Here is a 56,957-nt window from a genome sequence, read left to right as displayed (position 1 = left end):
AATCAATTTACGAATCCGGATTCCCGCCTTATCATTCGAATTCCACAACCGACGGAGACAATCAGATGTCCGGCCAGAGCTACGATGAATTGATGGCAAAAATCGCCGAACTCCAGCAGCAGGCGGAAGCGGTGCGCCGGTCTGAACTCGAAGCGGTGATCGCCGATGTCCGCGCAAAGATCAAGAAATACAATCTGAGCGCCGCGGACGTGGGTCTTTCCGGCGGTGGTTCCGCACGCAAGGCCAGCCGTCCGGCTTCGGCAAAGATCAAGATCGCTCCGGGCAAATACCGGAATCCGGCCACCGGCGAAATCAAGGAAGTCGGCGCCGCCGGCCGCAAGCCGGGCTGGCTGACCGCCCTCGGTGCGGACGAACTGGCGGCCGCCCGCGTCGGCTGATCCGGTTTTCCGGAAATGAAAAAGGCACCGCAAGGTGCCTTTTTCATTTATTCACCCCGGACGCAGCAGCCTCTTCCTTCAGCGCGCGGCGCAATATCTTTCCGACATTTGTTTTGGGCAATTCCGACCTGAATTCGACCTGCCGCGGAATTTTGTAGGCGGTCAGCTGGGTACGGCAGTGCGCGATCACTTTTTCTGCGGTCAGAGACGGGTCACGGCTCACCACGAATACTTTCACGACCTCCCCGGAATGGGCGTCCGGCAGGCCGATGGCACAGCATTCAAGCACGCCCGCGCAGGCCGCCACGACGTCTTCGACCTCATTCGGATAGACGTTGAATCCGGACACCAGAATCATGTCCTTCTTGCGATCGACGATGCGCACGAAACCGTCCGCATCCACCGTCGCCACGTCACCGGTACGCAGGAAACCGTCCGCGGTCATCACCTGCGCGGTCTCTCCCGGCCGGCGGTAGTAACCCTTCATGACCTGCGGACCGCGCACGCACAGTTCGCCCGCTTCGCCCAGCGGCACTTCCTCGCCGGAATCGTTGCGTATCGATATTTCGGTCGACGGCACCGGCAGTCCGATCGCGCCGTTGAATTCCTTCTGATCCGGCCGGTTGATGCAGACCGCCGGTGACGTTTCGGTCAGGCCGTAGGCTTCGATCAGCGGCTGGCCGGTCACCGCCTGCCAGCGTTCAGCGACTGCGCGCTGCACCGCCATGCCGCCGCCGAGCGACACCCGGAGACCGGAAAAATCCAGCGCCGCGAAACCCGGATTGTTCAGCAGCGCATTGAACAGCGTATTCACGCCGGTAATGACGGTGAAACGGTGCTTGCCCAGTTCCTTGACGAAACCGGGAATGTCGCGCGGATTGGTGATCAGCACATTGGTGGCGCCCAGTTTCAGGAACACCAGGCAATTCGCGGTCAGCGCGAAGATGTGATAGAGCGGCAAAGCGGTAATCACCAGCTGCCGGCCGCTCATGAAAGGCCGTATCCAGGCGTCCGCCTGCATCATGTTGGACACGATGTTGCGATGGGTGAGCATCGCCCCCTTGGCGACGCCGGTGGTGCCACCGGTGTATTGCAGGAAGGCGATGTCCTCGTGCACCACATGCACCGGATTCAGCGCATGGCCCCGGCCCAGCTTGATCGCGTCGTTGAAGCGCACCGCGTCCGGCAGACGGTAGGACGGCACCATCTTCTTCACGTGCCTGACCACGGCGTTCACGATCCAGCCCTTCGGCACCCCGAGCAGATCGCCGATGGCAGTCACGATGACGTGGCGCACCGCGGTGCGCTCGATCACCCGCTGCAGCGTGGAGGCGAAGTTCTCCAGCACCAGGATGACCTCGGCCCCGCTGTCGTTGAGCTGGTGTTCCAGTTCGCGCGGCGTATACAGCGGATTGCAGTTCACGATGGTGTAGCCGGCGCGCAACGCACCGAACATCGCGACCGGGTACTGCAGCACATTGGGCATCATGATGGCGACCCGGGAACCGGGTGCCAGACCGACGGTGGACTGGAGATAGGCGGCAAACGCCGCACTGAGCCGGTCCAGCTCGGCATAGGTCAGCGCGTGACCCATGCAGACATAGGCGTCGCGCTCCGCATACTCGCGGCAGCTGCGCTCGAACACCTCGCCGACCGACATGAATTCCGACGGGTCTATCTCGGTCGGAACGCCTTCGGGGTAGCTTTTCAGCCACACCTTCTCCATCACCGCCTCCTCGCTCTTTCATGGCGCCGGCGGGGCTGGGCCGGCGCGCGCTGCCTGGTGAATGGACCTGCAGCGGGCGCTCAGCCCGACATGTCTTCCATCGGCCAGTCGCGGATATAGCTCTTGAGCATGCGGTTCTCGAAACTCTGTTCCTCGAGCATCGCGCGTGCAACGTCGTGGAAGGACAGCACGCCCATCAGGGTGTCGCCTTCCATGATGGGCAGGTAGCGGCAGCGGTTTTCCAGCATGAGCCGGCGCAGTTCGTCGACTTCCATGTCCGGATGCGCGGTCGCCGGTTCGCGCTGCATCACCGCCGATACGGTCATCGCCTGCCAGTCGCCGCCGGCCGAACGCACCGAGCGCAGCACTTCGCGGAAGCTCAGCATGCCGACCATGCGGCCGTGCTCCATCACCACCAGAGAACCGACGTCGAGGTCGGTCATGGTCACCACCGCGTTGCCCAGGGTTTGCTGTGGCGCCACCGTGTACAGCACGGTGCCCTTGATGCGCAGGATTTCATGTACTTGCATGTTGGTCACTCACCTTCTTCGCTCACTGCGGCCACTCTCCTCACCACCACGCGGACAAAAGGCCCGCGCAGCGAATGACCCTGAGCCGATGGTAGTCAAAAGCGACCGGAGCGCAAAGCGCGACGGCATCAGATCAGGATATCGACCCGGCCGTCGGCGCGCAGCAGTGCGGCCCGCAGCGGCTTCCCCGGCCGGATCGCAGTCACCGCATCAGCATATCGGGTGAGCTGGTCGACATAGGCCTGGGCATGCACGCCGTCTCCGCCGCTCTTGTAATCCAGCACCCACAGCGCGTCGTCGAATTCGACCAGACGGTCGATGCGACCCAGGCTGCCATCCGGCAGCACGAACTCGATTTCGCACGCCGCCCACAGGTGTTCCGCCGGATCGAAGAAGCGACGCAGTGCCGGGCTGGCGACCAGCCCCCGCGCGGTGCGCTCCAGCTCGGCCCAGCGGGCGGCATCGAAGCCGGTCGCCCGCGCCGGCGGCGGCTCTCCGCTGGCCAGGGCCTCCAGCCAGGCGTGCAGACCGGTACCCCAGCGCTGCTCGTCGGTCAGCGCCAGGGCCGGCCGGCGTTCGCCGATCGGCGGCAGCGCCGGCATGTCCGGCACCGGTGCGGCCGGTAGCGACGAAGCGGGGGCCTCGCAGGCCTCGTCGACGTCGCCGAAGGCGAGGTGCGCCCCGCCCTGCTCGTCACGCATCCCGCCCTCGCCGGTAGCCGTCGCTTCCGCCAGCCGCGACAGCCAGTTGTCGGCATCACCGCCCCGGCTCGGGCTGACGCCGCTGGCGAACAGGAACTGGCGGGCGCGGGTGACCGCCACGTAGAGCAGGTTGGCGTCCTCACGTGCGGCAGCACGCGCCTCGGCTTCGATGAAGGGCTGACGCACGCTGCCCAGGCTGTCCTTGCGGTGCAGCAGAGACAGATGCGTCGGCGCCGGGTCGCCCGGCGGCCAGGCCAGCAGTACGCGCGGACCGCTGTCGGCGCGCGGCCGGGCGATCGCGTCGGCCAGCCACACGATGGGCGCTTCCAGGCCCTTGGCCGCATGCACGGTAAGCACGCGCACCCGGCCACGCGCCGGGTCCTCGCCCTGTATCAGCCCTTCGTCCGGCGCTTCGTCGTCCTCGTCGCGCAGCCGCGACAGCTCGTCGAGGAAGCGCGGCAGGCTGGGGTAGCGGCCACTGTCCACCCGCAGCGCCAGTTCGATGAAGGCTTCCAGATTGGCTCGCACGCCGGGCCAGGCCATCGCGTCCACGGTGGCGGCGTAGCGCGCCAGCAGCTCACCCTGATGGAACACCCGGTCGAGCAGGTCATGCACCGGCAGCCGTACCGACGCCGCCAGCCAGCCGGACAGCAGCGCTGCCGCTCGGGTACAGGCTGCATCGTCACTGGCGTGGCGCAGCGCGCCCCACAGCGAGCCGCCGTCGCCGGTCAGACGCAGCAGCTGCGTGTCGCTGAACGCGAACAGCGGGCTGCGCAGCACATGGGCCAGCGACAGCGCATCGGCCGGCGCCGACAGGAAACGCAGCAGCGCCTGCAGGTCGGACGCCTCCAGCGTATCGAGCAGGCGGCCGCGGCTGGCACCGAAATACGGGATGCCGTGCGCGCGCAGTGCCGCCTCATACACCGCCAGTCCGGTACGCCGGCGCAGCAGAATCATCATGTCGCCGTAATGGGCGGCGCGCGGCTGGCCGGTGTGCGGATCGCGCACCGTCTGCCGGCCCGCCATCGCCTTGAGCCGGGCGCACATCGCGTCCGCCTCGCGCCGGCGCCGGCTGTCCTCGGCCGCCGGACGCGGCGTGCCGAGCGGATCGCGCACTTCTGCTTCGGCAGGCGCGGCACTGTCCGACGCCGCCTCGCTGTCGTGGCCGAACGGCGGCAGCACGGTGACCGCGCCAGGCAAACCGTGCTGCGCGGTGGTGTGCGGGGCAAAACCTTCAAACACCGGATGAGCGCCGAACAGCGCGTTCACTACCGATACCACCGCCGGGCTGCTGCGGCGTGTTTCGTTGCGCCTGAGGTCGAGGGCGCCGAAGCGCTCGGCGAAGGCGGTCCGCGCATGGGCGAAGATGCGCGGGTCGGCGCGGCGGAAACGGTAGATGGACTGTTTCGGATCGCCCACCACGAACACCCGCGGCTGCACCTGGTCCGGCGCGTAGGCGTCGAGCCAGTGCATGAGCACCTGCCACTGCAGCGGATTGGTGTCCTGGAATTCGTCCAGCAGCAGATGGGTGTAGCGCGCGTCCAGTCGCGCCTGCACGAAGGGGCCGGTCTGCGGGTCGGCCAGCAGCCGGGCGGCGTGCCATTCGAGGTCGCCGAAATCCAGCGTGCCGGCAGCGCGCTTCACCTGATCGTAGGCGTCCAGCATGGCCACTGCGGCGCGCAGCGCATGGCTGTTGAGCACATAGGCGGCGCGGTCCTCGACCTCGCCAGCGCAGCACAGCAGGCGCTCGACGCAGGCGTCGAACAGCTGCTGCGTGCGTTCGGCGGCGCCGATCTTTTCCATCGCCCTGCCCGGCTTGAAGGCGGTCGGCAGGCCGGCTTTCGTGAGCAGTTCGGCACGCAGCGCAGCGTGGAAACCGGCGGCGTCGGCCAGCCCCAGCGCCTTTTCCAGCGTCACCGCGCGGCGCTGCTGCGCGTCGGTGCCCTGGCCGAGCAGGCGGGCGAATTCAGCCAACGCCGCGCGCAGCGCCGCGTCCTCGAACAGGGTCGCGAGCGGGTCTGCGCCGTCGGCACCGAAGCACTGCGCCAGATGCGCCAGCACCGCGTCCAGATCGCCGCCGCAGGCCGCCTGCCAGGCTTCCCACTCCGCCCGGCGGTCGATCAGCGCGGACGCCAGTGCGCGGGTGCCGCCGAGGCCGGTCTGGTTCAGCAGCCAGCGCAGCGACTGCGCCAGTTCGCCGTCCTCGTCCCGGCCGGCGCGGCGCATCAGCCCGCCCCAGGCCTGATCGCGCAGGCGGGCGGTGCGCTCGGCCAGCTGCATGCCCCCCAGACCGGCGGACAGCGGCGCCGCGCCCAGCAGCGACGAGAACCAGCCGTGGAAGGTGTTGATCGTGAGTCCGGGCCGGGCACGGATGACGGTTTCGAGCAGGCCGCGCGCACGCGCGATCTGTGCGTCGCTGCGGGCGGCGCCACGCAGGGCGAGGAATTCGCCCACCCAGGCATCGTCCGCCACCGCCAGTTCGCCCAGCCAGTGCAGCAGCCGCTCCTCGATCTCCCGCGCCGCCTTGCGGGTGTAGGTGATGGCGAGGATCTGGCCCGGCGGTACGCCGTCGAGCAGCAGCCGGATCAGGCGCGACACCAGAGTCCAGGTCTTGCCGCTGCCGGCGCAGGCCTCGACCACCACGCTGCAGGCGGGGTCGAGCGCGCGCAGCGGATCGTGCGCCGGGATATGGGTGCTCATGCCAGCCAGTCCTTGCGACACAGCCCGCGCATGCCGCAGTACTGGCAGGCCGCTTCGTCCCCGTTGGCCGGCAGCACGGCACCCGCGCGCAGCGCCGGAAACACGCGCTGTAGCAGCGACTGCAGCGCTTCGGCGGCGACCTGCGGCTCGGCCTGCGCCAGTTCGGCCGGCACCTCTTCGTCCAGCGCCAGATAGGCGGCGTCGCTGACCGCCTCGCCTTCCAGCAGCGTGTAGAAGGCGAGCTGCAGGTCGTCGCGCTGCTGCGCCTTCTTCACCCGGTCAGCCGCACGCAGCTTGTAGTCGATCAGCGCGCGGCCGCCACTGCCCTGGTCGATGCGGTCGATGCGGCCCTCCAGCGTCAGCGCCCCGCCATCGGGCAGCGTGAGCGACAGGCTGCGCGCCTGCTCGCCGGCTTCGAACAGCCAGCCGGCGGCCTCGCGCGCGCAGGCCCAGTCGACGTAGGCGGCGGCGCGCGCCTGCAGCCGGTCGGCCCAGGCGTGCTCCTGAAAATTGCGCGCGATGGCGCCGGCGAATGCCTCGGCGAAGCGGCGGCGCAGATCGTCCGCCAGGATTTCGGGCGACGACAGCGCGAGCCGCGGATGGGCGGTGTGGAAAGCCAGCAGCACCGCATGCACCTTTTCGCCCACGCTGCCCTTGCCCAGCGTTTCCTCGACTTCGTCCTCCTCGCCCAGATGCAGCACCCGGCGCGCGAAGTAGCGGTAAGGGCAGTCCATCAGGTCGGCCAGCGCGCTGGCGGTCAGCTTCTGTGGCACGCGCTCCGGCGGCAGCGAGGGCGCGCTGCTCACGCCGATGACAGCCAGCGCCGGCGGCTCGGCCAGCGGCGGCGCCGCTTCGATCGCCGAGCCGACGCCGGCGCGCTGGAACATCAGGTCCAGCACCTGCAGGTCGGCGCCCGGCAGATTGGCTTCGCCGTGGCGCTGTGCCTGCCAGCTGAACACGATGTCGCCGGCGTTGAGCACCAGGCCGGCGAGGTCCTCGCGCAGCCGGGTGGCCTGTGCGTCGGCGTCTGGCAGCCCCAGTTCGCGCCGCAGGCCTTCGTGTCCGAGCACCCCGCGCGGACGCGGCGGCGCCAGATGTTCGCGATCGGCGCCGATCACATAGACCGCCTCGAAAGCGCGCAGCCGCGTCGCCGCCAGCGGCGTGAGCACGACCGGGCTGTCGATTTCGGTATCGCGGAACAGCGCCTGTTCGAATTCGCCATTGAGCCACTGCCGCCAGTCGGCGAAGGACAGCGCGAGCGCTACGCCCTGGCTGTCGGCGCGCAGCTGTTCGAGCAGCGCGATCACCTGGGCGCCGGCCACGTCGCCCAGCATGGCGTCGCGCGCCTGCAGTGCGTCGATCGCGGCCAGCAGCCGGTCCAGCCAGAAGCTGGCCGGCGCGTTGCCGGTGGGCATCAGGGCGGCGGCGTCCGCCAGCAGCGCGATCAGCCCGGCAGCCGGGCCGCCCGCCAGGTCGTCCGCCGCATCAACCAGCAGCGCGTGCAAACCGTCGACATGGTTGCGCCGCACCACCCAGTCGTCGATGGCGGCCACCGCGCGGGCGCGGGTTTCGCGCTCCAGCCCGGCGGCCACATAGGGCGCGCGCACAAAATCCAGCAGGTCGCGGTGATAGCCGTCGGAGGCCAGACATTGCAGGAAGGCATCCACCGTGGCCGCCGCACGGGTGGTGGACAGCTTCCAGCCGGTTTCGTCGGCCAGCAGCACCTGACGCCGTTCGAGCAGCGCCCGGGCGCGGCGGGCGGCTTCGCGGTCTGCGGCCACCAGCGCAATGCGGCGGCGACCGGCGGCCAGCCAGGCGCTCACGGTGTCGGCGGCGCAGGCCGCCTCCTGTTCCAGCGACTGAGCCGCCACCAGCCTTACCCGCGCGCGCAGCGCAGCGGCATCGTCGGCCGACGGCGCGCGCGACCACAACGCACCGGCGTCCTGTCCGGGTGGCGGCCAGGCGGCCGCCAGCGCACGGGACAGCGTATCGTCGCCCTCGCCGCGCGCCACCTGCAGGCACAGCACCGGCGCACGCGCGGCCCAGGCATTCAGCCAGGACGGCGGCTCGTCGAGCGTATCGAGCAGCACCGTCAGCGGCCGGGTCGCGGCAGCCGCGGCCCGCTCGAGCGCCTGTGCGCAGGCGCGCGCACGGCCCGGCGTGCCGGTGCTGTCGGCCAGCCACACCGCATGCACCAGCCGCGCTTCCAGTGACAGCGCTTCGCTGTCGTGCAGCGCGTGGGTACGGGCGAAGGTGGCCGCCAGTTCGGCCTCCTGCTGCAGCGGCACCTCGGCCAGCGCATCGGCCAGATCGATCAGTTCGCGCGCCACCGACCACAGGTCGGCCTCGCCCAGCCAGCCCATGCGGCGCAGCTGGGCCACCAGACCGAGCAGGCGGCGCGAATGCGGATCTGTAGGGTGATCGCCCTGCCAGCGCTGGGCCAGCAGGTCGGGCGTGAGCAGCCGCGGCATGAACAGCGCGCGGCCGGCCGCTGCGCACAGCGCTGCGCGCAGCGGCTGGGCGAGTGCCATCGAGGGCAGCAGCAGGTCGGTATCGGCCAGCGCGTCGCCGTGGCGACCGATCAGGATGCGCGCCACCTGCCCGAACAGACCGGGCCCCGGCGGCAGCGAAAGAAGTTCGAGGCCCGCGGCGCTCATGCGTCGACGCAGGCCCCGGTCAGGGATGCATGAACCGGCAACAGCGGCTCAGCGCTCCAGCATGCCGAGCTTGTCCTTCACCTTGGCCCAGTCGTCGGCGTCCGGCAGGGCGTCCTTGCGCTCGATGATGGCCGGCCATTCCTTGGCCAGTTCGGCGTTCAGCGCGGTGAAATGCGCCTGATCGGCCGGCACGTCGTCCTCGGCGAAGATGGCCTCGGCCGGGCATTCCGCCACGCACAGCGTGCAGTCGATGCACTCGTCCGGATCGATCACCAGGAAGTTCGGGCCTTCGCGGAAGCAATCGACCGGGCACACATCGACGCAGTCGGTGTACTTGCACTTGATACAGGATTCGGTGACGACGTAAGTCATGATTTCTCCGTTGGGCCGGTGGGCCGGCCTGCCTTTCACTGGGGAAGGCGACGTGGGGTGGATGGTGATCGCTACGAAACGCTGCACGCGGTCACGGAGCGGGCACCCGGTTTGCCTGACGCGATGCGACCGGCCCCGGCGTGCGGCCCGGCCGCGTTCTGGACGCAGAAGTTTACCACCCGCGGACGCCCCCCGGCTTGCACCCGCTGTCGTGCCGGTGCGACATGGAGGCATGACTTTTTGTCCTTTCCGGTTGCGCACGGCTGCACATGCGGCGTTTTTTTGTATTAGCATCTTGCCAACAGTGCAGAAGCCCTGACACATGTGCAGGCGAGGTTGGCTCCGTGAGCATCCCGGCAACCGGCTTCAGCGCAATTCCGAATCCGGCCCGCTCAGCGGGCCAACCGTTCCAAGCGACCCGATCACGCGATTCCGGCAAGCCCACATTCTTCAGGCATGAAGCGCCCACAGGCGGCTTCACACCTGTGGCCAGCCGGCACGACCGGCACCGCGCCCACCATCGACGCCCGACCTTCACGAACCACCGTCCAGTCAAGCACCGCGAGGAAACAATGAGCGAACACATCCACCATGTCACCGATGCCAGTTTCGAAGCCGAAGTCATCAAGGCCGACCTGCCGGTCCTGGTCGACTACTGGGCCGAATGGTGCGGTCCGTGCAAGATGATCGCCCCCATCCTCGACGAAGTGGCCCGTGACTACGCCGGCAAGCTGCGCGTGGCCAAGGTGAACATCGACGAGAACCAGGAAACCCCGGCCCGCTTCGGCATCCGCGGCATTCCGACCCTGATGCTGTTCAAGGACGGCAACGTCGAAGCCACCAAGGTGGGCGCCCTGTCGAAATCGCAACTGACCGCATTCCTGGACAGCCACCTCTGATCACACCCCGCGGCGGGTGCGCGTCCGCGCCCCGCCCGCCGGAGCCAGAGCGCTCCACCTCCCCCACCCCGCACGCAGCACTTCTTCACCATGCATCTTTCCGAACTGAAAGCACTTCACGTCAGCCAGCTGCTCGAAATGGCCCAGTCCTTCGAGATCGAGGGCGCCAACCGGCTGCGCAAGCAGGAACTCGTGTTCGCCATCCTGCGCAACCGGGCGAAGAAGGGTGAAAGCATTTTCGGCGACGGTGCGCTGGAAGTGCTGCCCGACGGCTTCGGCTTCCTGCGTTCGCCGGAAGCGAGCTATCTGGCCGGCACCGACGACATCTATGTGTCGCCCAGCCAGATCCGCCGCTTCAACCTGCATACCGGCGACACCATCGAAGGCGAAATCCGCACGCCGAAGGACGGCGAACGGTATTTCGCGCTGGTGAAGGTCGATCGCATCAACAGCGAGCCGCCGGAAGCGACCAAGCACAAGATCCTGTTCGAAAACCTGACGCCGCTGCACCCGACCGAGCCGCTGAAGCTCGAGCGCGACATGCGCGGCGAAGAGAACACCACGTCGCGCGTGATCGACATGATCGCGCCGATCGGCAAGGGTCAGCGTGCGCTGCTGGTGGCGCCGCCGAAGACCGGCAAGACGGTGATGATGCAGCACATCGCGCACGCCATCACCGTGAATCACCCGGAAGCCATGCTCATCGTGCTGCTGATCGACGAGCGTCCGGAAGAAGTGACCGAAATGCAGCGCTCGGTGAAGGGCGAAGTGGTTGCATCGACCTTCGACGAACCGGCCACCCGCCACGTGCAGGTCGCAGAAATGGTGATCGAGAAGGCCAAGCGCCTGGTCGAGCACAAGAAGGACGTGATCATCCTGCTCGACTCGATCACCCGCCTCGCCCGCGCCTACAACACGGTGCAGCCGGCCTCCGGCAAGGTGCTGACCGGCGGTGTGGACGCCAACGCGCTGCAGAAGCCGAAGCGCTTCTTCGGTGCTGCGCGCAACGTCGAGGAAGGCGGCAGCCTGACCATCATCGCCACCGCGCTGATCGAAACCGGCAGCCGCATGGACGACGTGATCTACGAGGAATTCAAGGGCACCGGCAATATGGAAATCCATCTTGACCGGCGCATGGCGGAAAAGCGGGTGTATCCGGCGATCAACGTGAACCGCTCGGGCACCCGCCGCGAAGAGCTGCTGCTGAAGCCGGAAATCCTTCAGAAGATCTGGGTGCTGCGCAAGCTGCTGTACAACATGGACGATCTGGAAGCGATCGAATTCCTGCTCGACAAGATCAAGGCCACCAAGAGCAACGGCGAATTCTTCGACGCGATGCGTCGAGGCTGATGCCCCTGCTCCTGCAGCCCTGAAAGAAAAACGCCGCACATCGCGGCGTTTTTCTTTTGTACCGCCGGTTCAGGCGCGCAGCGCCTCCATCACCGACATCACCTCACCCGGCGTATTCAGCGCATAGCCGGGCAGCGCATCGACCGCGGTCGCGAACTGCGGCGATTTCAGCGCTTCCAGCATGCGCTGCATCGACGGCAGTTCCAGCGTTTCCAGCCGGCACGCGAGGAAGTAGTGCTCCTGCGCCACCGGCACGAAATCGAGCTTGAACTGGGTGGCGGCCGCCTCCACCCCGAAACCGGTATCGGCCATGCCGCTGGCCACGTGGGCCGCGACCGCCGCGTGGGTGAATTCCACCGTTTCGTAGCCGCTGATCTGGTCCGGATCCATGGTCTGTTCGGCCAGCAGCAGGTCGAGCAGCACCCGCGTGCCTGCACTGGCCTGGCGGTTGATGAAACGCACATCCGGCCGGGTCAGGTCCTGCAGCGACCGGATGCCCAGCGGATTGCCGGCCGCCACGAACAGGCCCTGGGTGCGCGTGACCAGCCGGATTACCCGGTGCGCGCGCGGCTTCAGGTAGCGGTTCAGTCGCGCCGCCAGTTCCGGCGTCACCCGCCCGCTCGGCAGGTGGAAGCCGCAGAGGTCGCAGCTGCCGCGTGACATCGAAGCCAGCGCGTCGATGGAGCCGAGGTACTGCAGCTCCAGCCGCACCGCGGCCACCTGCTCCACCAGTTCGGGCAGCAGCGCGATCGCATAGCCGTGACTGGCGTGCAGCCGCAGGATGGGGTGGGTGTCCATCAGCGCGGCGTTGATCTCCCGGTCGATCTCCACCGACAGGTTTTCCAGCTGCGGCGTCAGCCGCGCCTGTATGCGCTGCGCCGCCCAAGTCAGCTTCTCGCCCAGCGGCGTCAGTTCCGCCCCCTTGCCCTGCGACAGCTCGACCAGCGGCGTGCCGAAGAAGGCCGACCAGGTGCGGATCAGGTTCCAGCAGTGGCGGTAGGAAAAATCCACTTCGCGGGCAGCTTCGGTCAGTTTTCCGCTGCGCTGGACCGCGGCCAGCACCCGGAAAAGCAGCGGATCGATTTCCCGTCCCTCGGCGTTCCGGAAACGCCACGCGGGCTCGATCTGGATGCGCATGTTAGGCATTTGTTTTCATATCGTTAAAAGCAAAATCGGCTGCTAACCTGCATTGCGAAGCCATTATTGGACCTTGATGGTGGCTGATTAGCAATTATGAACAAGAGTTCCAATTAGGAATTCAGCAGGAGACAAAGAGCCATGTCATCGCACCACCCCGCCTCCGCCGCGGACGGGCTGCGCCTGCAGTCCGTGGTTGACGCGCACGCCAGTCTGCCCGGCGCACTGCTGCCCATGCTGCACGCCATCCAGGACGAATTCGGCCATGTGCCGGATCAGGCCGTTCCGGTCATCGCCCGCAGCCTGAATCTTTCACGCGCCGAAGTGCATGGCGTGATCACCTTCTACCACCACTTCCGCAGCCACGCGCCCGGACGTCATGTGGTGCAGGTCTGCCGGGCGGAAGCCTGTCAGGCGGTCGGTGCCGTTGCGCTCGAAGCGCACGCGAAGAAATGCCTCGGCATCGACTTCCATGAAACCACCGCGGACGGCGCGGTGACGCTGGAGGCGGTGTACTGCCTCGGCAACTGTGCGGTCGGTCCGTCGCTGCGGATCGATGACGACATCGTCGGCCGCGTCACGCCGGCACGTTTTGACGAAATCATCGCTGAACTGCGCGCGGAGGTGACCGCATGAGCACCCGCATCTACGTCCCCATCGATTCCACCGCGCTGTCGCTGGGCGCCGAAAAGGTTGCGAAGGCCATCGCTGCCGAAGCGGCGAAGCGCGGCATCGCGATCGAACTGGTGCGCAACGGCTCGCGCGGCGCCTTCTGGCTCGAACCGCTGGTCGAGGTGCAGACCCCGGCCGGCCGCATGGCCTACGGTCCGGTGCAGCCGAAGGACGTCGCCGCGCTGTTCGACGCCGGCTTCGTCAACGGCGGTCAGCATGCGCTGTCGCTCGGCCTGACCGACGACATCGCATATCTGAAGAACCAGGAACGGCTGACCAGCGCACGCATCGGCATCACCGATCCGCTGAGCCTGGACGACTACATCGCCCACGGCGGCTACGAAGGCCTGGTGGCCGCCTTTGCGATGAGCGGCGCAGACATCGTGAAGGAAGTGACCGACTCCGGCCTGCGCGGTCGTGGCGGTGCAGCCTTCCCGACCGGCATCAAGTGGAACACCGTGCTCGGCGCCAGCGCCGACCAGAAGTACATCGTGTGCAACGCCGACGAGGGCGATTCCGGCACCTTCTCCGATCGCATGATCATGGAAGGCGACCCGTATGTGCTGATCGAAGGCATGACCATCGCCGGCATCGCGGTCGGCGCCACCCGGGGCTACATCTATCTGCGCTCGGAATACCCGCACGCCTTTGCCACGCTGAAGGAAGCGATCCGTCGCGCGCGCGCGGCCGGCTGGCTGGGCCAGGACGTGCGCGGCTCGGCCAAGGCGTTCGAACTGGAGGTACGTCTGGGCGCCGGCGCCTACATCTGCGGCGAAGAAACCTCGCTGCTGGAAAGCCTGGAAGGCAAGCGCGGCATCGTGCGCTTCAAGCCGCCGCTGCCGGCGCTGCAGGGCCTGTTCGGCAAGCCCACCGTGATCAACAACGTGATCTCGCTGGCGTCGGTACCCATCATTCTGGCGCGCGGCGGCGCGTACTACCGCAACTACGGCATGGGCCGCTCCCGCGGCACCCTGCCCTTCCAGCTGGCCGGCAACATCAAGCGCGGCGGTCTGGTCGAGAAGGCCTTCGGCCTGACCATGAACGAACTGATCCATGACTTCGGCGGCGGCACGCTGTCCGGCCGGCCGGTGCGCGCGGTGCAGGTGGGCGGCCCGCTCGGTGCCTATGTGCCGGCGTCGCAGTTCGACATGCCGCTGGATTACGAGGAGTACGCGAAGAACGGCGCCATGATCGGCCACGGCGGCATCGTGGTGTTCGACGACACGGTCGACATGGCGCACATGGCGCGCTACGCGATGGAGTTCTGCGCGGTCGAGTCCTGCGGCAAATGCACGCCCTGTCGCATCGGCTCCACCCGCGGCGTCGAGGTGATCGACCGCATCGTCGCCAACGAACAGCGCGGCAAGAACATCGCGCTGCTGCAGTCGCTGTGCGACACCATGCTCAACGGCTCGCTGTGCGCGCTCGGTGGCATGGCCCCCTACCCGGTGCTGTCCGCACTGAACCACTTCCCGGAAGACTTCGGCGTCGACAAGACCGAAGCTGCCTGAGCACGCGAGAATCCAGGAGAACTGCCATGTCACTGCCCCGCAACACCGATTACGGCACGCCCGCGCGCGCGTCGGAAAAGGAAGTCACCCTCTCGATAGACGGCATCGAAGTGACGGTGCCGGCCGGCACCTCGGTCATGCGTGCCGCGCAGGAATGCGACACCAGCATTCCCAAGCTGTGCGCCACCGACAGCCTCGAACCGTTCGGCTCCTGCCGCCTGTGCCTGGTGGAGATCGAAGGCCGCCGCGGCTATCCGGCGTCCTGTACCACTCTGGTCGAACCCGGCATGCAGGTGCGCACCCAGACGCCCAAGCTGGCGGACATCCGCCGCGGCGTGATGGAGCTCTACATTTCCGATCACCCGCTGGACTGCCTGACCTGCTCGGCCAACGGCAACTGCGAACTGCAGGACATGACCGGCGTGGTCGGCCTGCGCGAAGTGCGCTACGGCATGAAGGGCAAGAACCACTTCGACCTGCTGTCGGCGCTGACCAAGGAAAAGGACGAGTCCAACCCCTACTTCAGCTACGACCCGTCGAAGTGCATCGTGTGCAACCGCTGCGTGCGCGCCTGCGAAGAAACCCAGGGCACTTTCGCGCTCACCATTTCCGGCCGCGGCTTCGATTCGCGCGTCAGCCCCGGTGAGAGCCAGCTCTTCATGGAATCGGAATGCGTGTCCTGCGGCGCCTGCGTGCAGGCCTGCCCGACCGCGACGCTGATGGAAAAGGGCGTGATCGAACACGGTCAGGCCGAAAAGAAGGTCACCACCACCTGCGCCTACTGCGGCGTCGGCTGTTCCTTTGACGCCGAGGTGAAGGGCACGACCGTGGTGCGCATGGTGCCGAGCAAGGACGGCGGCGCCAATCACGGCCACTCCTGCGTGAAGGGCCGCTTCGCCTTCGGCTATGCGACGCACCCTGACCGCATCACCACGCCGATGATCCGCAAGAGCATCGAGGACGCCTGGCAACCGGTGAGCTGGGACGAAGCGATCAATTACGCCGCGTCGGAATTCAAGCGCATCCAGGCGAAGCATGGCCGCGATTCGATTGGCGGCATCACCTCCAGCCGCTGCACCAATGAAGAAACCTATCTGGTGCAGAAACTGGTGCGCGCCGCCTTCGGCAACAACAACGTCGACACCTGCGCCCGCGTGTGCCACTCGCCCACCGGTTACGGCCTGAAGCAGACGCTGGGCGAATCGGCCGGCACCCAGACCTTCGATTCGGTGATGAAGGCCGACGTCATCATGGTGATGGGCGCCAATCCGACCGACGGCCACCCGGTGTTCGGTTCGCAGATGAAGCGCCGCCTGCGCGAGGGCGCCAGGCTCATCGTGGTCGACCCGCGCGCCATCGACCTGGTGCGCTCGCCGCACATCCAGGCCACGCATCATCTGAAGCTGAAGCCGGGCAGCAATGTGGCGATGATCACCTCGCTGGCCCACGTGATCGTGACCGAAGGTCTGGTGCAGGAAGATTTCGTGCGCGAGCGCTGCGAATGGGCCTCTTTTGAACAGTGGCGCGATTTCGTGGCCAAGCCGGAGAACTCGCCGGAAGCGATGGAAATCCACACCGGCGTGCCGGCGGCCGAGGTGCGTGCCGCGGCGCGGCTGTTCGCCACCGGCGGCAATGCAGCCATTTACTACGGCCTCGGCGTGACCGAGCACAGCCAGGGTTCGACCACCGTCATCGGCATCGCCAATCTGGCGATGGCCACCGGCAACATCGGCCGCGAAGGCGTGGGCGTGAATCCGCTGCGCGGCCAGAACAATGTGCAGGGCTCCTGCGACATGGGCAGCTTCCCGCATGAACTGCCGGGCTACCGCCACGTGTCCGACGCCGCCACCCGCGCGCTGTTCAAGGACGCCTGGGGCGTCGAGCCGCAGCCGGAGCCCGGCCTGCGCATCCCGAACATGTTCGAGGCGGCGATGGACGGCACCTTCCTCGGCCTGTACTGCGAAGGCGAGGACATCGTGCAGTCCGACCCGAACACCCAGCACGTCGAAGCCGCGCTGCGGGCGATGGAATGCGTGGTGGTGCAGGACCTGTTCCTGAACGAAACCGCGAAGTTCGCCCACGTGTTCCTGCCCGGTTCCAGCTTCCTGGAAAAGGACGGCACCTTCACCAATGCCGAGCGCCGCATCTCCCGCGTGCGCAAGGCGATGCCACCACTGGCCGGCAAGGCGGACTGGGAAGTCACCTGCATGCTGTCGAATGCGCTCGGCTATCCGATGGACTACAAGGATCCGTCGGACATCATGGACGAGATCGCCCGCCTGACCCCGACATTCCACGGCGTGAGCTACGAACGGCTGGACGAGCTGGGCAGCATCCAGTGGCCGTGTAACGAGGACGCGCCGGAAGGCACGCCCATCATGCACATCGAACAGTTCGTGCGCGGCAAGGGCCGCTTCATGCTGACCGAGTACATCCCGACCGACGAGCGCACCTCGTCGCGCTTCCCGCTCATCCTGACCACCGGCCGCATCCTGTCGCAGTACAACGTGGGCGCGCAGACCCGCCGCACGCCGAACTCGATGTGGCATGACGAGGACCGGCTGGAGATCCACCCGGCCGACGCCGAATCGCGCGGCATCAACGACGGCGACTGGGTGGGCATCACCTCGCGCGCCGGCGAAACCGTGCTGCGCGCGGTGGTGTCCGAGCGCATGCAGCCGGGCGTGGTCTACACCACCTTCCACTTCCCGGAATCGGGCGCCAACGTGATCACCACCGACAATTCGGACTGGGCCACCAACTGCCCGGAATACAAGGTGACCGCGGTGCAGGTGACCCGCGTGACCCAGCCGTCGGAATGGCAGCAGCGCTACCGCGACTTCTCGCGCCAGCAGCTCGACCTGCTGCCGAAGACGCGGCGCGAGAAGGTGTGAGCGGGTACGCCGTGGCCGATGCCGCAACCGTAAGCGCCAACACTGCCCCGACCTGCAGCGTGCCGGGGCCGGCGTTCGATCACCCGGCGCAGAGCCTGCGCCCGGTCACGCGCACGCGCGACGGCGAACGCCAGTCCTCGCTCGAATGCGTGGCCGAAGAGGTGCCGGTGGCCATGGTGTACAACGGCATTTCGCACGCGGTCATGCTGGCCACGCCGGCCGATCTCGAAGATTTCGGGCTGGGCTTCAGCCTGTCGGAAGGCATCGTGCGCCGGCGCGCCGAAGTGCTGGACATCGAGGTGGCCGGCCATGAGGCTGGCATCGAAGTGCGGCTGCAGGTGTCCAACCGCGCATTCGAGGCGCTGAAGCTGCGGCGGCGCACGCTGGCCGGCCGCACCGGCTGCGGCCTGTGCGGTGTCGACAGCCTGGCCCAGGTGGCGCGTGAGGTGACACCGGTGAGCGCCCGGCCGCAGGTGAGCGACGCAGCGATCCACCGCGCCTTCGCAAGCCTTTCCGACGCGCAGCCGCTGCACCGGCTGACCGGCTCGGTGCACGCCGCCGGCTGGGCCGCGGAGGACGGAAGCCTGCTGCTGGTGCGTGAAGACGTGGGTCGGCACAACGCGCTGGACAAGCTGATCGGCGCACTGGCCAGGGCCGGGCACGACCCGGCGCACGGCTTCGCGCTGGTCACCAGCCGCGCCAGCTACGAGATGGTGCAGAAGCTGGCCAGTTTCGGCGGCGGGCTGCTGGCCGCCATTTCGGCCCCGACCGGCCTCGCCATCGATCTCGCCGCACGCGCTGGCATCACGCTGTGCGGATTTGTACGCAACGGCCAGAAGGCCGTCTACACAGAACCCAAAGACTGAACGGAATCACGATGGACATCCACAACCTCGTCAAGATGGCCAACCAGATCGGCCAGTTCTTCCACAGCTACCCGGATCGCGAGGAGGCGGTGACCGAAGTGGCCGCCCACATCCGCCGCTTCTGGGAACCCCGCATGCGGCGTGCGATCATCGCTCACATGAACCAGGGCGGCGACACCGGTCTGCTGCCACTGGTGACCGAGGCGCTGCAGCGCCTGCAGGACGCCGAAGCCACCACCTGACGCATCCACGAACCGAAAGGACTGATACCGATGACCGCTCCGACCACTCTGCGCGACCTGATGGGCCTGGGCCACCAACCCTGCACCCTGCAGGACGCCGCACTGGTGATGATCGACTGCCAGAACACCTATCGCGAAGGCATCATGCAGCTGACCGGCGTCGAGCCGGCGCTGAAGGAAGCACGCCGGGTACTCGACCGCGCCCGCGCGCTCGGCCGTCCGGTCATCCACATCCAGCACGACGCCGGTCCGGGCACGCCGTATGACGTGCGTGCAGACATCGGCCGCATCGCCGACATCGTCGCGCCGCAGAACGGCGAAACCGTCATCACCAAGGGCTATCCGAACAGTTTCGTGCAGACGCCGCTGGACGACGAGCTGAAGCGCCTGGGCGTGAAAAATCTGGTGCTGGTCGGTTTCATGACGCACATGTGCGTGAACTCGACCGCGCGCGGCGCCTTCAACCTCGGCTACGCGCCCACCGTGGTCGCCTCGGCCACCGCCACCCGCGACCTGCCGCTGCCCGATGGCAGCCTGGTGCGCGCGGATGCACTGCAGCCGGCCAGCATCGCCACCATGCGCGACCTGTTCGCGGCGATCGCGCCCACCGCAGACGCGGTGCTCGGCTGAGCGCCCGCGCTCGGCGAAACGACGGCCGGCCCTGCCGGCCGTTTTCATTTGTGCGGTACGCGGGCACCAGCGCTCTCCGCCTCATCCGGCTCATCGCTTCATATTTGAATGCGGAGAATTTGGCCCTACCATCCTGTATCCAATTAAATACAGGAATAGCCATGAAGCGCGTCCGCCTGCTGTCCGCCCTGCTGCTGTGCTGTCTGCACGCCACGCTCGCCCGTGCCGATACGCTGGTGGTGTTCGCTGCCGCCAGTCTGACCAATGCGCTGCAGGACATCGGCAAGGATTTCGAAGCGAAGTCAGGCCACACGGTGAAATTCTCCTTCGCCGCCTCGTCCGCGCTGGCGCGGCAGATCGAGGCCGGTGCGCAGGCCCAGGTCTTCCTGTCGGCGGACGAACAGTGGATGGACTACCTCGCCGCGCGCAAGCTCATCGTGCCGGCCAGCCGCGTCGATCTGCTGGGCAACAGCCTGGTACTGGTCACGCCGGCCGACAGCCGGGCCACGGTCACGCTGAAGCCCGGCTTCGACCTCGCCGGCCTGCTCGGCGACGGCCGGCTGGCCACCGGCGACCCGGCCCACGTGCCGGTCGGCAAGTATGCGAAAGACGCACTGACCCACCTCGGCGTGTGGGCCGTGGCCGAACCGAAACTGGTGCGCGCGGATTCGGTGCGGGCGGCGCTGGTGCTGGTCGAGCGCGGCGAGGTGCCGGCCGGCATCGTGTACGCAACCGATGCGGCAGTGACGCCCAGGGTGCGCATCGCCGCCAGTTTCCCGGCTGACAGTCATGCGCCGATCACCTATCCTGCGGCACTCGTCGCCGGGCAGGACACGCCGGCCGCGCGCGCCTTCATCGAAGCGCTGCGCGGCAGCCAGGCCGCCGCGGTATTCAAGCGCTACGGCTTCAGCATCAAGTAGACAGGAACAGATGGGCGGAATCGAATGGGATGCGCTGCTGCTCAGCCTGAAGGTGGGTGCGGCCAGCACCGCGCTGTGCCTGCCCTTCGCCATCGGCGTCGCCTGGCTGCTGTCGCGCAGCCGGCTGCCCGGCCGCGCGCTGCTCGACGGCATCGTGCATGCGCCGCTGGTGCTGCCGCCGGTGGTGATCGGCTACCTGCTGCTCATTTCGCTCGGTACCCGGGCGCCGCTCGGCGCCTGGCTCAAATCCACCTTCGGCATCCAGCTCATCTTCACCACTGAAGGCGTGGTGGTGGCCGCCGCGGTGATGGCCTTTCCGCTGATGGTGCGCGCGATACGCCTGTCGCTGGACAGCGTGGACCGCGGCCTCGAAGTGGCCGCCCGCACGCTGGGCGCCAGCCGGCTGGACGTGCTGTTCAGCGTCACGCTGCCGCTCATGCTGCCGGGCATCCTGTCCGGCGCGATGATGGCGTTCGCCGCCAGTCTGGGCGAATTCGGCGCCACCATCACCTTCGCCTCCAATATCGAGGGCGAAACCCGCACGCTGCCGCTGGCCATCTACACCGCCACCCAGACGCCGGACGGCGACGCCATCGCGCTGCGTCTGGTCGCCCTGTCGATGGCGCTGGCGGTGGCCGCGATCACGCTGTCCGAATGGCTGCACCGGCGCACCCAGCGCTGGCTGGGCCGGCACTGAGCGCGCCCCGTGATCGAACTGAATTTCGGCAGGAAGCTGGGCGCGCTCGATCTGCAGGTCGACGTGACGCTGCCGTCGCGCGGCGTGAGTGCGCTGTTCGGCCGCAGCGGCGCCGGCAAGAGCAGCCTGATCAATGCGGTGGCCGGCATCGTGAGGCCGGACCACGGCCGCATACGGGTCGGCGAGCGGGTGTTCTATGACCACGACAGCGGCACCGATCTGCCGATCGAGGCGCGCGGCATCGGCTACGTGTTCCAGGACGCGCGGCTGTTCCCTCACCTGTCGGTCGCCGGCAATCTGCGCTATGGCCTGAAGCGGGCACGCGGCACGCACACGGTGGGCTGGGACAGCGTGGTCGAGGTGCTCGGTCTCGACCATCTGCTGGACCGCCGGCCGTGGAACCTGTCCGGCGGCGAGCGCCAGCGGGTGGCCATCGGTCGCGCCCTGCTGCGCCAGCCCTCGCTGCTGCTGATGGACGAACCGCTGGCTTCGCTGGATGCGCCGCGCAAGGCCGAGGTGCTGCCCTACATCGAGCGGCTGGCGCGCGAATTCGCGCTGCCGGTGCTGTACGTGAGCCATTCGATCGAAGAGGTGACGCGGCTGGCCGACCATCTGGTCATCGTCAGCGAAGGCCGCACGGTGGCCAGCGGCGAACTGTCGGACATCATGTCGCGGCCGGAACACGCGCCGCTGATCGGCCGCTACGAAGCCGGTTCGGTCCTCGACTGCACGGTGCTGCAGCACAACGACGACTACGCGCTCACCACGCTGCGCTTCGCCGACGGCCAGCTGCGGGTGCCGCGCATCGATCTCGATCCGGGCGCGCCGGTGCGGGTGCGCATCCGCGCGCGCGACGTGGCGCTGGCGCTGTCGCGACCGATGGACGTGTCCATCGTGAACAAGCTGCCGGGCCGGGTACAGCAGATCACCCCGCGCGACGGCCCTTACGCAGATGTGACCGTGGATCTGGGCAGCCGCACGCTGCGCGCGCTGATCACGCGCGAGTCCTGCGACCGGCTCGGCCTGCAGCCGGGCACGCCGGTATGGACCATGGTGAAGTCGGTGGCGCTGGACAGCCGCAGCGTGGGTTTCAGCCGGCGTCCGCGTTCCGCATCGCCGGCGCAGGCGCCGGACTTGCCGCAGAAGCCGGGCGCGCCAGCGGAAGCGGATTGAGCGCCTCGTCCAGTTCGCGCAGCTGCAGCGCCACCGCTTCGGCGGTACGCCGCTCGGCCGCGCGGAACAGCGCGATCAGCCGCACGCCGAACGGGGTCAGTTCCGCCCCGCCCGCGCCCTGCGAACGGCCGGGATAGGTTTTCACCACCGGCTCGGCAAACATGCGGTTCAGGTCGTCGATCAGCAGCCAGGCGCGGCGATAGGCCATGCCCATGGCCCGCGCGGCGCCGGAAATCGAGCGCTCGCGCGCCAGATGTTCCAGCAGTTCGATCTTGCCCGGCCCCAGCCGCTCGCCATTGTGGAAATGCAGGCGCAGCGAGGCCGAAGACGCCGGAGCGGCGTTCAGGCCATCGGAGATCGGGGTTTCCTGAGCAGTCATGAGTGAAGTTTAACGCGCCGGCACGGTCCTGCCGCCAGCCGGTCGCGGTATCATCCGCGCCCATGTCGTCCGCCTTCATCCCCCGCCGCAGCCTTGCCTGGATCGCCTTCGTGGCGCTCCTGTTCAATGCGCTCGCGCCGCTGGTGATGCAGGGCATGGCGCAGGACGCCGGCTATTCGGAACTGTGTACCGTGCGTGGCATCGAGCGCGTCGCCGACAACGGCGACGACAGTGACCCGGGCATGGCCATGTCGGGTGCGCACTGCCCCTTCTGTCTGGCGCAGCACACGCCCTTCATTCCGGTCCGGCCGGTGGTCGCCGGACTGACCTTGGCGACTGGCGCCGACGCGCTGCCGCCGCTCTTCCTGCATGCCCCGCACCCGCCGTTTGCGTGGGCCCCCGCGCAGCCGCGCGCACCGCCTTACATCGTCTGATTCCCGCCCTGAGCGCGCAGCCCGCTGCACGATGACGCACCGCGTCGCCGTGCCACTGCGCTTGCACTGACCGGAGCGTCGCGGCGAACGCCGCCGCTCCGCACCTGACGGATCACGCGATGAACACCCCCACCTTCCGCCGCGCGCCGCTGGCCTGCGCGCTGCTTGCCGCCCTCGCCCACCTGCCCGCGACGGCCGCCGATGAGACCCGCACCCTCGACGGCGCTGCCCTTGTGCTGGGCGCCGTCAACATCCTCGACAACGCCGGCCCGATCGCGGCGCGCAGCCTGCCCACCTCGGTCGACGTGCTGGGCGCCGAGCGCATCGAGAATCAGGTGGTGACCCACAACTGGCAGCTGTTCGGCCAGATGCCCGGCGTCATGCTGACCAATTTCAACCAGGGCAACGTGTCGGGCAAGTTCTCGATGCGCGGCTTCAATGGCGAGGGCGAAATCAATGCGGTGAAGCTGCTGGTCGATGGCGTGCCCGGCAACAGCAACGACGGCAACATGCCTTACCTCGAACTGGCGATTCCGCTCGAGATCGACGCCATCGAAGTGGTGCGCGGCACCAACGACCCGCGCTACGGCCTGCACAACATCGCCGGCAACGCCAACGTGATCACCCGTACCGGCGGCAACTACATGCAGGGCCGGGCCAGCTACGGCAGCTTCAACACGCGCGATGCGCAGGCAGCGCTGGGCATCGAACACAACGGTTTTTCGCAGAACTACGCGGTCAGCGTGTACAACAGCGACGGCTACCGCGACCACAGCGAAACAGAAAAGGTGAGCGCCAGCGGCAAGTGGTTCTTCTCGCCCGGCGGCGACACCCGCTTCGGCGTCATCGTGCGTCACCAGGACGCCAAGGCGCAGGAAGCCGGCTACCTGACCCGGCTGCAGGCGCGCACCGACCCGGACCAGTCGCCGGCCCACAACGCCAGCGACGGCGGCGACCGCACGCTGGACCAGTTCAGCGCGCACGCCGACGTCGAACTGGGCGAGCGCCTGTTCTGGTCCTCGGTGGCCTACATGAACAAGATCGACGACAGGCGCTTCGTGCGTTTCTCGGCCGGCGTGTCGCAGCAGGAGCGCTACACCAGTGAAGAACATCTGGGCGCGATGAGCACGCTCACCTGGCGACCGGACGTGAGCTGGGCGAAGGAGTTCGCGCTGGTCGGCGGTGTCAGCGCCGAGTGGCAGGACAACGTGAGCGAGCGCTACACCACCGCGAACCGGGTGCGTACTGCGCAGACCCGCAACCAGCAGTTCGAACTGGACATCTACGGCGCCTTCGTCCAGGCGGTGATCAAGCCGACCGACCAGCTCAAGATCGTGCCGGCCTGGCGCACCGACGTGCTGACCGGGCATTACGACAACCTGCTGAACGGCCGCCGCTTCGACATCAACGACTACGGCAATGTGCACCAGCCCAAGATCAGCGCGGTGTATTCGTTCGACGAGCGCTACGCGGTGTATGCCAACTACGGCCGCACCTTCCAGATCGGTGTCGGCACCGCCAGCTACAAGGTGACCCAGACCCGGGATCTGGATCCGTCGATCAACGAAGGCTGGGAAGCCGGCCTGCGCTTCCGCCCGCTGTCCTGGCTGGACGGCCGGCTCGCCGTCTGGGAACAGACCGCCAGCAACGAGGCGCGCCGCAAGCTGAACGACCCGGCCAACAGCAGCGAGAGCATCGGCAAGACCGAACGCCGCGGCATCGACCTGCAACTCAACGCCCAGGCCACCCCTCAGCTCGGCCTGTGGATGGCGGCCGCGCTGCAGCGCTCGAAAATCCTGAAGGCGGAATCGTCGGCGCCGGCCACCGAGGGCAAGGAAATCGACCATGTGCCGCACTTCCTGCTGAATGCAGGCGCGGACTACGCGGCCAGCGACGCGCTGAAGCTGTCACTGTGGGCCAGTGCCCAGGGCGACTATTACCTGGAGCGCACCAACAGTGCCGGCCGCTTCGGCAGCTATCTGCTGTTCAACGCGCAGGCCAGCTACCAGTTCACCCCGACGCTGCGCGCCGACCTGCAGGTGCGCAACCTGACCGACCGCTACTACGAATACGTGTGGCACGACGGCGCCCAGTCGCTCCATTCGCCGGGCGAGCCGCGCGCGGTGTTCGCGTCGCTGCAAGCGCGGTTCTGAGTCGGCGAAAGGGCCGGACATGACCCGCGCACGCCGCTTCTGGCTGGCCTGTCACCTGTGGCTGGGGATCTCGCTCGGCGGCCTGTTGGTCATGTTCGGCCTGACCGGCAGCGTGCTGGTGTTCTACACCGAGGTGGACCGGCTGCTGAACCCGCATACCGTGGCCAGCACGCCTGCGCCGGACGTGGATCTGGACGCCGCCTTCGCGGCGCTGAGGGCGGCTCACCCGGAGCGCAGCGGCGCCTGGCGCATCGAACTGCCGCTGCACGAAGGCGTGCCGCTGATGGCACGCTACTACCGGCCGGCCGAACGCGCCGAGCGCAGCTTCGCGCCGCTGCTGGTGACGCTGGACCCGGCTACGCTGGCCATCACCCGTGCCGCCTTCTGGGGCGATACCGCGGTCACCTGGATCTACGACCTGCACTACACGCTGCTGCTGGACCGGCCGGGCAAGACCGCGGTCGGCATCGCCGGCCTGCTCATGCTGCTGTCACTGGGGTCCGGGCTGTGGCTGTGGTGGCCGCGCAAGGGGCGCCTGCTGCACGCGCTGAAGCCGGTGCTGCGACACGGGCGTGCGCGCCTCACCTATGACCTGCACGTGCTGTCCGGCAGCTGGGGTGCGGTGCTGCTGGTCACGCTGGCACTGACCGGCGCCGCACTGGCGCTGCCGGACCAGACCCGCGCGCTGATTGCACCGGTGTCGCCGCTGTTCAGCATGCCCGATCTGCGGGCCGTCACGCCGCCCATGCACCACGCCATCACCGCCGCCGACGCGGTTGCGGTCGCCCGCGGCCGCTTTCCTGGCCGGGAACTGCGCTGGGTGGAATCGCCGTCGCTGGAAGGCGGCGCCTGGCGCGTGGTGCTGCACCAGCCGGACGAACCGAGCCGGCGCTTCCCGCGCACCCAGGTGTGGGTGCATCCGGAAACCGGCGCCATCGTCGCCGAACGCGACGCCGCCCGCGACACCGGCGGCGACACCGTGCTGAACTGGCTGCACCCGCTGCACAACGGCGAGGCCTTCGGCATGACCGGCCGCGTGCTCATGTGCATCGCCGGCCTGCTGCCGGCCCTCCTGTTCGTGACCGGCTGGATGCGCTGGCGTCAGAAGGCCCGCGCCAAGGCGCTGACCGGCCAGCGCCGCGCCGGCATCAGGCGGTCGTGATGAAGAAGTGGTCCGCGTCCAGCGACAGACCGCTGCCGATCTGCGCGAACTGCACTGCCGCGCCCGCGCCCGAACCGTCGGCGTCGTAATACAGCGCGCCACTGCTGCTGTCGTACAGGATGCGGACTGCAGCGGTATCGGCGACCGCGTCATCGGACGACTGGAAAGCGGTCGCTGCGAGCGGCGTTTCGCCTGTCCCGAAACGACCGGCAATACCGGCAAACGCCGAAGACTTCAGCACGAAACGGTCGTCCGCCAGATCGAAATCGGTGATGGTCGACAGCGTGCCGGCCTGCGGCGCCACGCCGAAGTAGAACGCATCCGCACCGTCGCCGCCGGTCAGCGTATTCAGACCGCGCCCGCCATCCAGCCAGTCATTGCCGTCCATGCCGAGCAGCGTGTCTGCGCCGTCACCGCCGGCCAGACGGTTGTTCAGTTCGTTGCCGGTGATCCGGTTGGCCAGCGCGTTGCCCGTGCCGTTGAGCGCCGTGCCGGTCAGTTCGAGGTTCTCGACGTTGGCGCCCAGCGCGTAGTTGATCGACGACCGCACGGTGTCGATGCCCGCGTTCAGTCCTTCGCTCACCACGTCGCGCACGTTGTCGACAACGTAGGTGTCGTCCCCTTCGCCGCCCGACATGCTGTCGATGCCCACGCCCCCGTCCAGCAGGTCGTTGCCCGCACCTCCCGACAGCACGTCGTTGCCGTCACGTCCGTACAGCGCGTTGTCCAGTCCGTTGCCGGTCAGCACGTTGCCCAGTTCGTTGCCTTCTCCACGCAGTGCCGCACCTTCCAGCGTCAGGTTCTCAACGTTGGCGCCCAGCACGTAGTCCAGCCGCGCTCGCACCAGATCCACGCCCGAGCCCCGCACCGCGCTCTCCACCACCACGTCGCCCGCGTCATCGACCACGTAGGTGTCGTTGCCCAGACCACCTTCCATCCGGTCCGCACCCGCTCCGCCGTCGATCACGTTCGCCGAGCCGTTGCCGATCAGTACGTTGGCGCTGCCGTTGCCCTCAAGGTCGTACAGCCCCGCACCCAGCACTTCCAGTTTCTCAACGTGCGCGTAGCGGCTCTCCAGCGACAGCGTCACCGCCGCCCGGCCCGCGTTGGCGAACATCACCTGCACCGTGTCCGTGCCTTCTCCGTCCGCTTCCACCACCACGTCGCCGATCTGGTCCAGCACGTAGCGGTCGTCGCCTTCGCCTCCGATCAGCGTGTCCGCGCCCGCCCCACCGTCCAGTACGTCGTCTCCACCCCGGCCGCTCAGTACGTTCGCGCTTGCGTTGCCGGTCAGTACGTTGTTCAGGCCATTACCGGTGCCGGTCACGGCCCTGCCGGTCAGCGTCAGGCGTTCGACGTTATCTGCCAGCGTGTGGTCGACCGATGCGGACACCGTATCGTTACCCTGGCCGCTGGCCTCGACCACCCGGTCACCGATGTTATCGACCACGTAGCTGTCATCTCCGGCACCACCAACCATTTCATCGGCACCGAGGCCGCCGTTGATGACATCGTTGCCGTCATAGCCGTACAGCGTGTCATCGCCGGCTCCGCCCACGACGGAGTCGGCCCCGCTCATCATTGAGGTGAAGAAATCGGTCGTCGACGCTGTCGAAAAGCCGAAGGGGCGGCCGGAATCTGCATCCAGGACGACGTCTCGGGAAATGCCGCTGATGGACATCAGCGACTGTGCCGCACCTGATCCGGCCCCATCCAGATCGCGCAGGAAGGCGACCGAAGTGACAGTCCCCCTGATCAGTCCGTCATTACCTTCTGTGAAACTGCCTGCATAACTGATCGTGTTGGTGGCAATGCCCGATTGATCTCGCAACGTATAGACGACGGAAGAATACCGGCCCACCCCCGTGGACATGGAAATGCTTCCGATATAGGAAACGGACTGTTCGGAGTCACCGATCGTGGCGCGGGTTACCGTGCCGGTAACGTCTCCATAGACGTTACCGCGAACACTGCCACTCATCGTGATGAACAGGCCGTCCGTCTGCGAGTAGCTGATGCGGCTGATGGAAAACGAATTGCCGGTCATGCCGCTGCCGGAAATCGTCATCTGCGGATACGGGTAGTAATAGCCATTGATGACGATGCGCGAATCGGACGCGCTGGTCACATACCCGTAGTCAATCAACGAGTAGATCGGGTCGAAAATGCCTTCGAGACGATTGCTGAAGGCGTCAAGTTTGATCGCGGCACGGCTGACGAAACCACCCAGCGTGTCAGTGAGGAAGGAAAGGCTGCTGTCCTGCGTTGTAATGGTGGCCACGGCGCGGTCCTGTCAAACGTCATTTCGTTAGCGAGCGACCGAGTATAGCCAGACGGCATGAACCGGCTGCTGCGAAACAGTTTTTTTCACGGACTGACCGCAGATTCCGTTGCGTATCGTCCCCTGCCTACGACCATGGTCGTACGTCTGTACTGATCAACACATGATCAAACTCAAACAATCGGCACAGTCGGACGCGAAGGACGGTTGAAAGGCGCGGGCGGAATGCAGTCTTCCGGGTACGCACGAAAAACCGCTCCGGCTGCGCAACGATGCACCAGCGCGGTGCCGAGCGTCGGCCAGGCTCAAGAAGACGGCTAAAAAATCTTTCAAAAACATGGGCATGAATACAAGCACGCAAATTGCTTCGGCGCAGCAATATCCATCGCCTGCCGCCGGAGTCTTCCGTGTCCATCCATGTCGCGCTGAACCATGTCACCCATTACCGCTACGACCGGCCGGTCATGCTGAGTCCCCAGGTGGTGCGTCTGCGACCGGCACCACATGCGCGGACACCGGTGCTGTCCTATTCGCTGAAGGCTGAACCCGGCGGGCACTTCATCAACTGGCAGCAGGATCCGCAGTCGAATTACCTCGCACGGCTGGTCTTTCCGGAGCGCACGCGCGAACTGCGGATCGAGGTCGATCTGGTGGCCGAAATGTCGGTCATCAATCCTTTCGACTTCTTTCTCGAACCCGAGGCGGAGAAGATTCCTTTCGCTTACAGCGACGAGCAGCGACATGAGCTCTACCCCTATCTGGTCAAGCTGCCGCTGGGACGTGACAACGCGCCCAAGTTCACCCACTGGGTGGCCAACGCACGCGGGCTGTGTGCAGGCGGGCGTGCCAGTGTCGACTTCCTGGTGGCGCTGAACCAGCAGTTGCAGAAGGACATCCGCTACCTCATCCGCATGGAGCCCGGCGTGCAGGCGCCGGAAGAGACGCTGCAGAAGGCCAGCGGCTCCTGCCGCGACTCGGCCTGGCTGCTGGTTCAGGTGCTGCGCCACATCGGTCTGGCCGCGCGCTTCGTGTCCGGCTACCTGATACAGCTCACGCCGGACGTGAAAGCGCTGGACGGCCCCAGCGGCCCGGACCGGGACTTCACCGATCTGCACGCCTGGTGCGAGGTGTATCTGCCGGGTGCAGGCTGGGTCGGTCTCGACCCGACCTCGGGCCTGTTCGCCGGCGAAGGCCACATTCCACTCGCCTGCTCCCCCGAGCCGTCGTCGGCCGCACCGGTCAGCGGCTACAGCGAGAAATGCGAGTCCGAATTCGAACATCACATGAAGGTGGAACGCGTGTGGGAAGCACCGCGCGTCACCAGACCCTACAGCGACGAACAGTGGTCGCGCATCGAGGCGCTGGGCCACCGCATTGACCTGGATCTGAATGCCCACGACGTGCGGCTCACCATGGGTGGCGAACCCACCTTTGTGTCGGTGGACGATCGTGACGGTGCCGAATGGAACACCACGGCCGACTCGCCGCCCGACAAGCCCACCAAGCGCCTGCTCGGCGCAGAACTGCTGGCGAAACTGAAGGCACGCTATGCACCGGGCGGACTGCTGCATTACGGTCAGGGCAAGTGGTATCCGGGCGAACAGCTGCCGCGCTGGTCACTCACCTGCTTCTGGCGGCGCGATGGCGAGGCGATCTGGAGCGACCCCGGGCTGTTCGCCGACGAGTCGGTGGATTACGCGCTGACCGAAGCGGATGCCGCGCGCTTCCTCGAACTGCTGTCATCGCGCCTCGGCGTGGGCAGCAGCAACGTATTCCCCGCCTACGAGGACGTGTGGTACTACCTGTGGCGCGAGCGCCGCTTGCCGGTGAACGTCGATCCGTTCGACGCCCGGCTCGAAGATCCGCTCGAACGCGAACGGGTACGCCGGGTGTTCGAACAGGGGCTGGACAGCGTCATCGGCCACGTACTGCCGCTGGCACGCACGCCGGACGGCAACGGCTGGCAGAGCGGTCCCTGGTTCCTGCGCGCCGAGCGCTGCTATCTGGTGCCCGGCGATTCGCCACTCGGCTACCGGCTGCCGCTGGATGGCCAGCCCTGGACCGCGCCCACTGACTACCCATGGGTGCATGCACCGGATCCTGCGGCGCCGCAGGCCCCGCTGCCGGCCTGGCGCGACATCGCCACCCGCATGCAGACACCGCTCACCGACCTGGGCAGCGACCGCGCGCAAAGGCTGGGTTACGTCGCGGCGGCTCAGGGCGCAGGCCTCCACGGCACACACCCGACCGACCGCAAGCCCGGTGCCTTCGAATCCGCCGGCTGGATTACCCGCACCGCGCTGTGCGCCCAGGTGCGGCACGGCGTCATGTATCTGTTCATGCCGCCGCTGTCGTCGCTGGAGCACTACCTGGAACTGGTGACCGCGATCGAGGCCACCGCGGCCGACTGCGGCCACCCGGTGGTGCTCGAAGGCTACGAGCCGCCGCGCGACCCGCGACTGGAGGTGCTGCGCATCACGCCCGACCCCGGCGTACTTGAGGTGAACATCCAGCCCTATCGCTCATGGGACGACATGGTGGCCGGCACCACCTTCCTCTACGACGCCGCGCACGCATGCCGCCTGGGTACCGAGAAATTCATGATAGACGGACGCCACAGCGGCACCGGCGGCGGCAACCACTTCGTGCTCGGCGGCGCCACGGTGGCGGACTCGCCCTTCCTGCGCCGGCCTGACCTGCTGCGCAGCCTGATCAGCTACTGGCACAACCACCCGGCACTGTCCTACCTGTTCTCAGGCCTGTTCATCGGCCCGACCAGTCAGGCGCCGCGCATCGACGAGGCGCGCAACGACGCGGTGTACGAGATCGAGATCGCCTTTGCCGAAATCGAGCGCCGCACGCGCGACATGGGCTATACGCCGCCCTGGCAGATCGACCGCATCCTGCGCAACCTGCTGGTCGATTCCACCGGCAACACGCACCGTACAGAGTTCTGCATCGACAAGCTGTTCTCGCCGGATGGCCCGACCGGCCGCCTCGGCCTGCTGGAGATGCGCGCCTTCGAAATGCCGCCGCACGCGCGCATGAGCCTGACCCAGCAGCTCATGCTGCGCGCGCTGATCGCCCGCTTCTGGCAGCAGCCCTACTCGCCGTCACGGCTGAAGCGCTGGGGCACCGAACTGCACGACCGCTTCATGCTGCCGCACTTCGTGTGGGACGACCTGCGCGACGTGGTCGACGAACTGCGTGCCTTCGGCTACCCGATGGAGCTGGAATGGTTCGCGCCGCATTTTGAATTCCGCTTCCCGAAACTCGGCGAATTCGCGGCGCGCAATGTGCACGTCGAACTGCGCGGCGCGCTCGAACCCTGGCACGTCATGGGCGAAGAGGGTGCGCCGGGCGGCACGGTGCGCTATGTCGACTCGTCGGTCGAGCGGCTGCAGGTCAAGGTGCGCGGGCTGGTGGATGAGCGCCACGTGCTGGCGGTGAATGGCCGGCGCATCCCGCTGCAGCCCACCGGGCGCGTCGGCGAATTCGTCGCTGGCGTGCGCTACCGTGCCTGGCAGCCGCCGACCTGCCTGCACCCGACGATTCCGCCGCACAGCCCGCTGGTATTCGATCTGGTGGATGACTGGATGAAACGTTCGATGGGCGGCTGTCAGTATCACGTCGCGCATCCGGGCGGCCGCAATTTCGAGACTTTCCCGGTCAATGCCTATGAGGCGGAAGGTCGCCGTCTGGCGCGCTTCTTCGCCATGGGCCACACACCGGGCCGGGTGTCGGCACCGCCTGAGGAGCGCAACCCCAACTTCCCGTTCACGCTGGATCTGCGCCGCTGAAGGTCAGGGCCGGCAGGGCCGCTGGCCCTGCCGGTCAGCGCGGGATTCGCGCCCCGCGGACGGTCAGGGTGTCCCCGGCGCCGTGCGCCGCAGGCACAATGCGGACATCGCACTACGCACCTTCCGTCTTGATCCACTGGACCCGCCAGATGCTGTGGCGCCTGCTCGCCGCGCTGTCCGTGCTGCTCGGCGTCATCGGCGCCTTCCTGCCGGTGCTGCCCACCGTGCCCTTCCTGCTGCTGGCCGCCTGGGCGGCGGGACGCGGCTGGCCGGAACTGGAGGCGAAACTGCTGGCGCACCCGAAGTACGGGCCGATGATCATCCACTGGCGCGAACAGGGTGCGGTGCCGCGCCGTGCCAAGTGGCTGGCCAGCATCATGATGTGCTGCAGCGCGGTGATGCTGTGGTTCAGCCCGGTGCCGCCCTGGGTGCGCGGCTCGGTCTGGTTCACCCTCATCGTGGTGGCGACCTGGCTGTGGCGACGGCCGGAACCGGCGCCGCCACCCGATCAAGGCAATCAGGCCAGTGCCGGATAGTCGGTGTAGCCGTCGGCGCCACCGCCATAGAGCAGTTCGGCGCGCAGCGGATTGAGCGGTGCGTGCTCCCGCAGGCGACGCACCAGATCCGGATTGCTGATGAAGGGACGGCCAAAGGCCACCGCATCACTCGCGCCGGCGGCCACACGGGTGGCCGCGCTGTCCAGGTCGAAGCCGTTGTTCACGATCCAGCCGCCGGCGAAAGCCTTCTTCAGCGCCGCGTAGTCGAAGGGCTTCGCCAGGTCGGCCGGTTCGCGCGCGCCGCCGGTCTCGCCCTCGATCATGTGCACGAAAGCCAGCCCCAGCGGAGCGAGTTTTTCGATCAGCCGGCCGTACAGCGCCTGCGGATCGCTGTCACGCGGCGTGTCGTTGAAGGTGGTGATCGGCGACAGGCGGATGCCGGTGCGCGCGCCGCCGATTTCCTTTGCCACTGCCTCCATCACCTCGACCACGACGCGGATGCGGTTGTCGATCGAGCCGCCATAGAGGCCGCTGCGGTCGTTCACGCTGTCGCGCATGAACTGGTCCAGCAGATAGTTGTTGGCCGCATGCACCTCGACGCCGTCGAAGCCGGCATCGATCGCGTTGCGGGCGGCGCGGCGGTAGTCCTCGACCAGCGCCGGGATTTCGTCGTCGCGCAGCGCACGCGGCGCCGAGGTGTCGACGAAGCCTTCACGGGTGAAGGTCTTGGCGTTCGGCCGGCGTGCGGTGGAGGACACCGGAGCGGCACCATCCGGCAGCAGCGAACTGTGCGAAATGCGGCCGACATGCCACAGCTGCAGCACGATGCGGCCGCCGGCGGCATGCACCGCCTCGGTCACCGCACGCCAGCCGGCGACCTGTTCGGCCGAATGGATGCCCGGCGTGTCGAGATAGCCCTGGCCCATCGGCGAAATCTGCGTCGCCTCGGCGATGATGAGGCCGGCGCTGGCGCGCTGGCGGTAGTACTCGACCGTGAGCGGCCCGGGTACGTTGCCGGCCAGGGCGCGGTTGCGGGTGAGCGGTGCCATGACGATGCGGTTGGCAAGGGCGATGTCGCCCAGACGGGTCGGTTCGAACAGCGTGGTCATCCGGTTCTCCAGGTATGTTTCTCAGGTAAGGCGCCGCGGGACGATCGGATCAGAAGCCCTGCAGCACGATCTTGCCGCGCGCACGGCCACTTTCAAGCAGTGCGTGCGCGCGTTTCAGGTTGGCGGCATTGATGATGCCGTAATGCTCGCCCAGCGTGCTGCGCAGCCGGCCGGCATCGACCAGGTCGGCCACCTGATCGAGCAGCCGGCCCTGTTCCGCCATGTCATCGGTCCGGTAGAGCGAGCGGGTGAACATCAGTTCCCAGTGCAGCGACAGGCTCTTGCGCTTGAGCGCCAGCACGTCGAGCGGATGCGCCGGATCGTCGATCAGGCCGAGCCGCCCCTGCGGCGCGAGCGCCTCGACGATCTGCGCGTAGTGCTGGTCGGTGTGCGTGAGGCTGGCCGCGTGGGTGACCGATTCGATGCCGGCTTCGCGCAGCGCCTCGGCCAGCGGACGGCGGTGATCGATCACGTGATGGGCGCCCAGTTCGCGCACCCACTCGGCGGTGTCCGGCCGTGATGCGGTGCCGATCACGGTGACGCGGCTCAGCGCGCGGGCGAGCTGAATCATGATGGAGCCGACACCGCCGGCCGCGCCGACGATGAGCAGCCGGCCGTCGGCATCGCGCAGCTGCAGCCGGTCGAACAGCAGCTCCCAGGCGGTGATCGCGGTCAGCGGCAGTGCCGCCGCCTCGGCGAAGTCGAGCGACTCAGGCATGCGGCCGACCAGACGCTCATCCACCGCCTGGTATTCGGCGTGGCTGCCCTGCCGCGTGAGGTCGCCGGCATACCAGACGCGGTCACCCGGCCGGAAGCGGCTCACCTGATCGCCCACCGCCTCGACCACGCCGGCCGCATCCCAGCCGGGCACCCGCCAGCTGCCGTCGGCAGGCGGCGCATGGAAGCGGCGAACCTTGGTATCGACCGGATTCACCGCGACTGCCTCGATGCGCACCAGCAGATCGTGACCGCGGGCTTCCGGCCGCGGAAGATCGATATCGACCAGACTGTCCGGGTGTTCGACCGGAAGGTTCTGCCTGAAGGCAACGGCTTTCATGATGCGGCTCCTGCATGCTGTATCGAACGCATGCTACCGACAGCCGGATGGATTGATAATCCGGCAATCCATCAATACATATTCAAACGCAGTTTGAAAATGACCCGGACCCTGCACACACCTGATCTGACGCTGTCCCAGCTCGAACTGTTCGTGCGCATCGCCGACGCCGGCTCGCTGAGCGCTGCCGCACGCCAGCTTCAGCTCACGCCGGCTGCGGCCAGCGCGGCCCTGAAACGGCTGGAGGCGGCCTTCGGCGCACGGCTGGTCGAGCGATCGACCCGCTCGATGCGGCTGACCGGCGAAGGCGAACTGCTGCGTGACCACGCGCGACGGGCGCTGGGCGAACTGGACGACGCGCGCGCCCAGCTCGGCGCCGGCCGCGAAACACTGAGCGGCGACATCCATCTGGCCGCGCCGTCCGACCTCGGTCGCGGCGCGCTGTCCGCCATGCTGGACCGCTTCATCGAACAGCATCCGGGCGTACGGCTCACGCTCTATCTGTCGGACACGGTGCAGGATCTGGTGCGCGAGCGGGTCGATCTGGCGGTGCGCTACGGCGAACTGCCGGATTCGTCGCTGGTGGCCCGCCGGCTGCACGTGACGCGCCGGGTGCTGGTGGCCTCACCGGCCTACATCGAGCGCCACGGCGCACCACAGCAGCCCGCCGACCTGGGACGTCACAACTGTCTGGTGCTCTATCGCGGCGGGCGCCCGCACCTGACCTGGCGCTTCATGCGCGCAGGCACGGAAACGCGGGTCCGGGTACAGGGCAACCGCATGGCCTGGGACGGCGCCATCGTGAGGCAGTGGGCGCTCGAAGGACTGGGCATCGCCACCAAGGCGCGGCTGGACGTGGCGGACGATCTGCGGTCCGGTCGTCTGGTCGAACTGCTGACCGACTGGCGCGGCGAGGACTTTCCACTGCACGCGCTGCTGCCCGCCGGCCGTCACATGCCCCTGCGGGTACGCCGGCTGCTCGACTTTCTCGGAGACTGTTTCGCTCAGGTGGAACCGGAACTGCGGGCGTCGTCCGGCGGCTGAGCCAGCCGCACTGGACCCCGCAGGTCGGCGTCCGGATCGCGCACCACGCCGCGCTGGGTGATCAGCACCCGCCCCTCGCGCGCCAGGCCGCGCGCCACTTCGCGCACCCGGCCCATCAAAGGCCGCCAGTCCGGCGCCAGCGCACGGGCCACTTCCGACGGGCAGATCGAGCGCCCTGCTCCGCGCGCGGCGACCTGAGCAAGCAGGATCGCCACGATACGTTCATCACTCAGCGCGTCATCGGCCGCGTAGGGTCGCTGCACCACTCGCTCCACGAACCCGGATAGAGCTGCGCGCCGGACAGCCCGGCCACCTCGAGCGCCAGCAGGTTATGACAGGCGGTAACACCGCTGCCGCACTGCATGACCAGTGAGGCCGGCGCGCGGTCGCCGATCAGCGCCCGCCACTCGGTGCGCAGCGCGTCGGCCGGCTTGAAACGCCCGTCCTCGGCCAGATTGAGCTTGAAGAAGCGATTGACCGCGCCCGGAATGTGGCCACCGACCGGGTCCAGCGTTTCGTTCTCGCCGCGGAAGCGATCCGGTGCGCGGGCGTCGACCAGCAGCCGCTCGGCGGACGTGAGATTCTCCAGCACCGCATCGGCATCGGCCATCGGCAGCACCTCGCCCAATGGATAGGACACCGGCGGCAGCGGTCGCACCGAGGTGTCCAGCGCGCCGCCAGCCGCCTTCCAGGCCGACAGGCCACCATCGAGCACCGACACGTCGCGATGACCGACCCAGCGCAGCATCCACCACAGCCGGGCCGCGAACATGCCGCCGGCGTCGTCATAGGCCACCACGCGATGTGCCGGCGAAATGCCGCGTTCGCCCAGCAGTTTTACGAAAGCCTCGGGAGCCGGCAGCGGGTGACGACCGTTGCGGCCGGTCTTGGCCGCCGACAGGTCGCGATCGAGATGCATGAACAGCGCGCCCGGAATGTGGCCGGCGCGCCAGGCGGCTTCGCCGGCCTCCGGATTGGCCAGATCGTGCCTGCAGTCCACCACGACCACCCGGGCGTCCGACATCGCGTCGGCCAGCGCGGCCGCCGAAATCAGTGCTGCGCTCATGCGGTCGTCTCCGCCAGCCAGTCACGGGCGGCTGCCTCATCGTCGAACACGGTCACGTCGGCGTCGACGAACACCTGCGACAGCCAGGCGGTCCACACCATCCAGGGCGAACCGGCGATCACCGCGATGCGGCCGAAGTCATGGCTGTGGGCGCGCGCGAAACGCAGTTCTTCGAGCGCCATGTCCAGCGTGAAGTCGGTCATCTGCCGCAGGTCGATCAGCAGATTCACGATGCCTTCGAACTTGATCCGGTAATTCACCAGATCCTCGAATTCGCGATAGTCGGCCAGCGTGAATTCGCCGAAAGCCGTCACCGTCACCAGATTGCCGCTGTATTCGCTTGTGATCATTTTTCTTACCTCCAGTGTCTGCCGGAAGCGGGACCGCGCGTGCGCGCCCCGCACTTCGACTATAGCTTCGCCGGCGGCGGATTGAGCATGGCCAGCACGCCACTGGCGACGATGAGCACCATACCCAGCCAGACCGCGGCCGAAGGCACATCGTTCCACAGCAGCACCCCGTAGAGCGTGGAAAAGGCCACTGTCGTGTAGGCGAGGCTGGCGGACACCAGCGTGCGACCGCCCTTGTAGGCGGCGGTCATGCACAGCTGTGCGGCGGCGCCGAACACGCCGACACCCAGCAGCAGTGCGCAGGTGCGCAGATCCGGCAGATGAAAGCCGCCGTCGATCAGCGCCCAGGCCGCGCCGAACACCGACGAACAGAGCGAGAAATAAAGCACCGTGCGCCATTCCGGCTCGCCAAGACGCCCGAGATCGCGCACGCTGAGATAGGCCATGGTGGCGATCAGGCCTGAGCTCAGGCCGCACAGCCCGCCGACCCACTGTTCGCTGCCCAGGGTGGGCTGCAGCACCAGCACCACGCCTGCGAAACCGAGCGCCAGTGCCAGCGCGATCGGACGCGACAGTTCGCCGCTGACGGTGAACCCCAGCCAGGCCGCCATGAACAGCGGCGAGGTGTAGTTCAGCGTGACTGCGGTCGGCAGCGGCAGCAACGCGATGGCCTGGAAGTAGAGGATGAGAGAAATGGCGCCCGACACCCCCCGCTTCAGATGAGTCAGCGCGTGGGGCGTGGCGAACTGCGCACCGCTCAGCCGCATGATGACCGCGATCAGCAGCAGCGAAATGAAGGCCCGGTAGAACGCGATCTCGGACGCCGGCAGCGCTTCGCTGGCCAGTTTCACGCACACGCCCATGGACGCGAACAGCAGGCTGGCGGCCACCATCCACAGCGACTTCATCGCGCCACTCCGCACGCCGGCCGGGCTGCGGGCGGACGAAACGAAACAGGGCACCGAAGTGCCCTGTCCCGATCGGCTGTCGCAATCGCCGTCACAGATAGTCCGCCAGTTCGCGCCGGAACCATTCGTGGAAATGCTGCATGCCGTCTTCCATCGGCGACTGGTAGGGACCGACCTCGGAACGCCCCTGCTTCATCAGCGCCCGCCGGCCGGCGTCCATGCGCTCGCCGATCTCGTCGTCCTCGCGGGCGGTTTCCATGTACGCCGCCCGTTCGGCCTCGATGAATTCACGCTCGAACAGCACGATGTCTTCCGGGTAGTAGAACTCCACCACGTTCAGGGTGCGGTCCACCGCCTGCGGATACAGCGTGCTCACCACCAGCACGTGCGGATACCACTCGACCATGATGTTCGGGTAGTAAGTCAGCCAGATCGCACCGTGCGGCGGCAGTTCGCCGCGGTAGTAGTCGAGCACCGCGCGGTGCCAGCGCTCGTAGGTGGGCGAACCCGGCCGCGCCAGGCGATTGTTCAGGCCGACCCGCTGCACCGAATACTGCTGGGCGAACTGCCAGCTCAGGTCCTCGCAGGTGACGAACTTGCCCAGCCCCGGGTGGAAGGGCTCGACGTGGTAGTCCTCGAGATAGACCTCGATGAAGGTCTTCCAGTTGTAATTGCACTGGTGCATCTCGACGTGGTCGAGCATGTAGCCCGAAAAGTCGAGAGCGGACGCAACCTCCATGCTGGCCAGATCGGCGGCGACGTCGCGCTTGCCGGAAAACAGCAGCCCCTTCCAGTTCTGCAGCGGCTGGCGCTTCAGGTTCAGGCAAGGCGTGTTCGGGAAGTGCGGCGCCCCCAGCAGTTCGCCACGGGTGTCATAGGTCCAGCGGTGCACCGGGCACACGATGTTGGGCGTGTTGCCACGGCCCTTCATCATCAGCGCCTGCCGGTGGCGGCACACGTTGGACAGCATTTCGATGCCGGCTTCGTTGCGCACCAGCATCAGCGCGTCGTCGGCCCATCCCAGGGTGTGATAGTCGCCAACGTTCGGCACCATCAGCTCATGGCCTACATAGCCCGGCCCGTTGTCGAACAGCACGCGCTTCTCGAGCTCGAACAGCTGCTCATCGAAATACCAGGAAACCGGAAACTGAGACTGTGCCGGTTCCAGACGGGTAATGGACTGTATATCGGACATTCCCCAACCCTCGAAGTCAAAGTTGGAAAACCGCGTGCGATCCAGAGCCTTCGCTTCGGAACATGAGCCCGCCGCAAAGGTACGCAGACGCGTGACAAAGCCGGGCAGTATATCCGCTTGAGCGTTTGACCGCCTGTTTTGGATCAGTTATTTTCCAGCGTTTGCCTTGCGCACCAATCCAGCATGACACGAAAAGCAGACGCGGCTTCGGCGCCCGCCAGCTTCGAGCAGGCGATCGAAGAACTGGAAGCCATCGTGCGTGCGATGGAAGACGGCAAACTGCCGCTCGAAGGCGCGCTCGAACGCTATCAGCGCGGTGTGGAACTGATACGCCACTGCCAGTCGGCGCTCGACGCGGCCGAACAGAAAGTGCAGATACTGGAAGACGGGCTGCTGCGCGAATTCCGCCCGGACGATGCGCGCGATGAGTGAGGCAGACACCGCGATGAGCGACACGACCGGATCTTTCGCTGACTGGGTGTCCGCGGTTCAGCACCGCACCGAAAGCGCACTCGACCGCTTCCTGCCGCAGGCCACCATCGCCCCGGCACGGCTGCACGACGCCATGCGCTACGCGGTGCTGGGCGGCGGCAAGCGGGTACGCCCGCTGCTGTGCCACGCAGCCGGCGCGCTGTCCGGCGCTTCGGCCGAGGCACTGGACGCCGCCGCCTGCGCAGTCGAAATGATCCACGCCTACTCGCTGGTACACGACGACATGCCCTGCATGGACGACGATGTGCTGCGCCGGGGCAAGCCCACCGTACACGTGCAGTACGACGACGCCACGGCACTGCTGGTCGGCGACAGCCTGCAGTCGCTGGCCTTCCTGCTGCTGGCCGAACACTGTCCGGTGCCGGCGGATACCCGCGCCGCGCTGGTGAGCCAGCTGGCCATCGCGTCAGGCTCGCGCGGCATGGCCGGCGGCCAGGCGATCGACCTCGCCTCGGTCGGTCTGCCGCTGGGCGTGGAAGAGCTGGAATTCATGCACATCCACAAGACCGGTGCGCTGATCCGCTGCGCGGTGCGCATGGGAGCGGCCTGCGGCCATCTTGATGTGGACGCGCACGGCCGTCTGGACCACTATGCAGGTACGGTCGGCCTGCTCTTCCAGGTGGTGGACGACGTGCTGGACTGCGAAGCCAGCACTGAAGAGCTCGGCAAGACCGCAGGCAAGGACGCCGCTGCGAACAAGCCAACCTATGTCAGCACACTGGGTCTGGCGCGCGCCCGCGAACGGGCACGCGAACTGCACGCCGAGGCGATCGACAGCCTCTCGCTGTTTGGCGACGCAGCCCGTCGCCTGCGCGAACTGGCGGATTTCGTGCTGACGAGGAAACACTGATATGGACAGATCCCTGCACACGATGAGCGCCTACCCGCTGCTGGAAACCATCGATTCGCCGGCCACCGTGCGCGCACTGGACGGCCGTCAGCTGGCCCAGCTGGCCACCGAACTGCGGGCCTTCCTGCTGGAATCGGTCTCGCGCACAGGCGGCCACCTGTCGTCCAATCTCGGTACGGTGGAACTGACGGTCGCACTGCACCACGTCTACAACACGCCGCACGACCGCATCGTGTGGGACGTCGGTCACCAGACCTATGCCCACAAGGTGCTGACCGGCCGCCGCGAAGGCATGGCCACACTCCGCCAGTACAAGGGCGTGAGCGGCTTCCCGCGCCGCTGCGAGAGCGAGTACGACACCTTCGGCACCGCCCACTCGTCCACTTCGATCTCGGCCGCGCTGGGCATGGCCGTCGCTGCCAAGGCACTGGGCCAGCGCCGGCACAGCATCGCGGTGATCGGTGACGGCGCGATGACCGCCGGCATGGCCTTCGAGGCACTGAACAACGCGGGCGTCGAGGATGCCGACCTGCTGGTCATCCTCAACGACAACGACATGTCGATTTCGCCGCCGGTCGGCGCGCTGAACAAGTACCTGACCCGCCTGCTGTCCGGCCAGACCTACAACGCTGCCCGCCGCGCGGGCGCCAAGGTGCTGGAACTGGCGCCTTCGCTGCGCGAATTCGCCAAGCGGGCCGAAGAACACGTGAAGGGCATGATCACGCCGGGCACGCTGTTCGAGGAGTTCGGCTTCCATTATTACGGCCCGATCGACGGTCACGACCTCGATGCGCTGATCCCGACGCTGGAAAACCTGCGGGAACTGCCGGGTCCGAAATTCCTGCACGTGATCACGAAGAAGGGCTACGGCTACAAGCTGGCCGAAGCCGATCCCATCCTGTACCACGGTGTCGGCAAGTTCGACCACGTGGCCGGTATCCAGACCGGCAAGGGCGGCGGCAAGCTCACGTATACCCAGGTATTCGGAGACTGGCTGTGCGACATGGCCGCCCGCTGCGACAAGCTGATGGCGGTCACGCCGGCGATGCGCGAGGGCTCCGGCATGGTGCGTTTCGCCGAGGAATACCCGAAACGCTACTTCGATGTGGGCATCGCCGAACAGCACGCGCTCACCTTCGCCGCCGGCATGGCCTGCGAAGGCGTCAAGCCGGTGGTCGCGATCTACTCGACCTTCCTGCAGCGCGCCTACGACCAGCTGATCCACGACGTGTGCCTGCAGAACCTGCCGGTCATGATGGCGCTCGACCGGGCCGGCCTGGTGGGCGCCGACGGTGCCACCCATCACGGTGCCTTCGACCTGTCCTACCTGCTCTGCCTGCCGAACATCGTCGTAATGACGCCGAGCGACGAGAACGAGTGCCGGCAGATGCTGTACACCGCCTATCTGCACGAAGGGCCCAGCGCGGTGCGCTATCCGCGCGGCAGCGGCCCGGGCGTGGTGCCGCAGCAGGACATGACCGCGATCGAGATCGGCCGTGGCGAGTTGCGTCGTGCCGGCGAGGGCGACGCCGCGCTGCTGGCCTTCGGCGCCATGCTGACGCCGGCGCTCGCGGTGGCGGACGAGTTCGACGCCAGCGTCGCCAACATGCGTTTCGCCAAACCGCTGGACGAGGCACTGGTGCTCGAACTGGCCAGCAAGCACCGTCTCATCGTCACGCTGGAAGAGAACGCGCTGATCGGCGGTGCCGGCAGCGAAGTCGAACGGGTGATCCACAACGCCGGGCTGTCCTGTCGGGTGCTGCGCATCGGCCTGCCAGACCGCTTCGTCGACCACGGCGATCCGTCCCTGCTCTATGCCGAAGTCGGCCTGGACGCCGCCGGTGTGCGCGCCCAGGTGGCCGCTGCGCTGCAGCGCTGATCGCCGCCGTCCGCGCAGAACGAGGCCCGGCATTGCCGGGCCTTTTTCGTGCACCGCGGCTTGAGTCGGTGTGAACCCGGTGTTAATCTACATGCAACAAATGATCATGTAGAGAAACCAGAGGTCCAGCATGAACGCCCGCGATCCGCACGCCACTCCGCTCAGCATGCCCGACGTGCAGAACTCGCCGGACCGGCGCGAACTGCCGATCGAGAAGGTGGGCATACGCGGCATACGGCATCCGATCAGCGTGCGCGGCCGCGATGGTTGGGTTCAGGGCACGGTGGCCGAGTGCGGCCTGTTCGTGAGCCTTCCCGCCCATCTGAAGGGCACTCACATGTCGCGCTTCGTCGAACTGCTGCATGAACTGAACACGCCGCTGTCGCCGGCCTCGTTCGCGCCACTGATGCGCACCATGCTGGTCCGGCTGGAAGCGGACAGCGGCGAGATCAGCATGCGCTTCCCCTACTTCCGCCGAAAGACCGCGCCAGTGTCAGGCACCGAAAGCCTGCTCGACTACGAGGTGAGCTACACCGCCCGCACCGACGCGGACGGACAGCACAGCTTCACGCTGCGGGTGCAGATCCCGGTCACCAGCCTGTGCCCCTGTTCGAAGAAGATTTCGCAGTACGGGGCGCACAACCAGCGCTCCCACGTCACCATCGAGGCAGACATCGAGGGCGATCTGGCCATCGACGACCTGATTGACATCGCCGAGCAGGAAGCGTCCTGCGATCTGTACGGACTGCTGAAGCGGCCGGACGAGAAATTCGTGACCGAGCGCGCTTACGAGAATCCCAAGTTCGTCGAAGACATGGTGCGTGACATTGCGGCACGACTGAATGCGGAACAGCGCGTGCGTGCCTATGTGCTGGAAGTCGAGAACTTCGAATCCATCCACAACCACTCCGCCTGGGCCCAGATCCGCGCCGACAAGCGCTGAGCACCGGGCAGCAGCGGAAATGAAAAAGGGACCGCAAAGGTCCCTTTTTCATTCCAGCCTGCGCGGACGCCTTGCAGCATCCGCGGCGGCAGGCGCTTACTGGGCCGCCGGAGCAACCACGCGCTTGGCCAGCTTTTCCTTGATGCGCGCCGACTTGCCCGAACGCTCACGCAGGTAGTACAGCTTGGCGCGACGCACGTCACCGCGGCGCTTCACTTCGATCGAAGCGATCAGCGGCGAGTAGGTCTGGAAGGTACGCTCGACGCCTTCGCCGCTGGAAATCTTGCGGACGATGAAATTCGAGTTCAGGCCGCGGTTGCGCTTGGCGATCACCACGCCTTCGTAGGCCTGGACACGCTTGCGGTCGCCTTCGACCACGTTCACGTTCACTATGACGGTGTCACCGGGCGCGAATTCGGGGATGTTCTTGCCCAGACGGGCGATTTCTTCCTGCTCGAGTTGCTGGATCAGATTCATGCTTGACTCCTGGTCTATGGCATTGCCTTGCCGCAGAGCACTTGTTCCGTGATGCGTGCGTTTATTGATGGGTGACGGTGTTCGGTCACCCGCTTGCTGCAAAAACCTTACTGCACAGACTACGACTGCTCGTCCCGCGCCAGCAGGTCGGGACGCCGCCGTCGCGTAATCTCCAGCGCCTGTTCGGCCCGCCAGCGACGGATCCGCGCATGATCTCCTGACAGCAGCACCTCCGGCACCGGCCGGCCATCCCATATTTCGGGACGGGTGTAGTGCGGACAGTCCAGCAGACCGCTCACGAACGAATCCTCTACAGCCGATGACGCGTCGTTCAGCGCCCCCGGCAACTGGCGGATGATCGCGTCCATCAGTGCCATCGCCGGCAGCTCACCGCCCGACAGCACGAAATCCCCCAGCGACAGTTCGAGATCGACTTCCCGATCGATGAGACGCTGGTCCATCCCTTCATACCGGCCGCAGAGCAGGATCAACGCCGGCTCTGCCGTCAGTTCCATTACCTTCCGGTGCGTCATGCGCTCACCGGACGGCGAGAAATGCACCACCCTGACTGGCTGCGCATGGCGGGCGCGACACGCCGAAATGGCCTGCGCCAGCGGCTCGGCCAGCATCACCATGCCGGGGCCACCGCCGTAGGGCCGATCATCCACCGTGCGATGCACATCCGTCGCGAAATCGCGCGGACTGGTGTGTCTCACATTCCACAGCCCGCGCTCCAGCGCGCGCCGTGTGATGCCACTGCGTTCGACCGCCGCGAACATTTCCGGAAACAGCGAAACCACCTCGAAGGTGATGCGCGGTCCGGCCACGCTGTCCGCCGCAGTACCTACCACTGTGCGTCCCAGTCGACGTGCACCCTCGACGCTGCGCGATCCACGTCTTTCACGACCGCAGACACGAAGGGAATGAGCCGCTCTACCGGCTTGTCACCACCCAGCGCGTCGTCCAGCACGACCAGCACGTCGTTCGCACCGGTTTCCATCAGTCGATCGACGCGCCCCAGTCGCTCACCGGCCAGATTCACGACCTCAAGCCCGACCAGGTCACCCCAGTAGAACTCGTCGTCTGCGGTATCCGGCAGCTCGTGACGCGGCACACCGACGTAAAGGCCGACCAGCTTTTCAGCCGCGGTACGGTCCGGCACGCCTTCAAAACGCACCACCGGCCCTTTTGCCTGAAGCTTGAAACCTTCGGGCTTCAGTTCGCGCCAGCCCGCCGCCCCGCTTTCAGGATCGCTGCTGGCATACCAGCGCTCGATCACTTTCCAGGACTGCGGATCGTCTCCGAACACCTGCATATGCAGCCAGCCCTGAACGCCGAAAGGCGCTGCCAGCCGCCCCAGTACGATCATGGGACCGAAGGGCTCGGGAATCGACGGATGGCTGATCAGGCAGCCTTCTGGGTCTTGACCAGACGGGCAACCGTCGGGCTCAGCTGGGCGCCAACGCTTTCCCAGTAGGCCAGACGTTCGGCATTGACGGTCAGACGACCGGCGGTGCCTTCCGGAGCGACCGGGTTGTAGTAACCCACGCGCTCGATGAAACGACCGTCGCGGCGATTGCGGGAATCGGTGGCGATGATGTTGAAGAACGGGCGCTTCTTGGCACCCCCACGCGCGAGGCGAATGACGACCATTACACTTCCTTCAAAACGAGGAAAACCAACGATATTAACGAAGACTCGCGGGATCCGCAAGGCAAGACGTCTTTGACTGCGCGGGCAGAGTCCGGGCGGGTCAGCTCACCGGGTTCTGCTGGCGCGCCACCGCCTGCTGGACCAGCGCCCGCAGGCGGGCCGGGCGGACCGGCTTGTGCAGGACAGGATAACCGCGCGCCGCCGCAAGGCGTCGAACCTGCGGATCGGTATCGCCGGTCACCAGCGCACCGGCGATCTCGCCACCCTGCTCGGCCAGCAGCGCGTCGAGCACGTCGATGCCACTGGCGACCGCAGCCAGCCTGAAGTCACACAGGATGAGGGCCGGAGAGCGCTCCCGCAGACGGATGGCGTCGCGCGCTTCAGACAGGTTGGGTGCGCACAGCACGTCGCAGCCCCAGGACTGCAGCAGTCCGGCCACGCTGTTGCGCGAGCCCGGATCATCGTCGATCACGATCACGAACAGCGACAGGCTGGCGGGCAGCGCGGCCGGCTCCATTTCGGCCACGTCACCGACCGGCGGCGCGACGCAGGGCACGCTGACCGAGAAGATCGAGCCATGCTGGGCGCGCGAACGGATGGCCACATCGTGGCCAAGCAGTCCGGACAGCCGGCGCACGATGGCCAGCCCCAGCCCGAGCCCCTGCCCGCGCGCCCGTGCCGGGTTCTGCAGCTGATAGAACTCCTCGAAAATCATGTCGTGCGCCTCGGCCGGAATGCCCGGACCGGAATCCCGCACCTCGATCACCGCATCCTGACCGCGACGACGCACGCACACCAGCACGCCTCCGCGCTGGGTATAGCGCACCGCGTTGGACAGCAGATTGATCATGATGCGCTCGAGCAGCAGCGGGTCCGACTCCACCCACAGCGGCGTCGCCCGCAGCTTCAGTCGCAGGCCACGCTGCAGCGCATCGGCCGCGAAATCGTCCACGATGCGCGACAGCATGGGCTGCAGCGGGAAGTGCGAACGGCGCACGGTGACGCCGCCGGCGTCCAGCTTGGACATGTCGAGCAGCGCATCCAGCAGATCTTCCATCGCACCGACCGACTCCTCGATCTGACGGATCAGCGTGCGGTGTTCCGACCCACGCAGTCGTTCCGCCAGTTCGGCGACGAACAGCCCGAGCGCGTGCATCGGCTGCCGCAGATCGTGGCTGGCCGCCGCGAGGAAGCGCGACTTGGCGTGATTGGCCCGCTCCGCCTCGTCGGTGCGGCTGCGCAGCTGTCGGGTGGCATCGGCGATCCGCGCCTCCAGCTCGTCGCGCGCGCGCAGCAGCCGCTCGGCCATGCCATTGACCCCTTCGGCCAGCACCCGCAGCGAGCCGCCGCCGGACACCGGCAGACGCACCGACAGGTCACCGTCGCCGATACGGCGCACCGCCTGCGACACCTCACGCACCGGTCCGGTCACCGTGCGGCTGATGCGGAAGGCGAACACGCTGGCCAGCATCAGTGCCGCCGCGATCACGCCGGCACTGGTCAGGATGAAATCCACCTTCATTGCCTCGACCCGCGCCCGGCTCACTTCCACCAGCACCCAGCCGATCGGCTGGCGGTCGGTCACCGGCTCGCCCAGTCCGTCGAACACGTCGGATTCATCCAGCACCGCGCTGCGCACGATGGGCTCGACGAACATCAGCGCATGGTCAAGTTCGACCAGGGCCAGCCCGGCGGCGCGGCGCCCCGGCAGATAGGCTTCCGGGCTGAGCACGCCACCGGACACCGCCAGATCGCCGTCACGGCTCGACACCATGATGCCGCTCACGTCCGGCTCGCGCCGCGCCGCCTCGATCAGCGACACCAGCGCATCGGTATTGCCGGAAAAGATGCCGTAGTCGGCGGTCGCGGCCACCTGACGCGCGGTGGCGCGACCGCGCTCGATCAGACTGCTCTCCAGCTCGGCCAGCCGGTGCAGCACCATCCAGACGCCCCCCGCGATGCCGAAGGCCATCACCGGCGCCAGCGCCACCAGCAGCACGCGCAGACGGATGCCCCAGTGCTTCATGGCTGGCGCTCCTGGCGGATCAGGCGGTCACGCAGCACGTCTCCGTCGTCGATGCGCAGACCGAGCGAGCGGGCGACATGCGGGTTGACCGACACGGTGAAATGTTTCGGATGCCTGGGTGACGGCCAGCTGCGCTCACGCATCCAGCCGGCCAGCGCGTCAGCGGTCTGGCGGGCGATCTGTTCCGGGGTTGAATACAGCGACATGACCGCTCCGGCCCGCACATAGGCCGCCGAAAACCCGACCACCGGCACCCGCGCACGGAAGGAGGTGAGCAGCAGGTTTCTCACGGTGCCCGCGTTATGCACCTGCGGATCGGGCATCGCCAGAAAGACGTCGGACTTTTCCAGCACCTGGGACAGCGCGCCGAACAGCGCCGCCTCGCCGGTGAAGCTGCCGGCCGACAGCTGCAGCGCCGTACCGGACAGTGCGGCGCGCAACGGCTGCAGGCGCTCCGGGTGGGCGGCATCGACCAGGGTACCGATGCGCCGCGCTTCCGGCAGCGCCAGCCGTATCAGTTCGATCTGCCGGGAGAAGGGCTGATCGATATGGATGGCGGTCCAGCGGCGCGCGTTGTCGCCGTTGTTGAGTGCCTCGAAAGCGGACTGCGGCACCAGCACCGACAGAACCGGGACCGGCGCATCGATCTGCGCCAGCGCGCGCAGCGCACCGGCGCCGACGGCCACCACCGCATCGTGACCGCCCAGATCGGCTGGGCCGAATTCGGCCCGGGTCATCACGGTCAGCGCGAATCCGCCGCGGGCGGTCCGCTCGTTCTTCAGCGCTTCGGAAAACTCGCCGTAGGCGCCGCCGCTCTCGCTCAGCAGGACGAGCACCGACGCCGCCCGGGCCATACCCGGCAGCAACAGACAGGCGACAAGGAGAACGACCGTACGCAGGCCCGGGAAGGGAAATCTGCGACGGTTCAGGAAGGACATCGGATGGTGTGACGCGAACACTCGCGCCCGGGACGGGCCCGGAGAGGACGGAAAACGATTCGAGTATGCAGCATGCCGATGCGGCGCATCATCAGCCCTTCGGATGATGATGCGCGCCGCATAGGCGTCAGTTCACGCCCAGCGCCTGGGCAATCTGGGCCTGCATCGCCCAGGCCGCGGCGACCGGATCGGCCGCGTTGCGGATCGGACGGCCCACCACCAGGTAGTCGGCGCCGTTGCCCAGCGCCTGCGCCACATCCACCGTGCGCTTCTGGTCGTCCGCCGGGCGATTCTCGACCGGACGGATGCCCGGGGTCACGACCAGGATGCGTTCGCCCAGTTCGGCGCGGATGTGCGGCGCCTCCAGCCCGGAGGACACGACGCCGTCGCAACCGGCGGCCAGCGCGCGGCGCGCGCGCGACAGCACCAGCGCATCGACGTCACAGGCGAAGCCCAGATCGTCGAGATCGCCGCGATCCAGACTGGTGAGCACGGTCACCGCCAGAATCTTCAGCGCGCCCTTGTCGGCACCGGCCGCTTCCATGATGGCCTGATTGCCGTGAATGGTGGCGAAGGTGGCGCCACTGGACGCCAGTGCGCGCACCGCGGAACGGACGGTTTCCGGCACGTCGAAGAACTTCAGGTCGACGAACACCTTCTTGTTGCGGGCGATCAGCCAGTCCAGCAGTTCGAAGTAATTGCCGCTCATGAACAGTTCGAGACCGATCTTGTAGAAGCGGACCGCGTCGCCCAGCTGGAGCACGATGGCACGGGCCTGATCGGCGGAGGGCACGTCGAGTGCCACGATGAGGCGGTCAGCCGGGTCGATGATCTTGGCGGAAGCTGAAGAGGTGTTCATGGGCGGACCTGAAAATATGGATACGTAAGTGCACAGACACCGGACAACCTAAGCCGCCCGGTGCCGCGGACGGCGCCGGATGGACGCCGAGTAAGGCAAGTGCGGCATTTGGCCTGCGCCGGCAAGGCCCGAGTTTACTAGAATCGGCACCTCACCCGCTTCCGCCGCGCCCGAACTGCCGATGCCCGCAGCCCACATTGCACCGCCCGAGCTCGACGCGCTGCTGCAGAGCGCCCGGAGCGAAGGCCCGCTGCAGGCGGTACTCGACTGGCTGGCACGCCCGGCCAGCAGCGATCCCGCGCACGAAGCGCCGCTGCTCGCCGGCTGTCTGGCGTTGTTCGCCCAGGCTGAACTCGAAGCGCAGGCCCGGGTGCGCGTACTCGACATCTTTCACGACCGCGCGCTGTCCTGCGCAATCACGCTGAAACCTGAACTGGCCGCCAGTGCGCTGCCCGTGCCGGACGCGCTGCGCGCGGCCGCTGACCACCTCGCCGGCGTGCTGATGCAGGTGGCGCGCGGTTATCTGGACGCGCTGCGCGCCCGTGTCGCCCACAAGCCATCCCGGGCCGCCGGCCACGCCATGCTGTGCGTGCTCGACGCCTACGCGCTGAGCACGCTGATCGCCGCCGATCTGCCGGCCGGCTTCTGGTCCACCGCGCACGCCCTGCTGATGCACACCCGTACCATGGCGATGCCGGCCACCCAGGTCGCCGGCTCGGCGGACGCGGAACAGCTTTACCGCGAACTGATCGCGCTCGATCTGGCCCAGCCGCCCCACCTCACGCCGGCCGACTTCTTCAATATTGCCGACTACGTGCGCAGTTACTCCGGCGCCGTGCAGATCCAGATCAATGCGCCGCACCGGGATCTCGACTCATGGTTCTGGCTGGACGACGAAAGCGACCGCGGCCCGGTTCCGCTGCTGCGCTCACCGCCGGACACCGAACGCGGCAGCCACATCCTGTACTGCTCCTGTCAGCGACTCGGCCAGGTGCTTGCGCATCACCTCGACCTGATAGACGAAGGCGGCAACGCGGCCGACCTCTATCTGCCCGGCTGTCTCGGACAGGTCCGCACGCGTCGCCTGCTGCGCCGGCTGCAGGCGCGCTGGATGGCCATGCCGCGACGCCAGTTCGCACGCCGCGAGCGCGGCATGGCAGTGCGCATGCTGATCGGTTTCGACGCCATCTGGCAGCTGCTGGACAAGCGCGACCCGGCGGCCGAATGGGGCAACCAGACCACCGGCTGGACCCTGCTCAACGACAGCGCCAACGGCTTCGCGCTGCGCATGGACAACGGCCCGACCGGACTCATCCGCCCCGGCATGCCGGTGCTGATCAAGGGCAGCGGCAGCCGTACCTGGATGATCTGCGTGGTGCGCTGGGCGCGCAGCGCCCATGCCGGTGCGGTCGACGTGGGCGTGGAACTGCTCAGCCACGGCGCGCAGGCCGCCACCGTGGTGTTCAGCGACGCCGAACCGCGCACCACCGTGCACGCGCTGCGCCTGCCGCCGCTGCCGCGCCAGCGCGCGCATCCTGCCCTCATGCTGCCAAGCGGCGACGCCCGCGGGCGGGAACTGCTGCTCGCCCACATGTCGGGTCCGGGCTGCCGTCTGGGCGAAGCGCGGCTGTCCGACCTCGACCTGCAGACCCAGGCCTTCGAACTGTACGAACTGGACGAACTGACTGCGGCCTCCGGCCGCGGCTGACCGGGCGGGCGCTCAGCGCGCGCGGTCGTTCAGTTCGGCGGTCAGGGCGGCGCCGAACAGCACGATGGTCCAGAACAGGTAAAGCCACATCAGGAACACCGGCAAGGTCGCCAGCGCGCCATACACCACCGCATAGGCGGGCATGTGGCCGGCGTAGATGCTGAGCCCCTTCTGCATCACCGACAGCAGGCCGGTGGCCACCAGCGCACCGCAGATCGCCTCACCCCAGCTCACGGTAGCCCGCGGCAGCGTGCGATACAGCAGCACCAGGAAACCGGCGGTCACCACGCCGGCCGCCGCGCGCAGCAGCAGTACCTTGAGCCAGGGCGGTTCATCCACCAGGCCGAGCGAGGCGGTCACCAGATACAGCGTGAGGCCGGCGCCGACGCCGAGCGCCACCGGCGCGAGCACCGGCAGCGCGAGATAGATCAGCGCGGTACGGCGCACCTTGCGGTGCGGACGCTGCGACCACATGGCGTTGAGCGCGTGGTCGGCAGTGCGTACCCACACCCAGGCGCTGCCCAGCAGAAGCAGCAGGTCGGCCAGCGACAGCCGGCGCGCCTTGGCCACGAAGCGCGAGGCGTGGCGCACCACGCTGCTGCCGGCTTCGTCCGGCAGCAGCGTTCCGGTCAGATAGGCCTGAAGCGGCGCACCGAACTGCAGTGCGTCGGGCAGCCATGCGGTGAGCTGACGCGCCAGCACCACCAGCGGCACCAGCGCGAACAGCAGCGCCAGCGCCAGCGCGGCGGCGGACTGGGCTGCGCGGCCGTCGCGATGACGTCGCACCGCACCGCTGACCACGCGGAAGGGGCGCAGCACGAAATCAGTCAGGGAAGAAGACATCGAAAGGCTGGATAGGAACCGGGAAACCGCCGGAACGCGGCCCGCGACACTGTACACTCCGGCCCTCATTGTGCTGGATGGCCCGCATTGAAAGAAATCCTCGTGCTCTATTACAGCCGCCACGGTTCGACGCTGAACCTGGCGCGGCAGATTGTCCGCGGCATCGATTCGGTGGACGGCGCAAGCGCCCGGCTGCGCACCGTGCCGCCGGTGTCCACGGTCTGCGAAGCCAGCGCGCCGGCAGTGCCCGACAGCGGCGCCCCCTACGCCGAGGCGATCGACCTCGAGGAGTGCGCCGGGCTGGCGCTCGGCAGCCCGACACGCTTCGGCAACATGGCCGCACCGCTCAAGTACTTTCTCGACGGCACCAGTCCGCAGTGGCTGTCCGGTGCGCTGGCCGGCAAACCGGCCGCCGTGTTCACCTCCACCGCCTCGCAGCACGGCGGCCAGGAAAGCACGCTGCTGTCGATGATGCTGCCGCTGCTGCACCATGGCATGCTCATCGTCGGTCTGCCCTACGCAGAACCCGAACTGGCGCACACGCCGGACGGCGGCACACCCTATGGCGCCAGTCACGTGACCGGTGCCGACGCCCGCACCGCCCTGTCGGAACCGGAAGCGAAGCTCGCCTTTGCGCTCGGCCGCCGGCTCGCCCTCACCGCTCTCAAGCTCGCCGACTGACATGAATGCCCGACGCTGGAACCTGCTGACCGCCGGCAGCCTGATCGCCCTCATCCTGCTCGGCCTGGCCTGGGAGCTGTGGCTGGCGCCGCTGCGTCCGGGCGGCTCCTGGCTGGTGCTGAAAATCCTGCCGCTGCTGGGCAGCCTGTTCGGCATCCTGCGCGGCAGGCGCTACACCCACCAGTGGATGTCGCTGCTCAGCCTGGCCTATTTCACCGAAGGCATCGTGCGTGCGACCTCGGACAGCGGGCTGTCTGCACAGATCGCCGTCGTCTACACCGTGCTGTCGGTGCTGCTCTTCCTCGGCAGCACCTTCTACTCGAAGTACACCGCACCCAGCCGGCTGGCTGCACCTTCGCCCGACGCGCAATAAAAAAGGGCCGGCAAATGCCGGCCCTCTCGTCCGTCTTTCCGGAAACCCGGCTCAGATCGGGCTTTCGTCACCCTGCGGGTTGAGCTTCTGCGCACCCTGCAGCTTGTTCAGCGCGTTGATGTAGGCCTTGGCCGAGGCGACGATGATGTCGGTATCGGCGCCCTGGCCGTTCACGATGCGTCCGCCCAGCGCCAGCCGCACCGTCACCTCGCCCTGCGCATCGGTGCCGGTGGTGATGGCATTGACAGAATACAGCAGCAGTTCGGAGCCGCTTCGCGCCACCGATTCGATGGCGCGGAAGGACGCATCGACCGGGCCGCTGCCCTGCGACTCCACCCTCACCTCGCGGCCACCCGCGGTCAGCGTCACCGCCGCCTGCGGCGGTTCGCCGGTTTCCGAGCGCACGCTCATCGCGACCAGCTTGTACAGCTCGTCCTCCGGCGTGACCGCTTCGTCGCTCATCAGCGCCTGGATGTCCTCGTCGAAGATTTCGTGCTTCTTGTCGGCCAGCTCCTTGAACGCGGCGAAGGCGACGTTGAGCTGCTCTTCCGACTCCACGACGATGCCCAGTTCGGTCAGCCGCGCGCGGAAGGCGTTGCGGCCGGAGTGCTTGCCCAGCACCAGCTTGTTGGTGTTCCAGCCCACGTCCTCGGCACGCATGATTTCATAGGTTTCGCGATGCTTGAGCACGCCGTCCTGGTGGATGCCCGACTCGTGCGCGAAGGCGTTGGCGCCGACGATGGCCTTGTTCGGCTGCACCGGATAGCCGGTGATGGTGGACACCAGACGCGATGCCGGCACGATCTGCGACGCATCGATGCGGGTATCCACGCCGAACACGTCGCGCCGGGTGCGCACCGACATGACCACCTCTTCCAGCGAGGCGTTGCCGGCGCGCTCGCCCAGGCCATTGATCGTGCACTCGACCTGACGTGCGCCGGCCATCACCGCGGCAAGCGAATTGGCCACCGCCATGCCGAGGTCGTTGTGGCAGTGCGTGGACCACACCACCCTGTCGGCACCCGGCACCCGCTCGATCAGCGTGCGCATGCGCTCGGCCCACTGCGCCGGCACCGAGTAGCCCACGGTATCCGGCACATTGATGGTCTTCGCGCCGGCCTTGATCACCTCGGTGAAGACGCGCACCAGGAAATCGATGTCGGAGCGCACCGCGTCCTCGGCCGAAAACTCCACGTCCTCGGTGTATTGCCGCGCCCAGCCGATCGCCTTGATCGCCTGTTCGACCACCTGGTCGGGGCTCATGCGCAGCTTCTTCTCCATGTGGATCGGGCTGGTCGCGATGAAGGTGTGGATGCGGCCGCTCGCCGCCGGCCTGATCGCCTCGCCCGCACGACGGATGTCGTTCTCGCTGGCGCGCGCCAGCGAACAGACGGTGGATTCGCGGATGGTTTCGGCCACCGCGCGCACCGATTCGAAATCGCCGTTGGAGGCGGCGGCGAAACCGGCCTCGATCACATCCACCCGCATCTTCTCGAGCTGCCGGGCGATACGCAGCTTCTCATCGCGCGTCATCGAGGCGCCCGGGCTCTGTTCGCCGTCACGCAGCGTGGTGTCGAAAATGATGAGGCGGTCGGTCATGGTGATCTCCGTAGCGCGTCGCACTGCGGTACGACGCGGGTCATGCAGGCATTGGGCCGGGCGCGGGGCGGGGCCGCTCCGGCCCGGGAATATAAGACGTCGGCCGGCACCGTACAACGGCGGCCGGCATTCGCGATCAGGCGTCCGCTTCCGGCGGCGGCAAGGTCGGCGGCGTCTGGCTGCGGCTGGCGCGGCGGATCACCCACATCACGTAGCCGGACAGGCCATAGGCGACGAACAGGCTGAACAGCACCACCGGCGGATTCAGCGACACCGCGACGAAAGCGAGCACGAAACCGAAAATGACGATGAAGGGCACGCTGCGGCGCAGGTTGATGTCCTTGCCGCTCCAGAACTTCACGTTGCTCACCATGGTGAGGCCAGCGAACAGCGTGATCACGAAGGCGGCCCAGCGCATGTCGGGCCCGGTATAGCCGTTGTCGGTCGCCACCCACACCAGACCGGCGACCAGTGCCGCGGCGGCCGGGCTGGGCAGCCCCTGGAAGTAGCGCTTGTCCACCGTGCCGAGATTCGTGTTGAAGCGCGCCAGCCGCAGCGCCGCACCGGCACAGTAGATGAAAGCGGCGATCCAGCCCCACTTGCCGAGGCCGCGCATGGCCCATTCGTAGGCGATCAGCGCCGGCGCCGCGCCGAAGGACACCATGTCGGACAGCGAGTCGTACTCGGCGCCGAAGGCGGACTGGGTGTGGGTGAGCCGCGCCACCCGGCCATCGAGGCCATCGAGCACCATGGCGACGAAGATGGCCACGGCGGAATATTCATAGCGCCCGTTCATTGCCTGCACGATGGCGTAGAAGCCGGCGAACAGCGAGGCGGTGGTGAACAGGTTGGGAAGGATGTAGATGCCGCGCCGGCGTTTCACCGGATCGGCAGGCTTGACGTACTGCGGATCGTATTCGGACATGCATTCACTCCGACGGACCGCGCACGGGATCACCGCTGCACGGCTTTTGCGTTTCAGGCCGGTTCGGCCCCTGGTGCCCGCTGCACCCGATCATGGCCACGGTGGTTCCGACCCCATGAACGCGTCACAGACTGCGCTTCGTCCTGAACCTATCAGGATGACGTGCATCGCGGAAGCGTCCGATGATGACGGGAACGGCCGGCGCACGGATGGCCCGGAATGCAAAAGGCCCGGCGGCCCGGACACGATGTGCCGGGACCGCCGGGCCAGGCGGGACGCCAATCAGTTCTTCGACTGGTCGACCAGCTTGTTCTTCGTGATCCACGGCATCATGCCGCGCAGCTGGGCACCGACCTTCTCAATTTCGTGAGCGGCGGTCAGACGGCGGCGGGCCGTCATCTCCGGGTAGTTGGTGCGACCTTCAAGGATGAAGTTCTTGGCGTAGTTGCCATTCTGGATGTTGGCCAGGCACTCCTTCATCGCGGCACGGGCTTCGCCTGCGATCACGCGCGGGCCGGTGACGTACTCACCGTATTCCGCGTTGTTCGAGATCGAGTAGTTCATGTTGGCGATACCGCCTTCGAAGATCAGGTCGACGATGAGTTTCACTTCGTGCAGGCACTCGAAGTAGGCCATTTCCGGCGCATAGCCGGCTTCGGTCAGCGTTTCGTAGCCGGCCTTGATCAGCTCGACCAGACCGCCGCACAGCACGGCCTGTTCGCCGAACAGATCGGTTTCGGTCTCTTCGCGGAACGAGGTTTCGATCACGCCACCCTTGGTGCCACCGTTCGCAGCCGCGTACGACAGCGCGAGGTCACGCGCCTTGCCCGACTTGTCCTGATACACGGCGATCAGCGACGGCACGCCGCCTCCGCGCAGGTACTCGGAACGCACGGTGTGACCCGGGCCCTTCGGAGCGACCATGACGACGTCCAGGTCTTCACGCGGGATGACCTGGTTGTAATGGATGTTGAAGCCGTGGGCGAACGCCAGCGTGGCGCCCTTCTTGATGTTCGGCTCGACGTCGCCGTAGTACACCTGCGGAATGTTCTCGTCCGGCAGCAGGATCATGACCAGATCGGCACCCTTCACCGCATCCGCCACTTCCTTCACCTTCAGGCCAGCGCCTTCGGCCTTCTTCCACGACGCGCCGCCCTTGCGCAGGCCGACCGTGACCTTGACGCCGGAATCCGACAGGTTC

General features: G+C 67.2%; 51 protein-coding genes (1 of these 51 cut by a window edge). 25 read left to right on the top strand and 26 right to left on the bottom strand.

The features are described from left to right. Positions 1-65: 65 nt before the first annotated feature. Complete coding sequence (locus METUNV1_RS12345; protein ID WP_008062201.1) at positions 66-398, top strand: H-NS histone family protein; 333 nt, start codon at positions 66-68, stop codon at positions 396-398. A gap of 43 nt (positions 399-441) precedes the next feature. Here METUNV1_RS12345 and METUNV1_RS12340 read toward each other — a convergent pair whose 3' ends face one another. The 5 genes from METUNV1_RS12340 to fdxA form a co-directional block, all read right to left on the bottom strand. Next, positions 442-2,124 carry a long-chain-fatty-acid--CoA ligase gene (locus METUNV1_RS12340; protein WP_008062200.1) on the bottom strand — a complete coding sequence of 561 codons (1,683 nt, stop codon included), beginning with the start codon at positions 2,122-2,124 and terminating at the stop codon, positions 442-444. Positions 2,125-2,204: 80 nt separating this feature from the next. Next, on the bottom strand, positions 2,205-2,654 hold the full coding sequence (locus METUNV1_RS12335; protein ID WP_008062199.1) for a CBS domain-containing protein: 450 nt from the start codon (positions 2,652-2,654) through the stop codon (positions 2,205-2,207). 128 nt (positions 2,655-2,782) lie between these two features. Further along, positions 2,783-6,055, bottom strand: coding sequence for a UvrD-helicase domain-containing protein (locus METUNV1_RS12330; protein WP_008062198.1), 3,273 nt, complete (start codon positions 6,053-6,055; stop codon positions 2,783-2,785). After that, complete coding sequence (locus METUNV1_RS12325) at positions 6,052-8,712, bottom strand: PD-(D/E)XK nuclease family protein (protein WP_008062196.1); 2,661 nt, start codon at positions 8,710-8,712, stop codon at positions 6,052-6,054. The genes METUNV1_RS12330 and METUNV1_RS12325 overlap by 4 nt, the downstream gene beginning before the upstream one ends. A gap of 48 nt (positions 8,713-8,760) precedes the next feature. Beyond that, positions 8,761-9,084: a ferredoxin FdxA gene (fdxA, locus tag METUNV1_RS12320; protein ID WP_008062194.1), complete on the bottom strand. Its 324-nt coding sequence runs from the start codon at positions 9,082-9,084 to the stop codon at positions 8,761-8,763. A gap of 572 nt (positions 9,085-9,656) precedes the next feature. Between fdxA and trxA the strand changes: the two genes are divergently transcribed. Further along, a complete protein-coding gene (trxA, locus tag METUNV1_RS12315; RefSeq protein WP_008062188.1) occupies positions 9,657-9,983 on the top strand; it encodes a thioredoxin TrxA in 327 nt (108 codons plus the stop codon). Positions 9,984-10,073: 90 nt separating this feature from the next. After that, positions 10,074-11,333, top strand: a complete 1,260-nt coding sequence (gene rho, locus METUNV1_RS12310) for a transcription termination factor Rho (RefSeq protein ID WP_008062186.1) — start codon at positions 10,074-10,076, stop codon at positions 11,331-11,333. Between the two features lie 69 nt (positions 11,334-11,402). On the opposite strand, the gene METUNV1_RS12305 is transcribed toward rho, so the two are convergent. Continuing rightward, a complete protein-coding gene (locus METUNV1_RS12305; protein ID WP_232416212.1) occupies positions 11,403-12,479 on the bottom strand; it encodes a substrate-binding domain-containing protein in 1,077 nt (358 codons plus the stop codon). 132 nt (positions 12,480-12,611) lie between these two features. Here METUNV1_RS12305 and METUNV1_RS12300 point away from each other — a divergent pair, with 132 nt between their 5' ends. The 9 genes from METUNV1_RS12300 to modC all read left to right on the top strand — a co-directional run bounded on the left by METUNV1_RS12300 (position 12,612) and on the right by modC (position 22,075). Further along, positions 12,612-13,106: a formate dehydrogenase subunit gamma gene (locus METUNV1_RS12300; RefSeq protein WP_008062183.1), complete on the top strand. Its 495-nt coding sequence runs from the start codon at positions 12,612-12,614 to the stop codon at positions 13,104-13,106. After that, positions 13,103-14,653: a formate dehydrogenase beta subunit gene (locus METUNV1_RS12295; protein WP_008062182.1), complete on the top strand. Its 1,551-nt coding sequence runs from the start codon at positions 13,103-13,105 to the stop codon at positions 14,651-14,653. The genes METUNV1_RS12300 and METUNV1_RS12295 overlap by 4 nt, the downstream gene beginning before the upstream one ends. Before the next feature lie 26 nt (positions 14,654-14,679). Further along, entirely contained in the window at positions 14,680-17,547 is a 2,868-nt protein-coding gene (gene fdhF, locus METUNV1_RS12290; protein ID WP_008062181.1) for a formate dehydrogenase subunit alpha, read from the top strand. Further along, positions 17,544-18,413: a formate dehydrogenase accessory sulfurtransferase FdhD gene (gene fdhD / locus METUNV1_RS12285; RefSeq protein ID WP_085983295.1), complete on the top strand. Its 870-nt coding sequence runs from the start codon at positions 17,544-17,546 to the stop codon at positions 18,411-18,413. Before fdhF ends, fdhD begins: the two co-directional genes overlap by 4 nt. 11 nt (positions 18,414-18,424) lie before the next feature. Further along, positions 18,425-18,655, top strand: coding sequence for a formate dehydrogenase subunit delta (locus METUNV1_RS12280; protein WP_008062178.1), 231 nt, complete (start codon positions 18,425-18,427; stop codon positions 18,653-18,655). Between the two features lie 30 nt (positions 18,656-18,685). Next, complete coding sequence (locus METUNV1_RS12275; RefSeq protein ID WP_008062170.1) at positions 18,686-19,285, top strand: cysteine hydrolase family protein; 600 nt, start codon at positions 18,686-18,688, stop codon at positions 19,283-19,285. Between the two features lie 161 nt (positions 19,286-19,446). Further along, positions 19,447-20,205, top strand: a complete 759-nt coding sequence (gene modA, locus METUNV1_RS12270; RefSeq protein ID WP_008062168.1) for a molybdate ABC transporter substrate-binding protein — start codon at positions 19,447-19,449, stop codon at positions 20,203-20,205. Between the two features lie 10 nt (positions 20,206-20,215). Then, on the top strand, positions 20,216-20,902 hold the full coding sequence (gene modB / locus METUNV1_RS12265; RefSeq protein WP_008062167.1) for a molybdate ABC transporter permease subunit: 687 nt from the start codon (positions 20,216-20,218) through the stop codon (positions 20,900-20,902). Between the two features lie 9 nt (positions 20,903-20,911). Continuing rightward, positions 20,912-22,075 (top strand): molybdenum ABC transporter ATP-binding protein, encoded by a 1,164-nt coding sequence (modC, locus tag METUNV1_RS12260; RefSeq protein WP_008062164.1) that lies wholly within the window; start codon positions 20,912-20,914, stop codon positions 22,073-22,075. Here the strand turns inward: modC and METUNV1_RS12255 are convergent. Continuing rightward, positions 21,993-22,454, bottom strand: coding sequence for a winged helix-turn-helix domain-containing protein (locus tag METUNV1_RS12255; RefSeq protein WP_008062162.1), 462 nt, complete (start codon positions 22,452-22,454; stop codon positions 21,993-21,995). The two genes, modC and METUNV1_RS12255, sit on opposite strands and share 83 nt — an antisense overlap. A gap of 62 nt (positions 22,455-22,516) precedes the next feature. Between METUNV1_RS12255 and METUNV1_RS12250 the strand changes: the two genes are divergently transcribed. The 3 genes from METUNV1_RS12250 to METUNV1_RS12240 all read left to right on the top strand — a co-directional run bounded on the left by METUNV1_RS12250 (position 22,517) and on the right by METUNV1_RS12240 (position 26,203). After that, positions 22,517-22,888 (top strand): DUF2946 domain-containing protein, encoded by a 372-nt coding sequence (locus METUNV1_RS12250; RefSeq protein ID WP_008062154.1) that lies wholly within the window; start codon positions 22,517-22,519, stop codon positions 22,886-22,888. A gap of 119 nt (positions 22,889-23,007) precedes the next feature. After that, the gene (locus METUNV1_RS12245; RefSeq protein WP_008062153.1) at positions 23,008-25,041 is read left to right on the top strand and encodes a TonB-dependent receptor; all 2,034 of its coding nucleotides are present in this window, start codon (positions 23,008-23,010) and stop codon (positions 25,039-25,041) included. A 19-nt stretch (positions 25,042-25,060) separates the two neighbouring features. Beyond that, a complete protein-coding gene (locus METUNV1_RS12240) occupies positions 25,061-26,203 on the top strand; it encodes a PepSY-associated TM helix domain-containing protein (protein WP_008062152.1) in 1,143 nt (380 codons plus the stop codon). Here METUNV1_RS12240 and METUNV1_RS12235 read toward each other — a convergent pair. Further along, entirely contained in the window at positions 26,190-28,484 is a 2,295-nt protein-coding gene (locus METUNV1_RS12235) for a calcium-binding protein (protein WP_139026354.1), read from the bottom strand. The two genes, METUNV1_RS12240 and METUNV1_RS12235, sit on opposite strands and share 14 nt — an antisense overlap. A gap of 407 nt (positions 28,485-28,891) precedes the next feature. Between METUNV1_RS12235 and METUNV1_RS12230 the strand changes: the two genes are divergently transcribed. Continuing rightward, positions 28,892-32,284, top strand: coding sequence for a transglutaminase family protein (locus METUNV1_RS12230; RefSeq protein WP_008062150.1), 3,393 nt, complete (start codon positions 28,892-28,894; stop codon positions 32,282-32,284). A gap of 149 nt (positions 32,285-32,433) precedes the next feature. Next, positions 32,434-32,820, top strand: a complete 387-nt coding sequence (locus tag METUNV1_RS12225) for a YbaN family protein (RefSeq protein WP_043359799.1) — start codon at positions 32,434-32,436, stop codon at positions 32,818-32,820. Here METUNV1_RS12225 and METUNV1_RS12220 read toward each other — a convergent pair. Further along, a complete protein-coding gene (locus METUNV1_RS12220) occupies positions 32,802-33,890 on the bottom strand; it encodes an alkene reductase (RefSeq protein ID WP_008062147.1) in 1,089 nt (362 codons plus the stop codon). The genes METUNV1_RS12225 and METUNV1_RS12220 overlap by 19 nt on opposite strands. Positions 33,891-33,939: 49 nt before the next feature. Beyond that, positions 33,940-34,947 (bottom strand): zinc-binding alcohol dehydrogenase family protein, encoded by a 1,008-nt coding sequence (locus METUNV1_RS12215; protein WP_008062145.1) that lies wholly within the window; start codon positions 34,945-34,947, stop codon positions 33,940-33,942. A 99-nt stretch (positions 34,948-35,046) separates the two neighbouring features. On the opposite strand from METUNV1_RS12215, the gene METUNV1_RS12210 reads away from it, so the two are divergent. After that, positions 35,047-35,991 carry a LysR family transcriptional regulator gene (locus METUNV1_RS12210; RefSeq protein WP_008062143.1) on the top strand — a complete coding sequence of 315 codons (945 nt, stop codon included), beginning with the start codon at positions 35,047-35,049 and terminating at the stop codon, positions 35,989-35,991. On the opposite strand, the gene METUNV1_RS12205 is transcribed toward METUNV1_RS12210, so the two are convergent. From METUNV1_RS12205 to METUNV1_RS12185, 5 genes are all read right to left on the bottom strand, one after another. Beyond that, complete coding sequence (locus tag METUNV1_RS12205) at positions 35,952-36,206, bottom strand: DUF3253 domain-containing protein (protein WP_232416337.1); 255 nt, start codon at positions 36,204-36,206, stop codon at positions 35,952-35,954. The two genes, METUNV1_RS12210 and METUNV1_RS12205, sit on opposite strands and share 40 nt — an antisense overlap. Positions 36,207-36,220: 14 nt before the next feature. Further along, positions 36,221-37,057: a sulfurtransferase gene (locus tag METUNV1_RS12200; RefSeq protein ID WP_008062139.1), complete on the bottom strand. Its 837-nt coding sequence runs from the start codon at positions 37,055-37,057 to the stop codon at positions 36,221-36,223. Then, complete coding sequence (locus METUNV1_RS12195; protein ID WP_008062137.1) at positions 37,054-37,407, bottom strand: SpoIIAA family protein; 354 nt, start codon at positions 37,405-37,407, stop codon at positions 37,054-37,056. Before METUNV1_RS12195 ends, METUNV1_RS12200 begins: the two co-directional genes overlap by 4 nt. Positions 37,408-37,466: 59 nt before the next feature. Further along, positions 37,467-38,315 (bottom strand): DMT family transporter, encoded by an 849-nt coding sequence (locus METUNV1_RS12190; protein WP_008062135.1) that lies wholly within the window; start codon positions 38,313-38,315, stop codon positions 37,467-37,469. A gap of 91 nt (positions 38,316-38,406) precedes the next feature. Next, positions 38,407-39,510: an aromatic ring-hydroxylating oxygenase subunit alpha gene (locus METUNV1_RS12185; protein ID WP_008062133.1), complete on the bottom strand. Its 1,104-nt coding sequence runs from the start codon at positions 39,508-39,510 to the stop codon at positions 38,407-38,409. Between the two features lie 183 nt (positions 39,511-39,693). Between METUNV1_RS12185 and METUNV1_RS12180 the strand changes: the two genes are divergently transcribed. The 4 genes from METUNV1_RS12180 (at position 39,694) to folE2 (ending at position 43,674) form a co-directional block, all read left to right on the top strand. Next, on the top strand, positions 39,694-39,942 hold the full coding sequence (locus tag METUNV1_RS12180) for an exodeoxyribonuclease VII small subunit (RefSeq protein ID WP_008062131.1): 249 nt from the start codon (positions 39,694-39,696) through the stop codon (positions 39,940-39,942). Continuing rightward, entirely contained in the window at positions 39,935-40,852 is a 918-nt protein-coding gene (locus tag METUNV1_RS12175) for a polyprenyl synthetase family protein (protein WP_008062129.1), read from the top strand. Before METUNV1_RS12180 ends, METUNV1_RS12175 begins: the two co-directional genes overlap by 8 nt. A gap of 1 nt (position 40,853) precedes the next feature. After that, on the top strand, positions 40,854-42,731 hold the full coding sequence (gene dxs, locus METUNV1_RS12170) for a 1-deoxy-D-xylulose-5-phosphate synthase (RefSeq protein WP_197315208.1): 1,878 nt from the start codon (positions 40,854-40,856) through the stop codon (positions 42,729-42,731). 130 nt (positions 42,732-42,861) lie between these two features. Beyond that, the gene (folE2, locus tag METUNV1_RS12165; protein WP_008062126.1) at positions 42,862-43,674 is read left to right on the top strand and encodes a GTP cyclohydrolase FolE2; all 813 of its coding nucleotides are present in this window, start codon (positions 42,862-42,864) and stop codon (positions 43,672-43,674) included. A 96-nt stretch (positions 43,675-43,770) separates the two neighbouring features. Here folE2 and rplS read toward each other — a convergent pair whose 3' ends face one another. The 7 genes from rplS to pyrF form a co-directional block, all read right to left on the bottom strand. Next, positions 43,771-44,151 (bottom strand): 50S ribosomal protein L19, encoded by a 381-nt coding sequence (gene rplS / locus METUNV1_RS12160; RefSeq protein WP_008062124.1) that lies wholly within the window; start codon positions 44,149-44,151, stop codon positions 43,771-43,773. A gap of 119 nt (positions 44,152-44,270) precedes the next feature. Beyond that, positions 44,271-45,002, bottom strand: coding sequence for a tRNA (guanosine(37)-N1)-methyltransferase TrmD (trmD, locus tag METUNV1_RS12155; RefSeq protein ID WP_008062122.1), 732 nt, complete (start codon positions 45,000-45,002; stop codon positions 44,271-44,273). Then, complete coding sequence (rimM, locus tag METUNV1_RS12150) at positions 44,996-45,520, bottom strand: ribosome maturation factor RimM (protein ID WP_008062119.1); 525 nt, start codon at positions 45,518-45,520, stop codon at positions 44,996-44,998. Before rimM ends, trmD begins: the two co-directional genes overlap by 7 nt. A gap of 35 nt (positions 45,521-45,555) precedes the next feature. Beyond that, on the bottom strand, positions 45,556-45,804 hold the full coding sequence (rpsP, locus tag METUNV1_RS12145; RefSeq protein ID WP_008062118.1) for a 30S ribosomal protein S16: 249 nt from the start codon (positions 45,802-45,804) through the stop codon (positions 45,556-45,558). Positions 45,805-45,904: 100 nt separating this feature from the next. Further along, positions 45,905-47,830 carry an ATP-binding response regulator gene (locus METUNV1_RS12140; RefSeq protein WP_008062116.1) on the bottom strand — a complete coding sequence of 642 codons (1,926 nt, stop codon included), beginning with the start codon at positions 47,828-47,830 and terminating at the stop codon, positions 45,905-45,907. After that, positions 47,827-48,666, bottom strand: a complete 840-nt coding sequence (locus tag METUNV1_RS12135) for an ABC transporter substrate-binding protein (RefSeq protein WP_232416336.1) — start codon at positions 48,664-48,666, stop codon at positions 47,827-47,829. The genes METUNV1_RS12140 and METUNV1_RS12135 overlap by 4 nt, the downstream gene beginning before the upstream one ends. A gap of 229 nt (positions 48,667-48,895) precedes the next feature. After that, complete coding sequence (gene pyrF, locus METUNV1_RS12130; protein ID WP_008062113.1) at positions 48,896-49,627, bottom strand: orotidine-5'-phosphate decarboxylase; 732 nt, start codon at positions 49,625-49,627, stop codon at positions 48,896-48,898. 181 nt (positions 49,628-49,808) lie between these two features. Here pyrF and METUNV1_RS12125 point away from each other — a divergent pair, with 181 nt between their 5' ends. Continuing rightward, complete coding sequence (locus METUNV1_RS12125; RefSeq protein ID WP_008062111.1) at positions 49,809-51,335, top strand: hypothetical protein; 1,527 nt, start codon at positions 49,809-49,811, stop codon at positions 51,333-51,335. Positions 51,336-51,347: 12 nt separating this feature from the next. Here the strand turns inward: METUNV1_RS12125 and METUNV1_RS12120 are convergent, their stop codons facing one another. Continuing rightward, positions 51,348-52,178, bottom strand: a complete 831-nt coding sequence (locus METUNV1_RS12120; RefSeq protein ID WP_232416335.1) for a YihY/virulence factor BrkB family protein — start codon at positions 52,176-52,178, stop codon at positions 51,348-51,350. An 87-nt stretch (positions 52,179-52,265) separates the two neighbouring features. Between METUNV1_RS12120 and wrbA the strand changes: the two genes are divergently transcribed. Both wrbA and METUNV1_RS12110 read left to right on the top strand, forming a co-directional pair. Beyond that, positions 52,266-52,859: an NAD(P)H:quinone oxidoreductase gene (wrbA, locus tag METUNV1_RS12115; protein ID WP_043359797.1), complete on the top strand. Its 594-nt coding sequence runs from the start codon at positions 52,266-52,268 to the stop codon at positions 52,857-52,859. A gap of 1 nt (position 52,860) precedes the next feature. Further along, on the top strand, positions 52,861-53,232 hold the full coding sequence (locus METUNV1_RS12110) for a DUF2069 domain-containing protein (RefSeq protein WP_008062101.1): 372 nt from the start codon (positions 52,861-52,863) through the stop codon (positions 53,230-53,232). A 51-nt stretch (positions 53,233-53,283) separates the two neighbouring features. Here the strand turns inward: METUNV1_RS12110 and METUNV1_RS12105 are convergent, their stop codons facing one another. From METUNV1_RS12105 to ilvC, 3 genes are all read right to left on the bottom strand, one after another. Next, positions 53,284-54,831, bottom strand: a complete 1,548-nt coding sequence (locus METUNV1_RS12105) for a 2-isopropylmalate synthase (protein ID WP_008062099.1) — start codon at positions 54,829-54,831, stop codon at positions 53,284-53,286. Positions 54,832-54,967: 136 nt separating this feature from the next. Continuing rightward, positions 54,968-55,756, bottom strand: coding sequence for a CDP-diacylglycerol--serine O-phosphatidyltransferase (gene pssA / locus METUNV1_RS12100; RefSeq protein WP_008062095.1), 789 nt, complete (start codon positions 55,754-55,756; stop codon positions 54,968-54,970). Between the two features lie 282 nt (positions 55,757-56,038). Then, positions 56,039-56,957 carry the 3' portion of a ketol-acid reductoisomerase gene (ilvC, locus tag METUNV1_RS12095; RefSeq protein ID WP_008062093.1) on the bottom strand. The gene runs 98 nt beyond the window's last position, so 919 of the gene's 1,017 nt are visible here — the last part of the coding sequence; its start codon lies beyond the right edge, outside the window; its stop codon occupies positions 56,039-56,041.

Origin of the sequence: Methyloversatilis universalis FAM5 (assembly GCF_000214035.2) — a bacterium.
In the GTDB taxonomy this organism is placed as follows: Bacteria; Pseudomonadota; Gammaproteobacteria; order Burkholderiales; family Rhodocyclaceae; genus Methyloversatilis; species Methyloversatilis universalis.
This window is presented reverse-complemented; position numbering and strand designations above follow the sequence as displayed.

Excerpts from the sequence above, each read along its gene's own strand:
- METUNV1_RS12345 (WP_008062201.1), top strand. The coding sequence starts at position 66 with ATGTCCGGCCAGAGCTACGATGAATTGATGGCAAAAATCGCCGAACTC.
- METUNV1_RS12340 (WP_008062200.1), bottom strand. The coding sequence starts at position 2,124 with ATGGAGAAGGTGTGGCTGAAAAGCTACCCCGAAGGCGTTCCGACCGAG.
- METUNV1_RS12335 (WP_008062199.1), bottom strand. The coding sequence starts at position 2,654 with ATGCAAGTACATGAAATCCTGCGCATCAAGGGCACCGTGCTGTACACG.
- METUNV1_RS12330 (WP_008062198.1), bottom strand. The coding sequence starts at position 6,055 with ATGAGCACCCATATCCCGGCGCACGATCCGCTGCGCGCGCTCGACCCC.
- METUNV1_RS12325 (WP_008062196.1), bottom strand. The coding sequence starts at position 8,712 with ATGAGCGCCGCGGGCCTCGAACTTCTTTCGCTGCCGCCGGGGCCCGGT.
- fdxA (WP_008062194.1), bottom strand. The coding sequence starts at position 9,084 with ATGACTTACGTCGTCACCGAATCCTGTATCAAGTGCAAGTACACCGAC.
- trxA (WP_008062188.1), top strand. The coding sequence starts at position 9,657 with ATGAGCGAACACATCCACCATGTCACCGATGCCAGTTTCGAAGCCGAA.
- rho (WP_008062186.1), top strand. The coding sequence starts at position 10,074 with ATGCATCTTTCCGAACTGAAAGCACTTCACGTCAGCCAGCTGCTCGAA.
- METUNV1_RS12305 (WP_232416212.1), bottom strand. The coding sequence starts at position 12,479 with ATGCCTAACATGCGCATCCAGATCGAGCCCGCGTGGCGTTTCCGGAAC.
- METUNV1_RS12300 (WP_008062183.1), top strand. The coding sequence starts at position 12,612 with ATGTCATCGCACCACCCCGCCTCCGCCGCGGACGGGCTGCGCCTGCAG.
- METUNV1_RS12295 (WP_008062182.1), top strand. The coding sequence starts at position 13,103 with ATGAGCACCCGCATCTACGTCCCCATCGATTCCACCGCGCTGTCGCTG.
- fdhF (WP_008062181.1), top strand. The coding sequence starts at position 14,680 with ATGTCACTGCCCCGCAACACCGATTACGGCACGCCCGCGCGCGCGTCG.
- METUNV1_RS12280 (WP_008062178.1), top strand. The coding sequence starts at position 18,425 with ATGGACATCCACAACCTCGTCAAGATGGCCAACCAGATCGGCCAGTTC.
- METUNV1_RS12275 (WP_008062170.1), top strand. The coding sequence starts at position 18,686 with ATGACCGCTCCGACCACTCTGCGCGACCTGATGGGCCTGGGCCACCAA.
- modA (WP_008062168.1), top strand. The coding sequence starts at position 19,447 with ATGAAGCGCGTCCGCCTGCTGTCCGCCCTGCTGCTGTGCTGTCTGCAC.
- modB (WP_008062167.1), top strand. The coding sequence starts at position 20,216 with ATGGGCGGAATCGAATGGGATGCGCTGCTGCTCAGCCTGAAGGTGGGT.
- METUNV1_RS12255 (WP_008062162.1), bottom strand. The coding sequence starts at position 22,454 with ATGACTGCTCAGGAAACCCCGATCTCCGATGGCCTGAACGCCGCTCCG.
- METUNV1_RS12250 (WP_008062154.1), top strand. The coding sequence starts at position 22,517 with ATGTCGTCCGCCTTCATCCCCCGCCGCAGCCTTGCCTGGATCGCCTTC.
- METUNV1_RS12245 (WP_008062153.1), top strand. The coding sequence starts at position 23,008 with ATGAACACCCCCACCTTCCGCCGCGCGCCGCTGGCCTGCGCGCTGCTT.
- METUNV1_RS12240 (WP_008062152.1), top strand. The coding sequence starts at position 25,061 with ATGACCCGCGCACGCCGCTTCTGGCTGGCCTGTCACCTGTGGCTGGGG.
- METUNV1_RS12225 (WP_043359799.1), top strand. The coding sequence starts at position 32,434 with ATGCTGTGGCGCCTGCTCGCCGCGCTGTCCGTGCTGCTCGGCGTCATC.
- METUNV1_RS12220 (WP_008062147.1), bottom strand. The coding sequence starts at position 33,890 with ATGACCACGCTGTTCGAACCGACCCGTCTGGGCGACATCGCCCTTGCC.
- METUNV1_RS12215 (WP_008062145.1), bottom strand. The coding sequence starts at position 34,947 with ATGAAAGCCGTTGCCTTCAGGCAGAACCTTCCGGTCGAACACCCGGAC.
- METUNV1_RS12210 (WP_008062143.1), top strand. The coding sequence starts at position 35,047 with ATGACCCGGACCCTGCACACACCTGATCTGACGCTGTCCCAGCTCGAA.
- METUNV1_RS12200 (WP_008062139.1), bottom strand. The coding sequence starts at position 37,057 with ATGAGCGCAGCACTGATTTCGGCGGCCGCGCTGGCCGACGCGATGTCG.
- METUNV1_RS12195 (WP_008062137.1), bottom strand. The coding sequence starts at position 37,407 with ATGATCACAAGCGAATACAGCGGCAATCTGGTGACGGTGACGGCTTTC.
- METUNV1_RS12190 (WP_008062135.1), bottom strand. The coding sequence starts at position 38,315 with ATGAAGTCGCTGTGGATGGTGGCCGCCAGCCTGCTGTTCGCGTCCATG.
- METUNV1_RS12185 (WP_008062133.1), bottom strand. The coding sequence starts at position 39,510 with ATGTCCGATATACAGTCCATTACCCGTCTGGAACCGGCACAGTCTCAG.
- METUNV1_RS12180 (WP_008062131.1), top strand. The coding sequence starts at position 39,694 with ATGACACGAAAAGCAGACGCGGCTTCGGCGCCCGCCAGCTTCGAGCAG.
- METUNV1_RS12175 (WP_008062129.1), top strand. The coding sequence starts at position 39,935 with ATGAGTGAGGCAGACACCGCGATGAGCGACACGACCGGATCTTTCGCT.
- dxs (WP_197315208.1), top strand. The coding sequence starts at position 40,854 with ATGGACAGATCCCTGCACACGATGAGCGCCTACCCGCTGCTGGAAACC.
- folE2 (WP_008062126.1), top strand. The coding sequence starts at position 42,862 with ATGAACGCCCGCGATCCGCACGCCACTCCGCTCAGCATGCCCGACGTG.
- rplS (WP_008062124.1), bottom strand. The coding sequence starts at position 44,151 with ATGAATCTGATCCAGCAACTCGAGCAGGAAGAAATCGCCCGTCTGGGC.
- rimM (WP_008062119.1), bottom strand. The coding sequence starts at position 45,520 with ATGATCGTACTGGGGCGGCTGGCAGCGCCTTTCGGCGTTCAGGGCTGG.
- rpsP (WP_008062118.1), bottom strand. The coding sequence starts at position 45,804 with ATGGTCGTCATTCGCCTCGCGCGTGGGGGTGCCAAGAAGCGCCCGTTC.
- METUNV1_RS12140 (WP_008062116.1), bottom strand. The coding sequence starts at position 47,830 with ATGAAGCACTGGGGCATCCGTCTGCGCGTGCTGCTGGTGGCGCTGGCG.
- pyrF (WP_008062113.1), bottom strand. The coding sequence starts at position 49,627 with ATGAACACCTCTTCAGCTTCCGCCAAGATCATCGACCCGGCTGACCGC.
- METUNV1_RS12125 (WP_008062111.1), top strand. The coding sequence starts at position 49,809 with ATGCCCGCAGCCCACATTGCACCGCCCGAGCTCGACGCGCTGCTGCAG.
- METUNV1_RS12120 (WP_232416335.1), bottom strand. The coding sequence starts at position 52,178 with ATGTCTTCTTCCCTGACTGATTTCGTGCTGCGCCCCTTCCGCGTGGTC.
- METUNV1_RS12110 (WP_008062101.1), top strand. The coding sequence starts at position 52,861 with ATGAATGCCCGACGCTGGAACCTGCTGACCGCCGGCAGCCTGATCGCC.
- METUNV1_RS12105 (WP_008062099.1), bottom strand. The coding sequence starts at position 54,831 with ATGACCGACCGCCTCATCATTTTCGACACCACGCTGCGTGACGGCGAA.
- pssA (WP_008062095.1), bottom strand. The coding sequence starts at position 55,756 with ATGTCCGAATACGATCCGCAGTACGTCAAGCCTGCCGATCCGGTGAAA.